Below are 42,011 nucleotides of genomic sequence, written 5' to 3'. Positions count from 1 at the left end.
AATGTCCAAGAACTAAATCCAAAAAAGATATTGATGTCTTTGAAATCTTTGGCAAAGGTTGTTCTCGGAACTAAATTGTTTTCACTGAATAATAAGAAGTTTTGAAATGTATAATAAAAAGCTTGATTCCAAGAGAAATCTACTCCAAAATGTCGTTTATCAATGAAATAAAAACTTAAAAAATTGAAAATAAAAATCGCAAAAAATGCTAATAAGAAAATCGAGAATCCTTGTCTTAATCGTTTCAAATTTGTTTTCAATGGGTATTGATTCCTGCTGTAAATTAATAGTACGATGGTCAAAAATGCGAATCCAGCTTCTTCGTAATCCAATGCTTTGAAAATATTTCCGAAAAGGGAAAGTATAGCAAATATTAAAGCAAAAACCCATGCAGATTTTAATCCTTTGATGAGATAAGATGATGTAATCAATAAAGCAATTCCAACAAATAGAATCATCAATTTTGAAAGATGCATGAATTCGGTTGGTAAATATAATTTTTCGAAATGCAAACGTTCTGCAAGAGGAGGAGTGATGACTGAAATTATATTAATCATTCCTAATGTAAAAATCATAACAGCAGGAAAAATTCGCGCAAATAGTTTTCTTCCACGCCACATAAAACTCAAACATCCAAAACCTAAAGGCAGCCAAAATTCGAAAACGCGATACAATAAAGTTGTAGCTAAACCTTGATTGTGAGAATAACCAAATTTTGTTAAAATATACACCATCGTAAATTCTACAGCGCCCAAACCTCTCAAAAATGGCGAAATAATCATCAATAAAACAGAAATCGTATATGCCAAAGCCGCCGCATCAAAAGTGGGTTGAATGCCTAACGCTAACATTGCGATGTAGACATGTAAAATCCCAGTAATTTCGATGATTGTCGAAATTAGAATCGTGAGATTAATATTTTTTCTGTCAAAAGAAGCTTCAAAAATTGGATTGATTTCTTCTGTAATCTTTGGAAATTTATTCTCTATAATTTGATAGAATTTATTTTTGGTTTTGAATGAGTTATAAATGAAATAAACCAAAATTAAAATTATGCCCAAAATAACTAATGATATCCATGAGTCATTAAAGTATTTGTTGACGTAAATACTATAAATAATGATGGGAACGCCAATGATGAAAACCGTTAATAATCCAATAAAACCATAAATAGAACTTGCTTGAATGATTTTATTTGTTTCAAATTGTTGTTTTTTGATTTGTTTGGGTAAATAAGCCAAAGAACTAATTCCGCCCGCTGGTAAAAAAACACTGATAAAATTTCGTTTGAGAAATAAATTGACAGCGTCCCAAAATTTAAGAGGTAAACCAACTGCTTTGAAACTTGTGATATACATTGCAGCTTGTAGCGAAATATAGAGAAGCGTAATTCCGAAACCGATCAACAGCCAAATAGGTTTTGCGCTTTGGATACTCGGAATAATTTGCATCATTTCTTTGCGTTCGCTTCTAAAAAATACAAATGCGAGTAATAAAATAAGTATTGCTAAAACTTGTTGCCAAGGTATTTTTACATATTTTATAGATTTTGGAAATCTCATGTTGGGATAGTTAGTTTTATTACTTCAATTTATTAAAAAATTAAATATCAAAACTTATGATTTGCTTAAAAATCTCTTATATTGAAAATAAAAATAAGATATGGAGACTGGATTAAATTTACGTCAAGCTATTTTGAATGATGCAGATAGAATTTGGGAAATTTTGCAACAAGCGATTCAGAAAAGAAAGAAGGAAGGAAGTGATCAATGGCAAAATGGTTATCCAAATCTAGATGTTGTGAAAAATGATATCTCAAATGGTTTTGGTTATGTAATTGAAAATGATGATAATCTAATCATTGGTTACGTCGCAATTATTGATGAAATAGAACCTGCTTATACAGCAATTGAAGGAAAATGGTTGAATGATGATCCATATATTGTGATTCATCGATTGGCTGTTGCGCAAGATATTAAGATGAAAGGTTTAGGAACTTGGACGATGGATGAGATTGAAAAAATAGCAATTACAAAGAAAATACAGAATATAAAAGTTGATACCAACTTTGATAATATTGGAATGTTGCGTGTTTTTGAAAAGTTAGGTTATCACTATTGTGGCGAAGTTTATTTTGATGGAAGTCCAAGAAAAGCTTTTCAGAAGATTATTCAGGATTTAACATGATTAAAGATTTCAGATAGAATTTATAAAAACTAAATAATCAAATTGATAAAAAGATTCCTTTTTTGGAATCTTTTTTTATGAATTTACATAGGGTAATTATGTTTAAAATGTAAAATTAATATTTTAACACCTAATTTTTATAGGGTGTAATTGAAAATAGATGATTTTATTTAAAAATAATCTAATTTTGATAGGGTTAAAATTAAAAACTTATGAAAGTTGGATTAAAATGGAAAGTAGCTTTTGCAATTATAACACTAGTTGCATTCGCTGGATTATTTTGGAAACCAGTTGTAGATATTCCAAATACAGGAGAATTCCTTAGCGAAGAAAATATTGTAAATTCAGATGTCGCCTGGATTTTAGCAGCTGCAGGATTGGTGTTATTGATGACGCCAGGTTTATCATTTTTTTATGGTGGAATGGTAGGTAAACGAAATGTTATTTCTACCATGTTACAAAGTTTTATTGCCTTAGGTGTGATTTCGATTTTGTGGGTTGTAGTTGGGTTTTCACTGTCTTTTGGTGAATCAATTGGTTTTACAATAAATGGAGAACATTACGGAATTATTGGTAATCCATTAAGTTATCCATTTTTTAATCATGTCGGAGCATTTCCACACAAAGACATGGCATCTACAATTCCATTTGTTCTATTTGTATTGTTTCAAATGAAATTTGCAGTCATTACACCAGCGCTTGTAACTGGTTCTTTTGCCGAAAGAGTACGTTTTATTTCGTATTTATTGTTTATGATTTTATTTAGCTTAATCATTTACACACCGCTTTGTCATATGGTTTGGCATCCAGAAGGTTTATTGAATAAATATTTTGGAGTTAAAGATTTTGCTGGAGGAACTGTTGTTCATATGAGTGCAGGATTTGCAGCATTGGCAGGAGCTTTGGTGATAGGTAAACGTAAAAACAGAGAACACAAACCTGCAAATATTCCATTTGTTATGCTTGGAACAGGAATGTTATGGTTCGGATGGTTTGGTTTCAATGCTGGTTCAGCTTTGGGAGCAAATGCCACAGCAGCTTTAGCTTTCGGAACAACAACAATTGCTTCTGCTTCTGGAATGATGACATGGATACTTTTTGATAGAATTAATGGTCGTAGCGTTTCTGCTATGGGAGCGTGTATAGGGGCTGTAGTTGGATTAGTAGCAATCACTCCAGCTTGTGGGTTTGTTACAATTCCTGAAAGTATATTTTTTGGCTTTATAACTGCTATGGTTTCAAATGTAATGGTTCATTGGAAAGTATTAAAAAGAGTTGACGATACTCTAGATGTTTTTGCATGTCATGGAGTCGGGGGAATCATGGGAATGATTTTGACAGCTATTTTTGCACATGGAGAAAATGCGAGTTTGTTACATGGCGGGGTACACGTGTTTGCACATCATATGATTGCTTTGTTGCTCGTTTCGTTATTTACTTTTTTCGGTGCGATTGCTTTATTTTATATTACAGATAAAATGATTCACTTGCGCGTGAGTGATAGAGCGGAGTTCGAAGGGTTAGATTTGTCGCAACACGAGGAAAGTTTGCATTAATTAAACAATAGTATTATAAAAAAATCCGACTACTTTTAAGTAGTCGGATTTTCAGTTTATATTAATCCAGCACGCTTTAATAAAGCATCTGCTGTTGGTTTATGACCTCTAAACTCTTCGTACAGTTTCATCGGTTCTACTGTTCCACCAGATGATAAAAGTTTATAGAATTTTTGAGCTGTTGCTGGATTGAAAATTCCAGTTTCTTGGAAAAATGCAAAGGCATCTGCATCCAAAACTTCGGCCCATTTATATGAATAATAACCAGATGAATATCCACCTTGAAAAATATGTGAGAATGAAGTACTCATCATATTTTTATCAATTTCTGGATACAACTCTGTTTGTTTGAACGTTTCTTTTTCAAATTGTTGTAAATCATTAATTTCAGCCAAATCATTCGCATGATATGCCATATCCAATAATCCAAAACTCAATTGACGAACAGTTTGATAACCTTCCATAAAACTTGAAGAAGCTTTTACTTTTTCAATTAATTCTTGCGGAATAATTTCTCCTGTTTGATAATGTTTTGCAAATAATTTTAAAGCTTCTGGTTCGTAACAGAAGTTTTCGTAAAATTGAGAGGGTAATTCAACAAAATCCCAATAAACATTTGTTCCAGAAAGACTTTCGTACGTTGTATTTGGTAACATTCCGTGTAGCGCATGTCCAAATTCGTGGAACAATGTTGTTACTTCCTGAAATGTCAATAAAGATGGCGTGTCTTTCGTTGGTTTTGTAAAATTACAAACAATCGAAACGTGCGGACGTTTGGTATTTCCATTCACATTAGAAGCTTCTCTATAACTTGTCATCCAAGCACCAGGGCGTTTTCCTGCTCGCGGGAAAAAGTCTGCATACAATAAACTTAAGAACGCTCCATTTTTATCTAGAACTTCATAAGTTGTTACTTCATCGTTGTATTTATCTATGTTGTGAATTTCTTTAAACGTAATTCCATATAATTTTGTTGCTACATCAAAAGCTCCTTCAATCACATTTTCTAACTGAAAATAAGGTTTCAATTCTTCGTCAGAAAGACTGAATTTTTTCTGTTTTAATTTTTCAGCATAATATGCATGATCCCAACGTTGCAATGTTTCAATCCCATCAGTTTCTTTTGCAAATGCAGTTAATTCCTTAATTTCTTTTTCTGCAAACGGTTTTGCTTTCGTTAATAAATCATTCAAGAAATCTAAAACTGTCGTAGGTGTTTTTGCCATACGTTCTTCCAAAACATAATCAGCATGCGTTTTATAACCTAATATTTTAGCACGTTCGTGACGAAGTTTTACAATGTTTTTGACATTTTCTTCGTTGTTAAATTCATTATTTTGATAAGCTTTTACACCATTTGCTCTAAACAATTTCTCTCTTAATTCACGATTTTCTGCGTATTGCATAAACGGAATATAGCTTGGTGCTTGCAACGTAATCAACCAACCTTCGTGATTTTTTTGTTCAGCATCGGCTTTTGCTTGATCAATTGCATATTGAGGTAAACCTTTCAAATCATTTTCATCTGTAATAATCAATTCGTATGCATTAGTTTCTGCCAATACATTTTGACCAAATTGCAACGATAACATCGAAAGTTGTTTGTCAATTTCGCGTAATTTATTTTTGTCTTCTTCGTTTAGATTTGCACCATTTCTCGAAAAACCTTTGTATTTTTTTTCTAATAAATAAGCTTGTTCATCGGTTAAATTCAACGAATCCTTTTGATTATAAACGACTTTAATTCGTTCAAATAAATCTTGATTTAAGCGAACATCATTTCCAAATTCAGATAATAAAGGCGAAACTTCTTGCGCAATTTCTTGAATTTCATCATTCGTTTCAGCCGAATTAAGGTTGAAGAAAATAGAAGAAATTCGTCCTAATTTTTCACCAGAAAGTTCCATTGCTTCAATTGTATTTGCAAAAGTTGGCGCTTCAGGATTCGCAGTAATTGCATCTATTTCTGCTTTCGCTTCTTCAATTGCTTGGATAAAAGCAGGTTTGTAATCTTCATTTTTGATTTTAGAAAAAGGAGCACTTTCAAAAGGTGTTTCAAATTTTTCTAATAACGGATTTGCCATTTATAGTGTATTTTTTTAGTTAAAATATATTTGTTTGAACTCTTTCAAATTCTAATCCAAATGTAAGAAATCTGACAAATCGTCAAATTTAATGTGTGATTAATTTAGAGTTATTTACATTTGTTTTAAAAGTAAACAATTATGAGTGTAGCCTTAATATTCAATCAAAAACCAACAGAAGAATGGCAAAGAAATTTACAAGAATTGTTGCCAGATACGAAAGTTGAAGTTTATCCAAATATCTCAAATTCAGATGATGTAGAATTTATTGCAACTTGGAAACCGCACAGAAATTATGTGGCTGAATTTCCAAATCTAAAAGTTGTACAATCTGTTGGAGCAGGAATTGACCATTTGTTGCATACCAAAATTCCAGATTCAATAAAGGTGTCACGTATTGTTGATCCTGCTTTGAAACAAGAAATGTTTGAACATGTTTTGGCTTGTGTTATGACTTCAATGAAAAATTTGTTGACGTATTATAAAGATCAAGTTCGTAAAGAATGGAAACCTACTACTTATCAAAATATCAAGGAAACAACAATTACAATTTTAGGATTAGGTGAAATCGGAAAGTTAGTAGCAGAGCAATTTGTTGCTTTAGGTTTTCAAGTCAAAGGTTGGTCGAATTCGCCTAAAAATATAAATGGAGTAGAATCTTTTGCTGGAAAAGAAGGCTTGAATGTTGCAATTTCTAAAACTAATTTTATTGTCAATATTTTGCCTTTGACAGGTGATACAGAAGGTATTTTGAATAAAGACTTTTTTAAAGAATGTTCAGCTCATACAGTTTTGGTTAATGTTGGTCGTGGAGCACATTTGGACGAAAAGGATTTATTAATTGCAATAGAAGAAAAACAAATAAAAGAGGCGTATTTAGATGTTTTTATAGAGGAACCTTTACCTGAAAATCACCCCTTTTGGTCGAATGAAAATGTTTATGTAACACCTCATATTGCGAGTGTTACAAATGCAACAACAGCTCTAAAACAAGTTGCAGATAACTACAACAGAATGAAAAATAACGAGACTTTATTGAATGAAGTTTCATTAGAAAGGGGATATTAGATATACCAAAATGACGTAAGATTTTGTTAAAAAGACGCATTTACGTTTTTACTTGTCAAAAAAATCTTTTAACATTGTATTCGAAAAAATAAAAGCTAAAAATGAGTGATTATATTCAACTTTATTCAATTGATAATATTTTAAGAACTTACAAAGAAGAAGCAACTGATCGTCGGTTAGCAATCTTTGACGTAGGTCCTGAAAACAATTATTATTTTGTAAAACGAAAACCTTATAAGTTTACGTCGCTTGGGTTGATTTTAATTACTGCAGGAACATGTGAAATCACAGTAAATTTAGAACCAACGTTAATTAAGCGTGATGATATTATTGTGGTTCTTCCAGGTCAGTTGTTCGAGATTATAGAACACTCGGTTGATTTTGCTGTTCAAGCAATCTTCATTGATTCAGATTTGATTATTGAAGCTGGTTTTCACGTGAAATCCAATAATTTAGTAGAGTTTTTGTCGTCTAAATATCCTAAAATCATTTCTTTAGATAAAAAGATTGTACGTGATATGCGTTACAATTTGAACAAGATTAGTAAATACACCATCAAGAACGAAAATATTTTTGCAAAAGATTTGGTTTTACATCATTTTTCGGTCTTGATGTACGAGATGGGAAATTACTACAACCAAGCTGTAATGGCAAAAAGTACTACGAAAGAAGTCAGAAAGGAGGAATTAGCTAAACAGTTTTTGTATTTAGTTTCAACTCATTTTCGTCGTCAGCGTAATGTACAGTTTTATGCAGATGAAATGTTTATTAGTCGTAAGCATTTAACCAAAATTATCGTTGAAGTCTTTAATAAATCGCCTAAACAAATCATTGCCGAAGCCATTGTCTTAGAAGCAAAGGTCTTGCTAAAGAACCCAAAATATAGTGTTTCTGATGTTGTGACAGAATTAAATTTTATAGACACCTCAGTTTTTAGTAAATTTTTCAAAAATTATGCAGGTGTTTCACCAACAACTTTCATCGCTTCTAACTAATAATTGATGTAAATCAATGCAAATGTGAAAACTTTCTAAAAACGTCTTTTTGACATATTATTACGTTTATTTCGCTAACTAATTTGTTAAATTGGATAGACCTTTGTTGCTCAAATTTTAATTGATGCGTCTTTTAGTAGATAATCGATACATGAAATTTGAATGAAAAGAATTTTATGGTGGTAGATTTTACAAAAAAAATATTTGCACATATTTCAGCAATCGGTGGTTATGTGCCAGAGAATAAACGAACTAATTCCGATTTAGAAAAGATTACAGACACTTCTGATGAATGGATTGTAAAAAGAACGGGAATTAAAGAACGTCGTATTTTAGAGGAAGGTTTAGCGACTTCTGATATGGCGGTTAGTGCAATTCAGAATTTAATTGATACATACAAAAAAGACATCAAAGATGTTGATGCGTTGATTGTTGCGACTTCTACACCAGATATGTTGATGCCTGCTACAGCGAATATTGTATGCGAAAAGTTAGGAATAGAGAATGTTTGGGCATTTGATATGAATGCAGCTTGTTCTGGATTTTTGTACGCGTTGGACATGGGCGCTTCGTTGATTGAAAGCAGACGTTACAAAAATGTTTTGGTAATTGGTGCTGATAAAATCAGCGCGTATGTAGACATCAAAGATCGTTCGACAAATATTTTGTTTGGAGATGGAGCTGGAGTAGTTTGGTTAGAGCCTACAAACGAAGAAGGAATTTTAGACGCTTTGTTACAGAGTAACGGAACAGGAAAAGAATTCTTGAATATAGAAGGAGGTGGTTCTCTGTATCCAGCGAGTTCACAGTTGTTGGTTGATGAAAAACGTTACATTAGACAAGATGGGAAAATTGTATTCAAAAATGCAATTCAATCGATGAGTGATACGTGTGTCAATGTTTTGAAACGCAACGATTTTTCTGTAGAAGATGTAAATTGGTTGGTTCCGCATCAAGCAAATAAACGAATTATTGACGCTGTTGGTAATGAAATTAATATTGAAGAAGGTAAAACTTTAATCAATATTGAGAATTACGGAAACACAATTGCAGCGACGATTCCGTTATGTATTTGGGAAAATACATCAAAATTAAAGAAAGGAGATTTATTGATGTTGACAGCCTTTGGCGCAGGTTTCTCTTGGGGTGCAAGCTTATTGCGTTGGACAATTTAATCAATAAAAATCATATATTTTTGTTCATAAAGAACGGCAATTTCTTGTCGTTCTTTTTTTTATTGTAAACCATTAAATTCTTCACCACACTTCTTACATTTGAACACGTTTTTGTAGTAAATAGGGTAGACCCAAAATATGATAGAAGATAATAAAGAAAGTAAGCCTTTTCCACCTTTCATTGACTTGTAATTGCTGTAATACTCATTGCTTCCACATTTTGGACAAACAAGAATTTCATCCAAATCATTGGTGTAATTTGAAGCATCAATTTCTTCTAAAACTTTCATGGCACGATCAGTATCTTCTTTCTTAATTTTTACTTTCACACCACCAATTGCATTCGATAAAAACTGATTCATCCCAACCGAATGTTCATCAAAAACAAAAGCATCAATTTGTTCACTTTCTAATTTCGAACGTAAAATATGTGCTTCAATAGGGCTTTCAAATGTTTTTAATGTAATAAGTTCCATGCTAATTGTGTTAAATATTCAATTCAATATCCGATATAAAATTAGTTCTTTTTATCTTAATGTCTTAAATTTTTTAGTAGATGAAAAATGTAATTCAATGTTTATTTTTAATTGTATTGATGATGAATACGACACATGCGCAAAACCTAAAACAAGTTGCTTATAAAGATGGTTCGCAAAAATTGAACGGTTTAGTAACTGATAACACAACAAAGAAAAGTCCAGGAGTTTTGATTTTACCGGCTTGGAAAGGAGCTGATAACGAAGCAAAACAAGCTGCAATAGATTTAGCAAAAGAAGGCTATATTGCGTTTGTTGCAGATATTTATGGAGAAGGAAACAATCCGAAAGATAATGCGGAAGCGGCCAAAATAGCAGGAAAATACAAGTCTGATTATGCAGCTTATCAAAAACGAATTGATTTGGCGTTGAAAGAGTTAATCAAAGCTGGTGCAGATCCAAGTAAAATTGCTGTAATTGGTTATTGTTTTGGAGGAACAGGCGCATTAGAAGCTGCTCGTGCACAATTAGCTGTTGTTGGCGTTGTTTCTATTCATGGTGGATTAGCAAAAGATTTGGCTCGAAAAAATATTCCTCTTAAAACAAAAGTTTTGATTGAACATCCTGCTGAAGATGAATCTGTAAAACCCGAAGATATTTCGAATTTAGTAATTGAAATGAACGAAGGAAAAACAGATTGGCAAATGATTACTTACGCAAATTCAAAACACACGTTTACCAATCCAGAATCACCTGATTACAATAAATTAATGGCAGATAGAGCTTGGAAACATACATTATTGTTTTTAGAAGAAGTATTGAAATAAAACCGTCAATTCGAGTGAGATTCTTTTTAGAGTTTTGTATCGAGAATAAGGTTTTAGAAGATAAAATTTATCTTAATTCTCGATACAATTTTAATAAAAACTGTAATATGTAAATCTACTGAATAAACAATTGTATCATTTCATACCAAAAAGCAGCTGTAAAAAAGCCTACAATAATACTGATACCAATAGTCAAATTGGTTAGTTTGGTGTTGAGTTTAAATTGTTCCGCAATAATACTCGATGTCACTAATGTAGGCATTGCAGCTTCAAAAATAGAGATTTTAGCCACATCACCTTTTATTCCAATTACGATGGCTAAAAGCATTACAACTGCAGGCGCAATCATTAATTTGTAAACCATAGACATCGAAATTTGTGACCATAATTTTCTCCAACCATTAAACTTTAATTGCAATCCAACCGAAAATAAAGCCAATGGACCTACGGTTGCAGCTAATTTGTCGAAGAATGGTTCGGCAGGAGATAAGTCGATAAATTGAGATAAAATCAATGCACTAATACAACCCAAAAATGGTGGGAAAGTAAATAATCGTTTCAAGATAAATTTAGAATCTATTGCTCCAGATCCATTACTTCCGCCTTTTAACGCAGAAACTATTCCGATGGTTGACAAGCATAAAAACATGGTTTGATCACAAATAATAGCAATACTCAAATACTTTTCTCCATAAAATGCTGAGATCAAAGGGAAACCAATAAAAGATGTATTGCTATAGCCGCTTGCCAATTCTAATGTTCTTCTCGAACGCTCCGAATACCCTTTTGCTTTGCTGTAGAATTTCATATAAAACAAACTTCCAACGGCTATAATGACAGTCGAAAAGATAGGAAATAGCATCTCTTGCGACCATTCTACTTTTTGTAAATACTTAAACGAGACTGCTGGTAAAGCCAAATATAAAATCCATGTATTGATCCCTTTATGAGCATCAGGATGTATAGATTTTGTTGCTTTAAACACCATTCCGGCGATTATACAGACTGCGATTAATATAAAGTTTACCATTTTTAGATATTTGGAATGCAAAGTTACAATCCCATTTTTTTTTACCCTTAAGATATCACTTTTTATTCAATGCTTATTTTTTATAAAATGGCAAGATTAGATATATTTAATTTATTATTATTGAAAATTACTTTTGAATAATGATTTTCATTTTCCAAAATAGCTGTAAATGGAGTAGGAGTTATTGTATCAGTTGTAGGAAACCAAGTTGTTTTAATAAAGTAATTTGGTAATAATATTTTCCCTTCATCTGAACCATTAGTACCAAAAGTTTCAAAATCTCCTTTCCAGAATTTAGATGTTGTTTTCTCTTCTAATACCAGATTGGTAGCTTCAATATCAGTTGTAGGTAAACCAATTTCAGAAATTCCTAAAATAGAATGTTGATCAAATTCTACATCGTTCTCATAAGCTAAATTATAATGTGTAATCATCTCAGCAAGATTTCTAGCTCCATCATAGAAATAAAAAGATTGTGCATTCCAATTTTCGAAGTTTGCAATATGTTGATCAGCATCGGTGTTTAGGATTTTAGTTTTATTTTGTATCCAATTAAATGCCTTTTCGAATTGATTTTTACAAACTAAAAAACTGAAATGATAAATATGTTCTTCGTTCGATTTTATAAAAGTTAATCTTGTCCAACCAACTTGTAAACTAAACTGATTTTCGTTTTCTTCAATTAACTCAAAAGCTAAAATAGTCGTATAAAATGATTTCGTTTTTTCTAACTCGTTTGTATATAATTGTAATTCTCTTATTTTCATTTTGTTATTTTTTATAAAAGTAAATCAACAAAAAAGAAGAAAGTAACAAGTTGAATTGATTTAATTAATCGCGTTATAAGAAAACTGTTTAATCTACTTCATACTCCAATAAGGCGAGATATGGATTACCTTTTAACTCAAGAACTTTTGCAAAAGCAGGTTCAGTTTTGTAACCATTCTTTTTAAGTTCGATGATTTTGTTTTTGAATGACTCGTCAAATTTTTCAAGTAGTTTCGCCTCAATGAGCATATGTCGATAGGCATTTTGTTCGGTTGGAATCTTATTCTCTAAATAAATCTCAATTTCAAACGTATCAATTCTAAAATTACACGTCAAACAAGTTTCGTTATTGTTTATTAATTGATCTATTTTGAATTCAATATAATGAGAAAAATTCTCTGTTAAATGATTTGTGGCCTTTTCAAAATTAGATGTTTCACCAATAATATCAATGTCACTATTTTCAATATTGATTTCAATCGGAATTGTACCTACTACAATAGGTTTGTATGTGTCAAGTTTTTCTAAAATTTGATGATTGCGCAACAAATGAAACACATTGTGTTGTATTTCATTTCCGTGTTCTAAATAATCAATGGTAAGAAAATTTTGCATCATTTTATTCTCATCATAGTTACCAAAGAAGTAGCAGCATGCGTTTCTTTGTTCGTTGTTTCGTTAACCACAAAAATCTCTGTGCGTATGGTGCTTATCTTTTTTCCGCCTTTTATCACATAGGCTTTTGATAGTAAATAATCACCCAAAGCAGGTCGTAAATAATTCACTTTTAACTCAACTGTTACCACATAACAATCGTCGTCATAGTGAGAAACAGCAGCATAACCAGATGAAACATCAACCAAAGAAGCAATCATAGCACCATTAAACATTCCGTGTTTACGTGTCATCATTTCTTGTTTCGGAATCTTAATCGAAACATAGTCTGTTTCGCATTCGATAAGTGATGCGTTATAAAATTTTAAGGTTTCCGAACGATTAAAACTTGCTTCTACTAATTCTCTTTTTTCTGACGTCATATAAAATTGCTTTCAACAAATATAGAGATTTGTCGAAAGCAATTTCAGTTATGCAGTTACGTTATTCAAGTTTTCTTCTCTGATAATTGTATTTTGATGCGACAAAATTACTTTATCCAAACCGCGGTAATAATTCCCTTTGTCGACGGTAATCAATAAATTATTTTTCGGAATTTTATTGATAATCTTATCGTTCGGGAAATGTTGTTTCGAGTTTTTGAAGGTAATAAATACATCATCTTCAGTTAGATTTTTGACATCATCTTCCGAAATAATATCAATCAATTCATAAGGTAAATAAAGTTGATCGAAGATATAATGAAACGTTTTAAGACGTTTTCCGTTCAATTCTTTGCTATGTTGCAAAAAATTTCTCAATCTATGTACAACAGCGTAGAAATTACCTACCAAAGGCGGTTTGGGAATATTACGCTCGAACAAGCAACCATCAATCAAACTAAGCGGAAGTTTGATATTCAATTCATCTGTTTTTACATTGTATAGATGACGATAATCCAAACCTCTTCTCTTGAATTCTTCGACAATATGATCTTTTAGCGCAGGAACTGTAATAGGTAATTGTTGGTTGATAAAATCGACCAATTTTCATCTGATATAGGAGCTAAATTAAGCTCAGAAATGTTTTGTGACATACAATAAATAGTTAAAATAAAACAATTATTGTATTTCGATAATAGGGGATTTTTCGTTGTTTTTGGATGAACTCCCGTATTGTTTTACCACCGTGGAGACTCCTCTCGGTTGGTATCGTTTTCTACGATTCGAAATACTGTGTAAAACTACATAAAAAATTGAATATCTAGTAATCTATTCTAATAATTTTATTTTAAAAAGATTATTTAGAATAATATTCTAAATAGGATTTTGTTTCGAGAAGAAAGTTTTGAATAATTACTTGATTTGTTTTTTTATATTCTACCATATAGATATATAGTAATACTAGTTCACTTATTCATTTTTCAATTTATCTCTATTCATCAACATTGTTAAACCTATGTCTCTATGTGGTTGTAATTTTTATGTTCTGAATTAGATGTGACCCTAAAATGAGTTTAGGGTGACAAGACTTTTATACTTCTGTATAAAAAAGAATGTAACGAACCCGTTATGTATTCTGATAATTTTATCAATATAAACCGTCAATTCGAGTGAAATTCTTTTAGAATTTTGTATCGAGAATAAGGTTTTAAAAGATAAAATTCTATTCTCGATACAATTTTTATTCATTACATTTCTAAAAATCACTCGAATTGACGAATTTTTATTCAAATTATAGAATAGGCTATAACTAATAAAATAAAGATTGTTAAGTTGAATTTATTTCAGCTTCTCATTAAGAAAACACCTCTATAATCTCCTCAAGGAGATATTTTTTACATATTGTCATTCAGAATGGAGCTTTAGCGGAATGAAGAATCTAAGCTTTCTCAACAAGAGATATTTCGAATTCGCTATTATAAATAGAGATTTAGAAAATTTTACAAATAATTAAGAAAAAATTAATTGTTTGCCGAAAAATATTTTATACATTTGGATAACAAAGTAATTAAAAAATGAAGTTTACGTGCTTATATATGTCGATTCGCAAACAGGTTTGGAATATCCAGACGTGGGAAAGTCATGTATACTAAAAAGAGATTTTATTTTTTAATATATTTTATGTTTCCCCGTCGAGTTTCGATGGGGATTTTTTTTGAACAAAAACAACAATTACCAATATAAAATTAAAAACAATGCAAAGTTTACAACAATTAACGATCCCAGTTTGGCCCTTAGAGGACAACACAATCTTAAACAATGTTTCGGTAACATTTCAACTTTTTGGACTTCCATTAGGAACAGCTCCAGTCATTTTGATTAACCATTCCTTACACGGAGATTCAGATTGTACCTATCATTGGGATGGGGTCATGGGGAAAAACAAAGCAATTGATCTTAATGAGTATACGGTAATCTGTATAGATATTCCTGGAAATGGCGTTTCCCAAACCATAAAGTACGACTATATTCCACGCGATCACATTACAGCACGCGATGTAGCGGTGTTGTTTTGGTTGACGTTATTTGAATTGGAAGTAGACGAGATTTTTGCCATTATTGGTGCAGACTTAGGTGGAGGATTAGCGTGGGAAATGGCTTGTTTGTTTCCGAATAAGGTGCTGAATATTATTCCGATAGCAGCAAGTCCTAAGACAACAGATTGGTTGGTAAAAGAGCCAACTGCCAAAAGCGAATACCTGAAATCTATTTTTTATTCGATAGATATATCACGCAATAGAGGCGATATATTGCAAGTTTCGCAATACATCAAATCGAAGATACATGTGATTTATGTGAAGGACGGAAACTTGTTCAACAAAGCAGAATTGAAACGTTATTACGCCAAACTGCAAGAGTTTAACAAACATGTGCAGTTTCATGAAATAGAACAAATAGAAAACAACGAATTATTGAAAGCCAATATCGATGAGGTTGAAAAAATAGTAGATGGCATCCTCGAAAAAGAGTTTATTAATAATGTCGCATAATCCAAAAAGCTCCTGAGAAGGAGCTTTTTTTTGGAATTTAAAATACTATTTAAATATTTCTTTAAATTCATCTAAATATGACAACTTTTCATATCCAAGATATTTTATTTTTTCATTGATTTCACTTTTTACTTCAAAATAGTTTTTGTGATAGAATTGTGATATTTTAATAATTTTATCTTCATTTTTATATAAATAGAGATATTCGTATGTTTTACTATTAGAACTTAAATGGCTTACTTTAAATCCTTTTATATCAGATGATTTATAAATTTCAGTTTTAACACCAAAAAAACGTTCTACAATTATATCATTATTAATGAATTCTACTGTTATACATTTAGTTCTAAATTCTCCATAAAAGAAACTAATAGTAGCAAAAGAAAAAAATACAGGTAAGAATATTTTTGGAAATAATTTATCATCATAAAATGGTGAAGTAAACACTGAATAAGTAAATATGATAAAAAAGATTAAGAAAATAAGTGAAAATAATAAAGGCATATATGCTTTTAATGTAAATTTAGTTTTCATTGTTTTTTTCAATAATATTTCCAAATATACCAAAAATCTCTTATCAAACCCTTTGTTGCAAAACTACAATTCAACAAATTTCCTCCCACTTTCGTTCGTGTTTTCTTCGACCGTTCTTCGACGAGAATGCCGTTTTTCCGAAGGTTCGTCGAACAATGGTCGAACGATGGTCGAACAAGCTAAAAATCGACCAAAAATACAAATTTCATCGACCTATGATGAATAGAGGTTTAGCGAGGTTTTTATTTTGCTACAATACTGTTATTGAATAAAAAGCAACCGGACAAAAGTGGACAAATGTGGACAGAAGCGGACAAATGTGGACACAAAATGGCGTTTTTGTAAATCGTGTTGTTTCTGTTGCTAACTTTATGAATATTAACAATAAAAACTTGCAATTATGGCAGAAATTAAAAAAGGAATCCTTGGTGGATTCTCAGGAAAAGTGGGAACTGTAGTAGGCGTTAATTGGCGTGGCAAAGACATTATTCGCAGTTTACCAAAAAAATCGAAAAAGCGACCTACTGATTTGCAATTGATGCAGCAGATCAAATTCAAGAAAGTGATTGGTTTCTTGCAACCAATTCGTCCAGTTCTTAATCTGTATTTTGGGAATAGAGTTGGGTTAAAATCGCGCTACAACATTGCGACGTCTTATACGCTGAGCAATGCATTGGACATGGTGAATGATTTGCCTGTTATTGTGTTGGAGCGTGTGTTGGTATCAAAAGGTGATCTGGTTGGCTTTTTGCAACCTACGATAGATACGGCTGGTGGGGATACTTTCCAAATGAATTGGGAAGATAATTCTGGGCAAGGCAATGCGCAGCCTTCGGATCTTGTGAATGTTATTTGCTATTGTGAAGAACTAAATTCGTTTGAAGTATTTCAAAATATTGAGAATCGTAATTCTATGATTATAGATATTGCTTTACCAACCTATTACAATGGCAAAAAGGTTAACTTTTGGGCGTTTCTGAATAGTGAAACAAAGGCGATGGCGAGTACCAGTATCTACCTTGGCGAGCATACAGTTGTATAAGGATAGTCATGAAATGCAGTTTGTTGATTGGAGTGATTTTTCGGTACAATACTTTAATTAACGACGTAGAAGAATGAAGAAAAATTGTATCGAAAATAGAATTTTATAAATGTTGTTCAAATTTATTTTAACCACATTGAGACATAGTTTTAGCAATGATGGCTTGTAAAGATTAGTTGAAAATACGAATAGGTAAACAACTAATTTCAATACAAAATCATTTGGTTTTATGTTTCTATGTGGTTATTTTTTTGGGTAGTGGACATATGTTATCTTTTGAACTTTATGCTTGGTGTAAAACTCTGACAGAACCTCGTTTATATTAATGGTTTTAATCCTAAAACATTCCAACTATACGCTAGTTTATTGTCTAACACAATCGATTTGAGTACTCTACAAGAAGAAAAGAGATAGCTTGATTATGCGTAGAGGAATATTTATTGTTTTGTAAATATTTGGTTATTATATGTTTATGTTGTAAATTGGTTAGTCCTAACCCTAACTAAATATATGAAAAATGATTTATTTTCACAAAATGATGGAGAGGCATTGAAGGATATGAAACTCCTGCTACTAGAATTCCAAAAAACTTTTCTACTGTTAGAAGAAAGTCAGAAATTCTATGATAATGCAGACCTGAAAAGTTTGCTTAACGTGAGTGACAAAACGTTGTATCGGATGAGGAAAACGAATAAGATTCCTTATATTAAGTTTGGAAATAAATTCTATTATCCAAAACAGTTTTTTAACCAAATGGCTCTTTGATAAGAGCTTTTTTTGTGGGGGTAGTTTTTGTATTTTGGTATATTGTTTATTAGTTTTGTAGATAAAATTTAGATAAAATTATGAACGAAACTGTAACAGTTGACGAAGCTATTTCAAAAGGACATAGAATGATTACTTATCCTGTTTTAGCAATTACCATTGGGATTTTTGGAATTACATTTTATTTAGGTAGCCAAAAATTTATTCCTACTTGGGGATTTCCTGTTGGTTTTATCTTTGCAATGGTTGTTAGTTGGTTATGGTGGAGTTTTATGATTACGAAATGGAGAATTTGGGCTTTTGAGAATGTTAGAAATATTCATGAACTAAAGAAACGAGCAATTCAAGAAAAATTAATTTGCTCAGACAATAGTATTTTCGGAAAGACAGAAATTCGTACTACAAAAGACGTAGAAAAATTAAATACGCTGTCAAATAAATTCAATCAAGAAGATGTTTTTCAAGATGATTTGACGATTTCTAACGAAACAATTATTTATTATGCAAAAGGTAAAAATTTTGTTGAGATGGCGATTATGTGTATCTCTTTTGGTTTTGGTGTCTATTTGCTTCTAATAGATCATAGTTATACTGTTGGTTCTATTTTTTCTATTGCAGGTGCGTTTTGTGCTTACAAGAACTATAAAGAGGCAACTAACAAAGAACCTCAAATCATAATTAATGACAAAGGAATTAAAACAATATCAACAGATTTTTATAATTGGGACGATATTTATAATGAAGAAGCCATTAGCAAAAGTTCAGGAAAACATACGAGTTATTACTTAAGTTATTATCACCCAGATGGTGCAGAACGTTTGTTAATTGACGATTATAATACGGATATAAGAAGTTTGAATAAATTACTGATTTTATATCGTGGTAGAAGTAAGAAAACAATATCAAACCGATAACATTCGTAATAATTTTACAAATTATAGCTAGTAATATCCCAAAAAGCTCTTTGATAAGAGCTTTTTTTATGAGGTGTTGGGAGTGGTTGAGATAGTGTGTATATTGGGGTATTGTTGAATGAAATGCAGAAATGACAACTTTTTTGTAAAACTGATTTTGTTTATTTTTGTAAAGAAATATTGTTAAGTTTAATTTTGTAAAATGACCCTGACTGATAGTATTGGAAAAATTATAACCGAAATAAAATATTGCTATAACCCAGAAAATGAGTATGGATTACAGGAGTTTGAGTCTTTTATAAAAATTGATAATGATAAAGTAATTCAAATTCCTTACTTTCCAACAGAAGAATGGAATGAAAGTAAAACTTTAAAAAAGTTTGAATTAGCAAGGAAAGTTGAATCTAAAGCAATAGAATTAATTTTAAATTTAAAAATCATTAATTATCATTTTAAATATTTCGAAAATGAACTTGATGAAATGGAGAAAGCAATAATTGAGCTTGAAAATGGACTATATATTACTGAGAAAAATGGACCATTTGGATTAACTGATGTTGATTTGCATATTATGAATACAACAGAATTTCTAAAATTAAAGGAAAATATTGAATCAAAATTTGAAATAAAACCTTTAATAATTCAATAATAATATCACTATAGCTAATTATTTATTAATAAAAGCTGGTATAGTTTTTAAATAGAAAAAAATATAGTAATACTCAAAAAGCTTCTAAATCACTAAAGATTTAGAAGCTTTTATTGGTTTTATAGTATTGGTATTCAGGATTGAATTGAGGGTGATTTTAACCTCTAAAATGTCCTACCCATTCTTTGAATTTACCAAATTGTTCTAATAGAAAAGATTCTTTTTCTTCTTCCTCTTGTGATGAATCTGATCCAATAGGTAGAATATGTTCAAAATAAGTTCCTTTTAAAACTTTATTCAATAAACCTTCACCCATAAATGGTTTATCATCGTTCAACGTTTTAGTTGCTTTTAATAAATGACGAATGTCGTATTGTAATGGATTAATGTCTGGAACTTGCTTATTTAAATTAAGTAATTCATAAACTGCAATACGTGCGGTACGAACAGAACTTTCCATTGTGAAAACTACATCGTTATTGGTTTCTACAAATTGACCAACTAAACCTAGATTCTTACACTCAGCTGGAACTACTTGTGGGCGATCTCCTTTTGCTCTAGGCATAAACATAGATGTGATGTAAGGCATATAAGCAGAACGAGTGATTGTATTCTCTATAACGTCGTCTATTTGGTCTTCAATTCCTAAATGATAACATAATTCTGTTAGGATTTCGTTTCCTGTACAAGTAGGCATTGTTTTCTTGATGTAGTTTCCTTCTTTATCCATAAATAATGCATAAACCCAAAGAACTAAAATATCATCTGGTTGTGTAGGAAAATGTGGTTGACGATTACACGTAAAACTCATTAACCAATTAGAATCTGTAATGGTAATAATTCCGCCTGTAACCGTTTGACCTGAATATGGATCATTAACAGAATATTCTTTTAGTTTTTCTACTAACGCAGAAGGTTTACAAGTTAAAGTAACAGATTCCCATGAAGATTTTTCAATATTCCCGCAAAATTTTTCTGGACGACCAAAAATAGGAGATTTGGCAGAAAGGTTTTTCCATAGTTTCCATCCTGCACTTTGACCACTTGTATTATTATCTATCGCTAAGACTGGAGCTGTTGTATTATCTCCATACGCAGTATCTTCTGTCATGGAACCAGTAGTTACAATAACATAATCATTTGGTGTGACAGGAATAATTACATCTTGTCCATCTTGTTCTGTTATAATTCCTTTGACTACTTTTCCTTCTGTATTAATTAATAAATCTAAATCTTTAACTAGTGTATTTAACTGAATTTTTACTCCTTTTTCTTTTAACCATTTACCTAATGGCGTAACAAAAGTGTCGTATTGATTGTATTTAGGAAATACCAATGAAGAAAGATCATTTAAACCATCAATCGCATGTAAAAAGCGATGCATATATAATTTGAACTCTAGTAAACTATGCCAATTCTCAAAGGCAAACATTGTACGCCAAAATGTCCAGAAATTACTTTCTAAGAAAGATTGATTAAAATAATCTTCAATCGTTATGTCGTCCAATTCTTCTTTTTTCTTCAACAAAAGTTTGATAATAGCTAATTGATCTTTCTTATTCAAACCAAATTTACTAAAGTCTTTTACTTTCCCTTTTTCATGAATTAAACGTGCAATAGAATAATTAGAATCATTATCATTTACTAATCTATATTCGTCTAAAACACTATAAGGTTCTGGTAACTCTAATGCAGGAATGTCTTGGAAGATGTCCCATAAATTCTCGTAGGTACAATCCATTTCTCGACCTCCTCGAATTATGTAACCATCTTTTGCATTTCCAGCTCCATCTAACGAACCTCCTTCGACCTGAAGTTGTTCTATAAATGTGATGTTCTCTGGAGTGAAATGTCCGTCTCTAATAAAATAATAGGCAGTAGCTAAACCTGCAATACCACTTCCTACAATATATACCTTACTGTCCTTATAAGATTTTGTAGGAATTCCTTTATTGCGTTGGTAATTTCCTATTTGATCAGAGAAAGGATAAGATTTTTCTGGAGTGTTTCTTGGCGTTTCTTTACTCGCATCTGGTTGATGATCAATATTTCCGTAGATAGTAGAATGATTTAAAACGTTGTCAAATTTTGAAGTAACTTTATTCATAATTATTTATTTTAAGATTCTAGAATAAAATTACGCTTTATTATTTTTCTAAAGTATCCCGAAATTCGTCATTTGTATCCCAAATTTCTTTTTTTATATATGTTGTTGTTTTCTATATTGTTGAGGTGAAATAGAAGTGTATTTTTTAAAAAACCGACCAAAAGATGAAGAAGAGTTGAAACCTAGATCTAATGCTATTTGGACAATTGTTTTCTCTGAATAACCAAGCAAAACATACGCTTCTTTTAATAAATATTCGTCAATAATAACATGTGGAGTTTTCTTAGTTGCTTTTTTTACAAGGTGAATCAAATATTTATTTGTAATAAATAATTGATCTGCATAAAACTGTACGTCTTTGTGAGCGATAACATTTTCTTGTACAAGTTGTGTAAACTTACAAAATAGAGTGTTGATTTCGCGAGAATGATTTTTATTTTCTTTTGAATATTGTTCAGCAATTATAGAGGCAGATTCAAGTAGTAAAGTAAAAATAATAGATCGAATAATATCTTCTAAGAACAAAACATTTCTTTCTCGTTGCTCTTGAAGATAATTGATTAGCATAAAAAGATGATTCACTTCTTTTTTATTTGCCTTACAAACTGTAAAGTTTTGATGTGTAAACAAATTAAGTTTATCAATAAAGAAAGGATTAGAAATGTTTTTAAGGAGAAAATTTTTCTCAAAAAATAACAATTTCATTCTGAAATTAGAGCTAGTATCTAGAATTTTCAAAACAGTAGAAGGAGCAGAAATTAAGAATTCATTTTGAGTAATACAATATTTCTGAGAATCTATCTCAACTTCTATTGAGCCAGATAAACAAATACAAAATGCATAAAAGTCGATTCGAAATGATCTTTCAGGAAACGCAAAAATTGGATTTCCTGATGAGATATAATATAGTTTATTACAATTTACGCCATAAAAAGACAAGGTCTCTTTTAGATTTTCATAGTTTTTCATGCTTGAAAATAATAGTTGGTTAGATCGTTTTTTAGGGTAGTAGAATTGATAAAGCTAAAATAAGAATTGTTTAGTAAGTAATTAAATACAATAAGGTATTTTAACTGTATTCTAATGTAGAAGTTATTTTCACATCATCTTAGTAGTTCAGAAATAGGAAATTTCATTAATATAATCAGTGAACTATCGACTAACAATGTTGAATGATGTAAGCGTTTTTTTGTAACAAGTAATACTTTTTGGATTGTGTAGTTTGTTTCGGTTGAGATAAATTACCTTTGCAAAAAATCCGTTATGTTTTCTGCCATCAAGAAAAAATTAAATTCAGATCCCGTTTATAATCTCCATTTTATTTTAATGTGTTTGAGTTCGTTGTTGTTTTCAGCGAGTTTCAATATGATGATTCCCGAGTTACCAGCTTATTTAAGTAGTATGGGAGGAGCAGAATACAAAGGATTTATTATTGCATTATTTACACTGACTGCGGGAATTTCGAGACCTTTTAGTGGGAAATTAACAGATAAAGTGGGACGTGTGCCTATCATGGCAGTTGGTTCTATTGTCTGTTTTGTATGCGGAATTTTGTATCCTGTTTTAACAACCGTTTCAGGCTTTTTATTTTTGAGATTAGTACACGGCTTTTCGACAGGTTTTAAACCTACTGCAACAGCAGCTTACATTGCGGATATTATTCCGCGCGAACGTTGGGGCGAAGCATTGGGCTTGCACGGAATTTGTTTCAGTATCGGAATGGCAATTGGACCTGCATTGGGAAGTACAATTACATTATATTCATCGATTAATGTGATGTTTTTTACATCTTCGTTTTTTGCATTATTGTCAATATTGATTTTATTCAATATGAAAGAAACCTTACAAAATAAACAGAAGTTTTCGTTCGGATTACTAAAGATTTCGAAACAAGATGTTTTTGCAAAAGAAGCTTTACCAGCGGCGTTGATTACGTTTCTTTCCTATGTCGCTTATGGTTCTATATTGACGTTAATTCCAGATTGGACTGAACATTTAGGTTTTCAAAACAAAGGAGTTTTCTTTATCGTGTTTACAATATCATCGATGATGGTTCGTTTCTTTGCAGGTAAGATATCTGACCAAAAAGGGCGTGTGTTGGTGATAAAATTAGGATTGGTTTTATTGATTGTTGCATTGGTGCTTTTAGCTTCTATTGATGCAAAAATAGGGTTGATTTTAGGTGGTTTGATGTATGGAATTTCAACAGGAATTCTTTCTCCTGCACTAAATGCTTGGACGATAGATTTTAGTAAACCTGATGAACGTGGAAAGGCGATGGCAACAATGTATATTGCGATGGAAGCGGGGATAGGGCTTGGAGCACTGTGTGCGGGTTGGTATTTTCAGGATTATTTGGATCGCATTCCGATGGTGATTTATGTTTCGGCATTTATCTGTCTTTTGGGAACCATTTATATGCTGAAATTTAAGAATAAGCCTCAAACAATTTAATTGAAAGAAATGAAAGCAGAATTATATCAATTTATAGCACAACAAATCGAAGATAAAATAACGTATTTGAATGGTTTGATTGACGATTTACGCGCCTCTAACAACGATACCAAAAGTAGTATGGGCGATAAATATGAAACATCGCGCGAAATGATGCAACAGGAAATTACTCGAATTCAAAACCAATTGAATGAAGTCTTGATTCAGCAAGACATCTTTTCTAAAATAAAAATTGTGGAGAACAAAACCATTGGTTTAGGAAGTTATGTTGAAACTACGATGGGAAATTTCTGTATGGCATGTAGTTTTGGAGAAATTATTTTCGAGAATAAAAAGATATTTATTCTATCAACTCAAACCCCTTTGGCTAAAATCTTGGTTGGAAAATCGGAAAAAGATTCGTTCGAAATGAATGGAAAGTCGTTTCAGATTACGAAAGTTGATTGATGAATTTTATATTTAACTTACCCAAAAATCTCAAATTCTTTATCTCTTTAATGATACATTTAGGGTGATTGTGGAATTTATTTTTTAAGAGTAAATCATTCTTACATAGGTTTATTGATAATTTTAGAATGCTTTTAAATTAGCATTATTTAGAAAAATAATTAATATAGAAGGATCGATTTATCCTTATTTGAATAAATTTGCGTTTCTTTCGAACTTACTACTACCTGATAATTGATGATAGATTGAATTTTATGAAAATTAAATGGTTAGTAAGTTTAGGTTTTACCTTAGCTTTCTTTGGGACTACTTATGCCCAAGTTGGAATACCTGCTTCAAATGGAAGTTCCACCAAACCCACTCCTTGTGGTATTTGCGTCCCAAGTGGTTGGACATTAATAACAGGCACACCAGATATCTCTACAGCGACAATTGTAGCAGGAACAGATACCGCTGGTGGAGGAGCAGCATGGAGTAAGTCCCCGCTTCCTTTGCCTCCCAATAATCATACAAGCTGGATTACAATACGAGATGTTGGGACAAAAGCTGGAGAAGAAGCAATACAAACTATGATGACAGGGTTGACAGTTGGAAGAGATTATGAAGTTGTCATTTATTCATTGACTGCATTAGCTTCTAATAATTTGAATGGCGGTGGTAGATATAGTCCTACATATATTGATAAATTTGATTTTCAGGTTGGTACTTATCCACGAGTTAATGTCACTCAAATAAGTAAAGATGTAGATGGCAAATGGGGAACAAATCGTTTAGTTTTTAAGGCACAAAGTGCTTCTATGCCACTTAAATTTTATCCTGGTTTTAATGCAAGTACTTCATCGTATGAATCGGTAAATATTTCTGTGACGTTGAATGCGTTAAATACATTACCTGTAGGTGAAAATTTTGTAGAATCTGGAAGGTTAAAAGATCAACCAGTTACAATTGATGTAGCTAGCAAAGCTGTAGAATATGATGATAAACAATCTATACAGAAGAACACAATTGACTTGGATGTTAATACGCCAGGGATACAAAGTACATATACAGATGCTAAAGGAACGTGGACTGCTGATGTTAATGGCTTTGTTACTTTTATGCCTTCTTTAGGTTTTGAAGGACAAGCAACAATAGAATATACTATCCAAGATAATTATACTTTAAATGGAGTAGCATCTCCTGGAACATCGATTCCTAAAACGATTAAGATTAATATACCGCCTTGTACAACTACTGTAAAAGGATCAGACTTTAGTGTCGCAAATGGAGGTGCTCAAACTTTTACAATGCCTGCAACAGATTATGGTTTTCAATTTGATATTTACACATTAGATAATTCATTTATGTTAAATATTAACGGTACTGATTTAGCAAATGAAGAAATAGATTTTCAGGTAAGTGGATCGAAACAAAATGTTGAGTTCTTAGATGGAAGTAGACACGGAGTAACTTCAGGTGTTGAACAGATTTACGATATTATTGGAGATAAAAATTTCCCAATTATTCGAGTGAAGATCTCGGAGCTTGGAGTGTTAACATTATTAGCTAGAAAATCTAATGCTGATAAGAAGTTGTATGAGATGAGATTCTTTGGTAAAATATCTGGTAGTACAACAATTAATGCAGCATTTAATTCAATCACATGGAATACAAATATTGATAATACAGTTAAAGCTACACAAAAAGTAATTGGAGCTACTAGTATGTCTGGTTATGGAAGTGGATTAAAAAAAGTAGTTTGTCCGTGTACTAAAGCGCCACAAACAGGAACACCTACTGGAACTACTAAAGTAGGAATATCTACGAATACAATTGTTAGTCCTAATTGGCCATCCGAAATTCCTAATGGAGCACTTGTTTTGGATTCTAATACGAAGGGAATGGTGATTACTCGTGTGAAAAATGTTGTTACAGATATAAAGGCACCTATAGAAGGAATGATTGCTTATGATGAGACAGATAAATGTGTCAAATTATATAATGGAGATAATTGGGATTGTTTAAATAATGCATGTAACTAATATAATGATGAATAAAATAATTTTTACTTCATTACTTTCTACCTTACTTTTTACAAATGTTAATGCTCAAATGATAATTGCTGAAGAAGGAAATTATCCGACATCAGTAATAACAGAATCTACACTTTTGCAGTTTGAAGATAATAATTCAAAAGGGATTATTCTTCCAGCAAATGATAGCGCGCCTCAAAACCCTTCAAATGGAACTTTTGTATTTGATATGAGCGATATAAAAGTTAAAATGTATGAAAATGGACAATGGGTTAACCTAACTGATAGAGGTAATTATCCATATGGTTATAATGATTATGATATTGGGGAAGGTGTAATCATTGGAGCTGAAACCTCTACAGCAGATGGAGTTTTGGTTTTAGAGTCTCCAGATAAAGCGCTTGTTTTACCACGAGTAAATAATTTATCTACAGATGTTGTAAGCCCTTATCCTGGTATGATGTGTTACGATTTAGCATCTAAAACGGTGGCTATTTTTGATGGAGTACAATGGAGTTATTGGAACTAATAACTAAATTATATTATTACTAAACATTTAAAAAATTCGAAGGAAGAAATTTCTTCGAATTTTTTTATTCATCTGAAAATCTGTTTGGTAGATATAATGAAATAAAAAAGGACGTAGTTGCGGTACGTCCTTTTTAATTGAAAAGTATGTATTAGAATTGTGCGGCTTCCGTACTTTCGGCCATAGCCGTAGTAGACGAAATGCCTTGTTGCACTGTGTTTTGTACGTAATCGAAATATTGTGTTCCTACAAAAGATTGGTGTTTTACAGCTGCAAAACCTTCTTCTTGTAACGCAAACTCTCTTTCTTGTAATGCCGAGTATCCCGCCATTCCTTTGGCTTTGTAAGCACGTGATAACTCGAACATAGAGGTATTCATCGCATGGAAACCTGCTAAAGTAATGAATTGGAATTTGTATCCCATTTCAGCTAAATCTTCGCGGAATGTTTCCATTTGAACTTCTGTTAAATGTTTTGCCCAATTAAATGATGGGGAACAATTATAAGCTAACATCTGATTTGGATATTTTTCTCGAATCGCTTGTGCAAATTCTCTTGCCATTCCAAGATCTGGATTAGATGTTTCCATCCAAATTAAATCAGCATAAGGCGCATAGCTTAAGCCTCGATTAATTCCTTGTTCCAAACCATTTCTCACATTGTAAAAACCTTCAGAAGTTCTACTTCCTTGGATGATAAAAGGTTGATCTCTTTCGTCAATATCCGAAGTAATCAAATTCGCAGCTTCTGCATCAGTTCTGGCAACCAATAGAGTAGGAACGCCACAGACATCTGCTGCTAAACGCGCTGCAACCAATTTGTTAATTGCTTCTTGTGTTGGAACTAAAACTTTTCCACCAAGATGACCACACTTTTTGGCTGATGACAATTGATCTTCGAAATGAACGCCAGCAGCACCAGCTTCTATCATTTGTTTCATCAATTCATAAGCATTCAAGTTTCCTCCAAATCCAGCTTCAGCATCGGCAATAATCGGTACCATATAATCAATGTTTCCTTGTTGGGTAACAGATTGTATTTCATCGCGACGACGCAACGCATTATTAATACGCTTTATCACCATTGGAACCGAATTGGCTGGATACAATGATTGATCTGGGTACATTTCTGCCGAAAGATTTGCATCTGCAGCAACTTGCCATCCCGAAAGATAAATTGCATCCAAACCAGCTTGCACTTCTTGTATGGCTTGATTACCATTCAAAGCGCCTAAACCCGCCATAAATGGCTTCGAATTTAAGCCTTCCCAAAGTTTCTTAGCACCTAATCTTGCTAAAGTGTAATCGATGTCCAAAGAACCTCTTAATCGAATTACATCTTCTGCTGAATAAAGACGAACAATGTCTGTCCAGCGTGGATTAGTTTCCCAATCCTGCCGAATCTTTTGAATTCTTTCTTGATTGCTCATAATTGTGTTTTTTGTGTTTTGTTTATGAATGTGTGTTGTGTGTGTATTTCTTTTTGTGTGTGTCTGGTTATAAGGGCTTAATCAATATACTTATAGGCTTCTAATGTTAAAAATTCGGTAAACTTGTGCGATAAAACTAATTCGTCAAAGATTGAAATAGCTTCTTCAAATCTTCCGTTCAAATAGTTTTCCTCACCAACTAATTCTTTTATTTTTTGAACCTCTTCGGCTCTTAATTTTTTGTATTTGTCACTGTTAAATTCGCATCCGTTTTCTAACGTAATCGACTGGCTTAACCATTGCCAAACCTGCGTACGAGAGATTTCTGCTGTTGCTGCGTCTTCCATTAAGTTATATAAAGCTGCGGCTCCTTTTCCAGATAACCAACTTTCGATGTATAAAATTCCGACATTAATATTGTCTCTAATTCCTTGTTCTGTAACTGTTCCTTTTGGCAATTCTAACAAAGCCTCGGCAGTTGTTACAACATCTTCTCGCTTATTGTCAATTTGATTAGCTTGTGGCATATATTCGTCAAAAATATCTTTTGCGACTTTTACCAAAGCAGGATGCGCAACCCACGTTCCATCGTGTCCATTTTTTACTTCGCGAAGTTTATCATTCTTCACTTTTTCAAAGGCAATTTCATTGGCTTTTTCATCATTCTTAATCGGAATTTGAGCAGCCATTCCACCAATTGCATGTATGTTTCGTTTATGACAACGTTGAATAACTGCTTGTGAATATGCAGCCATAAAAGGCGAAGTCATCGTAACTTGTGAACGATCTGGAACAATAAAATTTGGGTGTTTCTTAAATTTTTTGATATAAGAAAATATATAATCCCAACGACCGCAGTTAAGGCCTGCGATGTGGTCTTTTAATTCGTAAATAATTTCATCTAACTGAAAAGAAGCTGTTATAGTTTCGATCAAAACTGTAGCTTTAATCGTAGCTTGTGGAATGTTTAAATAATTTTGTGCGAAAACAAAAACATCGTTCCACCAGCGTGCTTCTAGGTGATGTTCTAATTTAGGAAGATAGAAATAAGGCCCACTTTGCTTGGAAAGTAACGTGTGTGCATTATGGAAAAAATATAAACCAAAGTCAAATAGTGAGCCTGATATTTCTTGTTTATCTATTATGATATTCTTTTCATTCAAATGTAAACCTCTCGGTCTTACAAGCAAGACAGCAGTTTTTTCGTTTAAATGATACTTTTTTCCATTATTTTCGAATGAAATAGTACCATTTACTGCATCTCTTAAATTTTGTTGTCCTTGAAGATTGTTATCCCATGTTGGAGAATTACTATCTTCAAAATCGGCCATAAATGTTTTAGCGCAAGAGTTTAACGCATTAATTACCATTTTACGGTCAACTGGACCAGTTATTTCAACGCGTCTGTCTTGTAAATCAGCTGGAATTGGAGCTGCTGTCCAATCACCATTTCTGATTTCCTTTGTTTCTGACAAAAAAGTTGGAAAATTCCCCAAATCAAAAAAGATTTGTCTTTCTTGTCGATTCGCTAAAAGTTCTAAACGTCTTTCATTGAAATTTTTGTGTAAAGCTGTTAAAAATTTAACCGCTTCGGTTGTCAAAACATCTGGATAACTATCCAGCTTATTCTGCGATAATTTTAATTCACTTGTAATAGTATCCATTTTTTGTGTTTTTGTTGTAATTTTGGTTTTGGTTATTCGAGCGGAATTTTACTTCCAGCGAACGTTCGCTAAATTATAAAAATTCGTTTACATTTACCAAATATTTTTGAAAAAATTATGCAAGAAGAATACATTAAATTAATTTTTGGGTTAAAACTAAAACAAGTTAGAACGGCTAAAGATTTGTCATTGTTTAAGTTATCTAAGTTAACTGGACTTTCGAAGTCGTATTTGAATGAGATCGAAAAAGGTAAAAAATATCCAAAAACTGATAAAATTGTTGCTCTTGCCGAAGCGTTGGAAATTCCTTACGATGAGATAGTTTCCTTAAAATTAGATAAAAATTTAGCACCAGTCGCTGAGATTCTACAATCAAATTTATTGCAAGAAATTCCTTTGGAACTCTTCGGAATTGAAGAAAGAGATTTAATTGAGATCATTTCTAACGCCCCAATGAAGGTAAATGCGTTTATTTCTACGTTGATTGAAATAGGTAATAATTATAATCTTACGCGCGAAAGTTTTTTCTTGGCTTCGTTGAGGTCTTTTCAGGAAGCAAATGATAATTATTTTCCTGAAATTGAAAAATCAGCAAAAAGTTTTTTACAAGAATATTTGATTGAATCAGAAGATTTTGTGAAAAATGAAACGATGGAGGAAATTCTGAAAGAGGAATATAATTATACCATTCTTTATGAAGATTTCACTTCTTTAGGAGGGAAGGATTTAGCGAAATTGCGTTCTATTTTTATCAAAGAGAAAAAACTTTTGTATATCAATATCAATTCTGACAATGATCAAAAACGATTTATTTTAGCGAAAGAATTAGGCTATAATTACCTTGATTTGAAGGAACGTTTGTATACATTTTCGTGGGCAAGTTTCGATAATTTTGATCAATTGTTAAACAATTTTTATGCATCTTATTTTGCTGGAGCGTTGTTGTTACCAGAAGAAAAATTGTTGAAGGATATGCAGAATTTGTTTGCTATAGAGCATCATGATTTGTCTAAATTTCAAGAAATTCTTGGAAAATATACCGAATCTCCTGAGACGGTTTATCAACGAATGACAAATTTGTTACCCAAACATTTTAATATTCGTGATTTGTTTTTCTTGCGTTTGTCAGCAAAAGTTGGCTCAAATTCATATAAATTAACGAAAGAACTTCACCTTAATCAACAACAGTCGCCACAAGCAAATGAAACGGATGAGCATTATTGTCGTCGTTGGGTTTCGTTAAATGTTTTGAAAGAATTGGAAAAGCATCAAGATGATCATCATGAGATTTCTGCACAAATTTCTTTGTATCCGTTCAATAATAATCAAAAATATTATGTAATTTCTTCAGCAACGAAAGATCCATTCAATCCAAATTATTTAAGAAGCGTAACGATAGGTGTGTTGTACAAATCAGCACAACGTAAAATTAAATTTATGAATGACCCATCAATTCCTGTAAAAGAAGTTGCGGTTACATGCGAAAATTGCGGGATGAAAGATTGTGCAGAACGTGTTGCAGAACCAATTCGTTTTGAAAAAGATATCCGAAATAAGCGATTAAATGTTACGATTAATGATTTTATAAAAGAGCAGAGTAAGTAATATTGTCTACCATAAAATATAAAGGAAAACTTGAAACAAGTTTTCCTTTTTTTTATGTTTGATCTAAATATTCTAATCTATTTTCAATTAATACTACATAATGTTGAAGCGAAAATGTGTTTCCTCTTTCTATGGTTGCGCAATCAAAATTACGGTATTGTAATTCGTCAAATAATGTTTTGACATAACATCTTCTGGCAGAATTCCAGGAACTATTTCCTACATTTTGATTAAAGCGATCGACTAATTCGTTGTCAGTTAATTCACGGAATAATACGACAAATTCATTTTTTAGATTTTCCATTGTTTTAATTTTTTAATGATAAAAACAACAGGATAGAGTAGAGAATAACCTTTTATTTTGGCGTTTGCCCTCATTCTATACCACCGTAGCGCGGTTTTGGCTCGGTTGGTGTTCTGATTTTTCAGAAACTCCTGATGATTGATAGAATAAATGTACAAATAAATTTTTAAAACAAAAAAAGGAACTCAAAAAAAGTTCCTTTTCAATATTTTTATTCGCTTAATTCTAACCAACGAAATTCTTTTTCTTCTAATTCGTCTACAATTTTTTGTAGTTCATCTCCAATAGTTGCGATTTTGTCATAACCTAAATTTGGGTCGGAAAGTAAATTCGTTAATTCTTCTTTTTTGGCTTCAAGAATTGGTAAAGATTTATTGATTTCTTCTAATTCTCGTTGTTCTTTAAACGATAATTTTTTTGGTTTTGTCTCTGCATTTTTCTCTTTCGATTCAACTTTTTCCTGAATAACGATTTCTTTTTCAACCTTTTTATCTTCAGTTATGGGCTTGTTTTTATTCTCGATGTGATATTCTGTATATGTTCCCATATAACGAGAAATTTTTCCTTCGCCTTCAAAAATCATTAATTCATCGACCACTTTATCCATAAAATATCTATCGTGGGAAACAACTAATAAACAACCTTGATATTCTTCTAAGAAACTTTCAAGAACCGTTAAAGTAGGTAAATCTAAATCGTTTGTTGGCTCATCAAGAATCAAAAAGTTAGGATTTTTATACAAAATTGCCAATAATTGCAGACGTTTTTTCTCTCCACCACTCAACTTTGAGATAAAAGTATGTTGTTGTTCTGGCGTAAATAAAAACATTTCTAAGAACTGTTCTGCACGCATTTCTTTTCCATTAGAAAGAGGGAAAAAATCTGCAATATCTTTCACAAACTCAATGACACGTTCGTCGCCTTTAAATTCTATCCCATCTTGTTTAAAATGTCCAATATTTAAGGTTTCTCCACGTTCAATTGTTCCAGAATCCATCGTTTCGATTCCTTCTAACATTTTCAAGAAAGTGGTTTTTCCAACACCATTTTTTCCGACTAAACCAATTTTTCCACCACGAGCGAAAATATAAGAGAAATCATCTAAAATTTTCTTTTGACCAAATGCTTTCGAGACATGTTCCATCTCAATGATTTTTTGACCCAAACGCGTCATCACCATCTCTAATTTTACTTGTTGATCGACAATTTTATGTTTAGCCACTTTTTCAGTATCATAAAACGCATCAATACGAGATTTAGACTTTGTTGTACGTGCTTGCGGTTGACGACGCATCCATTCAATCTCTTTACGATAAAGGTTTTTCGCTTTGTCAATTGTCGCATTTTGATTTTCGATACGCAATGCTTTATTCGTGATATAAGTTTCGTAATTTCCCGAATGTACATACAATGTTTTGTCCTCCATTTCGAGAATTTTGGTACAAATTGCATCTAAGAAATAACGATCGTGCGTAACCAAAATCAATGTTTTGTTTTCTTTGTTCAAGAAATATTCAAGCCATTCTACCATTTCAATATCCAAATGGTTGGTAGGCTCATCTAAAATCAAAAGAACATATCCAGTTTCGAAACTTAAATCAATCAAAAATTTTGCTAAAGAAATACGTTTGCGCTGACCACCAGAAAGTTTTCCAATTTTTTGATCCAAGAAATCAATTTTCAATTTTGATAAAATTTCCTTGATTGTTGGTTCAACTTTCCATGCATCTAAAACATCCATTTTTCCCATTAAATCAATTAAATCAGGATTTGTTGGATCATTTTCGATCATGTTTTCATATTGTCGAACAATATCTAAAACTTCATTCGAATGATTGAAAATATATTCTTCACTTTTTAAATTTTCGTCAAAATCATCACTTTGATCTAACATTAAGATTTTAACACCTTTATTTGGACGAACTTCGCCAGAATCAGCCGTTTCTAATCCAGCTAAAATTTTAAGTAAAGTAGATTTTCCACTTCCGTTTTTTGCTACGAATGCGATTTGGTCTCCTTCATTTACATGAAAATTTACATTTTCAAATAAAGTTCGGATTCCATATGATTTGGTTAGATTTTCAACTGTAAGAAAATTCATGGTTTATTATCTGTTTTGTAAGTTAAAAAAGATGCTAAATCTTTTCTGTTTCGATTTGTTTCATCGATTGTTTAGCTTTTCTTATTTTAACGATTAGAATGGCCAAAGATAAGACAAAGCAAATACTTCCTATTACAATTAGATTATTTAAATGTGGTTGAATTAACGCAGGATCGCCTTTTTCGATGAAAAGTATTCGGAATATTTTCAAATAATGTGTTAATGGAATGCAATCTGCAATTGCTTGAATCCATTTTGGCATTTGACTTAAAGGCCATGTAAATCCACTTAAAATGAAACTTGGTGTTGCAACAACCATCAAAACTTCGGTTGCTTTTAGTTGGCTTGGAAGAAGAATACTGACTAAAAAACCCAAAAAACAAACGGCTAAAATAAATGCAAGAGAAGACGTAAAGAATGGCCAAAATTCGGTTTCTAATTTCATGTCATAAAACATTCCGAACCAATAATACAGCATATATATAAATACTGACATAAATAAATAAGGAAAAGTTTTGACGAATAAAATGGTAAATGGATTGGATGATTTTGAGATCAATTCATTAAATGTCCTATTCTCAAATTCTGAAGCAAATGAAAGTGCTAAACCTAATAATAAAACCTGTTGTAATACGGTTAATAAAACACCTGGAAGCATAAAATATAAGTAGTTTCCACTTCTGATATTTTGGCGAATCATCGTTGATTTGAATGGTTCGTAGCTTTGTGTAGCAATATATTCAGGAACGCCTTGTTTTCTAGCTGTTTCTATTGAAATTCCGGCTTTCATTGTTGTTAGAACTGTCGTAATTGCGATTGCTGCTGTATTAGAAGTTAACGTGTTTGAAGCATCTACAAAATAAGCGATTTCGGGTAATTTTTTTTGCTGTACATCAGATTGAAAGTTTCGAGGAATAACAACCACAACTTCAGCTCCGATTGCTAAAGCTTTATTCTTAGAATCAAATGTTGAAGGTAAAACTTCAGCAACTTTCACCGATTCATTTTCATCTAACATCTGAATAATTTTCTGACTTGTCGTCGTATGATCTTCGTCAACAACAATAATTGGTAAATCGGTTACATTCCCTTTTTTATAAACATTTCCGATTAGAACACCATACATAATAGGTGCTCCCAAGAATAAAATTGGTAAAACAGGATTCTTGAAGAAAAGTTTGAATTCTCGTATAATTAAATGAAAAATCGTTTTCATCAGAATTTATTTAGCATTAAGATCTAAAACTACATTTGCTTTTGTCAATAGTTGAGCAGCTTGTTTATAGTCAACAGGAACAACTTTTACTTCATATTGGGATTGTTGTTGATCGATATCAGGATAGGCAGTTGAAATATTTGCATATGAATTAAGAACTTTTATCGAAACAATTTTACCTTTCAAAACCATATTATTTTTATAAGGAACTTTTAAATTGACGATTTGATTTTTTTGCAATTGTCCGATTTTATTCTCAGGAATTGTAAATCTAAAAAATGTAGTTTCTTCCAAAATCCCATTTGCAATAGAATATCCAGCCAAAGCTAATTCTCCAACTTTCAGATTAATTGTTTCAACCGTCATGTCTTGTGGTGCTTTGATGTGTCTTTCCGCCTCAGCAACATCAACTTCTTGCAAAGCTCCCAAAGCACGCTCTTTTTGTCCCAAAGCCATTTGTTGTTGTTCTACACGCGCTCCATTTTCGGCATCAGCTAATTCCGCTTTTGCAGCTAAATATTGATTTTTAGCACCTTGATATTTAGCATAAACTTCATCATAACTTTGTTGTGGGACAAGACTATCTCGAAGCATATTTTTTAGTCTATGATTTGATTTTTCTGCATAATCTAATTGCTCTTTCAAGCCAGCAACTTTTGCACGCAATTGTTTCAATTGATTATCTGTAGCACCTTTTTTAGCCATTTCGTATTGAGCTTCGGCAGAATTTACAGCACCTTTTGCTTGACTTTTCTTCGCATCAACTTCTGGTAATTGTAAGATAAAAAGCGTTTGTCCTTTTTTTACTTCATCACCTTCGTGAACTAATATTTGATCTATTTTTCCTGGAATTTTTGTTACAACGCTAATTTGATCGCGCTCAATTTTACCTTGAAAAATAGTTTGCTCTTCTTTTTTATTTTCCTTGTCAGATGATTTACAATTTGTAAAAAGTATTAATCCGCTTAAAGCAAAAATATAGTATAGTGTATTTTTCATGATTTTAATTTGATAATTGATTAAATAATTCTCCAGAAGTTTGAAGTAATTCGTAGGTTTTAGAGCGTTGATCCAAGATTTGAGCATAATAACCTAAATTGGCTTTGTAATAATCATTTTCGGCAGCCAAACGTTCGGTTACATCTATTAATCCTTCTTGAAATCGTCTTGAAGCGATTTCTAAATTATTTGTTGCAATGGTATTTTGTTGATTATTTACTTTCAATTTTTCAGTAGAAGTTTCGTAATCAATTTTGTTTTTACTTAACAATAAATTCAATTTTTCTTGCGAATCTTTCAACTTGTTTTCATTTATTAAAATGTCTGTTTTCGCTTGCGCTAATTTATTCTTGTGTTGTCTGCCATCAAACAATTCCCACTTTGCGCCAACTCCAATCAAAATATTAGGAAACATCGAAAATTGGTTCATTTTCAAATTAACATCACCCAAAAAATCAACATCTTTTAGCTTAAAACGACTTCCAAAAATTGACGTATAATTGGTGTTCGCGAATGCAAAAACTTGTGGTAAATGCGATCCTTTTTCTTTTTGATATAAAAATTCGTAAGCTTTTACAGAGTGTTCAAGTGCTTTTAACTCTTTTTTATTTTCTAAAGTATAACTTGAAGCAAGAATGTCAATTGGCGCTAGTTCGTATTGAATTTGTTGAAGATCTTGTTCAGACAGATGCGTCAAGGTTTCTAATTTTTTGTACAGTAATTGTCGATTACCATTCAGTTCTACTTGTCGAGCTTCTAACTCTAACATTGCTAATTTTATTTTTTCACGATCGTATGGAATAGCTAAACCATTTTGAATTGCCTTTTGAACTTTAAGATGCTCTTTATCCAAGCGTTTTGCAGAATTTGAAATTAATTCTTCTACTTTGACCAATAACATCAATTGATCATAGGTTTGTAAGATATCTTTGGTTATAGTTTCTTTTTCAGCTTCTTTCAAATAATCTAAAGCAGTACTTTTTTCCTGAATAGCATTCAAAGCATTTGGAATTTGTAATCCCGAAAATATAATTTGAGTAGCGTTAATTCCGACAGTAAATAATCCTGCTGAGGTATTGAATTTTTGATTACCCGAAAACAATTCTGCGGACAAAATATCGATTGATTTGGTTGGAATATCGATGATTCCGTTCGAGTTTAGATAACCACCCAGTGCAATTGCAGATAAATTTGGTTGTCGTTTACCTTTTACTTCGTCATATTGGTAATTGTTTTTTTCGACTTCCAGTTGTTTATTTTTTAATTCATAACTTGACTCAATCGCTTTTTCAACAGGCAATCGAAGTTGCGGGTCAATCAATTGTTGTGCAAATCCAGAAATAGAAGTCAATAATGGAATAAAAGATAAATATCGTATAATAGACATCTTATAATTTTAGCATAAAATTAACAAAAAATATACCATGAATAAAAGTCAATATTAGAATATCATTAAAAATAAAAATCCTGAAACTTTTTAAGGGTTCAGGACTTCCAAAAGTTGCCAAAAAAATGGCGCATAGTTCAATGTATTTAATATTTATTATCAATAATATCCAACGTTTCGTTTAATGACTCTTTCATCATTTTCTCTAAATAATCCGTCGTACTTTTATTGATTGTTTCGTCTATATACTTAGTTCCACCAATTGTTTCGCTATATTTTAAAGCATTATTTTTAAGGTCTAGAATATTAATGTAGACATATGTTTTGGCGATGTATTTCTGTTTGTTGGCAGGATCATAATCAAGACCCGATTTTACATTAATCAAAACTAAATCATCTTGATTAATCGCTTTTTTTAAATCATTAAATTTAACTTGATTTACATTTTCCTTTGTGATTAATTCATTCGGAACTAAATTTTTATCAAATCTATCAATCATTTGATAAGTGTATTTGTTGTCGTTTAATATTTTTTCAGATTTATCACGAATTACTTTTACAATATCAAATTTAGAATTTATTTGTTTAAGCTGATTTTCAATTGATTTTGAATCAATGTTTTGATCATAATTTTGAGAATTATGATCAAAAAAACCAAGAGAATCTATATTAATCAGAACACCAACTTTATTTACAGGAACGTCTAAAGCACTTTCGTAAGTTACCGTATTAAGTGCTAATTCTTTTGGAGCTTCTTTTTTTTGCTCGCAAGATTGGGTAAAAAACAATACCCCAACTATAAAATAAACTAATTTTTTCATACGCTATCCTATTACCTCTTTAAAGATAGTGATTTATAATGTTTTATAATAGAATTATTCCTAATAATTTTCTTCTTCTTCATCGTCAAAAGTTTTGGCAATTTTTTCAATGTTTAAGCTTTTTGCCATTGCATCAAAAATCTCTTTATAAGTGCCGTTCATTTTGTATACATCCTCATGAATTCCGTGTTCCACAACTTCGCCTTGTTTCATCACGTACGTATAATCGGCATCGATAATTTGAGAAATACTATGCGAAATAATGATAACTGTTCGATCTTTTTTGATGGCATCCAAACTATTTTTAATCTGTTCCGTCGCAATTGCATCCAAACTTGCAGTAGGTTCGTCCAAGAAAATAATCGGTGGATTTTTGAGAAACATACGCGCAATGGCGATACGTTGCTGTTGACCACCAGATAACAATAAGGCTTTGGATTGATAAGCTTCTGGCAAATCCATAATTTGTTCGTGAATATAAGCACGTTTTGCAGCATCTTCTATTTCTTCGAAAGTTGCGTTGACATTTCCGTAACGAATATTTTCTTCAATTGTTCCATTAAAAATGTGATTTTTTTGTAAAACCAATCCAATATTATCGCGTAAAAATTGTGTGTCATATTCTTCTAAATCAATTCCGTCAAGTAGAATTTTTCCAGAATCAGGTTGATAAAATTTATCCAATAAATTAATCACTGTACTTTTTCCAGCGCCAGACAAACCAACCAAAGCTGTAATTTTATTGGGTTGAATTGTCATGTTTATATTTTTTAAGGCTTTGTAACCATTTGGATAAGAAAAGTCAACATTTTGGATTTCGAATTTACCTTTTAAGTTTATTGGAATATAATTTCCAGATGATTCTTTTTCGTCATCCGCTTTCAAAATTGCAAAGAAACTTTCGGAATATATCATCGCATCATTCATTTCATCATAAATACGATGCAGTTGACGAATAGGAGCCGAAACATTGTTGAACAATAAAATATGGAACATAATTGCACCAATTGTCATTTGTCCATCAAGAACCAAATATGAAGTTAAAATGATGATAATCACCACACCAAACTGCTCGATAAAGGATTTTAAACCATCAAAAAAGAAACTTGTTTTGCGTGTTTGCATTTGATTATTCGTCAATTCTTTTTGCAAATCAAGTTGTTTTTTACCTTCGATATCTTCTCGGTTAAATGATTTAATAACTGTAATCGAATCAATTATGCTGATGATTCCTTGCGATTTTTGTTCACGATAACCTCTTAAGTTACGTCGCCAACCACTCAGCTTTTTAGCTTGTTGTTGTGTAATAATGAAATAAATCGGAACGATACAAAGTCCAACCAATCCAACATAAAAATTAGCGTTGAACATCAAAATTAAAGCAACAATTGAATTAGCAAAAAGAGGTAAAATATCGATAAAAAAGTTTTGAACTAAACGTGTCAAGCTTTCAATTCCTCTGTCAATACGAGTTTGAAGTTTTCCTGCTTGATTATCTTGATTCGTATAAAATGCCATTCTGTAGGTCAAAATCTTTTCGATAATCGCTTGTGCTAAATCTTGCGAAACAAAAATTCGAAGCTTTTCTCCATAATATTTTTGACCAAATGTGATGAATGCATTCAGGATTTCTTTAGTCATCAAAACAATCGAAATAAACGAAATGATTTTCAGACCTTCTTTTAATCCTTTTCCAGCTTCAACCAAACCATTTATAGAATCTACGGTATATTGTAAAATCAGTGCATTTACTTGCGAAGTAAAAGATCCAACTAAGGTTAGGAGCAAAGTTGCGACAACCAAAGAACGATAAGGTTTTACAAATGGACGTAGATTTTTAAACAGTTGGATGATTGTCATTTATTATTCTTTTAACGGTTGTTCTTTCACAAAAACGTGACCAACTTTTGTGAAATCGTAAGCAATCTCGTACAAATACTCTAACAAATCTTCAATCAGTTCAGAATCATTTTGCAAAGCCTCTGTTTCAATTTCCGTATAAACAACAGTTTTTTCTCTAAACTCTATTGTTTTTGGTAAATTTTCTGTTTCATATTCACCGTAAAGCCGAATATTTTGTAACAATAATTGCAAAATTTTCTTCATCAATCGAATGTGTTCTGAAGTTAAAATGACCGAATTATTTTTCTTTAAAATTTTAACTAAACCAACTGAATATGAGACAAATGATTGATTGAAAATAGTAAATTTATTCAGTTCATTCGCATTTTCCTGTTTTCCTTTCGGTTCAGAAATGACACGCTGAAAAACTGAATTAATATTTGCCATTGCAATAAAAACATCTTTTCTAGCTAATTTATAATCAGTTGTAGAAACTTCGTTGTCGGCTAATTTTTTAAAAACCAAATAAATAAACTCATAATTTGCAATCAATGCTTTTTGAATATATTCGTTCATATTATTTTTTTCCCAAGTTGGTAAAATCAAATAACTCGAAATAAACGCCATAAATCCTCCAACAAGTGTGTCAATAAAACGTTCTTGAATTATATACAATGAATCTTTTTGCGAATAAAAACTAAACGAAATAAGAATATACGCGGTTAAGTAAAATGTACCAATTGCATATTTGTGACGAATAAAAGTGTACGCCATCAACATGAAAATAAGCATTAAAGCAAATCGGATACTGTGTTGAGGAATAATCAATAATATTAAAACCCCAACTAATCCACCGCCAATTGTTCCTTTCAAACGCTGAAAGTTTCGTTTTTTTGTTACACTAAAACCAGGTTTTAAAATTACTAAAACTGTCATCAAAATCCAGTAACTATGATAAGTCATTGGAATAATAAATGTGACGCCATAAGCTAATAACATTACAATTGATGCACGAATTGCATGTCTAAAAATTGAAGATTTTAGATTCAGATGATCTTTTAATTTTCGTAAAGAATAATCAACTGTAGGTTCAAAATGTTCGGCATGATCCAGCGGATTTTTCTTTTTTTCTGTAAACGAATCATCATAAAAAAACTTATGAATAAACTCTATTTTATAAACAATTTGCTTTAGATTGATATAAATTTTAGATAAAACAATTGGTTTTTGTCCTTCTGCATATAATTCTTTGATGGCATCATCAATCTTTTTTAACTCAACTTCAAAGTCAAAAGTAGATTGTTTAGGACGTTTGTTCGAGTTAATATGATAAGCAATCATTTTAAGTTCATGCGCTAATTTATTCATTAAATTATAGATTTTGCGCATTGCTTTTGTATCGCCGTAAACTTCTCGAATTTTCACATAATCATATTGA

The 42,011-nt window shown here is 31.6% G+C and carries 37 protein-coding genes and 2 riboswitches (2 of these 39 running past the window's edge); of the genes, 16 read left to right on the top strand and 21 right to left on the bottom strand.

The annotated features are described in order from the left end of the window. Positions 1–1,562 carry the 5' portion of a flippase-like domain-containing protein gene (locus FH779_RS11200; protein ID WP_180904751.1) on the bottom strand. The gene continues 1,021 nt to the left of window position 1, outside the view, so 1,562 of the gene's 2,583 nt are visible here — the first part of the coding sequence; it begins with the start codon at positions 1,560–1,562; its stop codon lies beyond the left edge, outside the window. Positions 1,563–1,662: 100 nt separating this feature from the next. On the opposite strand from FH779_RS11200, the gene FH779_RS11195 reads away from it, so the two are divergent. Both FH779_RS11195 and FH779_RS11190 read left to right on the top strand, forming a co-directional pair. Next, the gene (locus FH779_RS11195) at positions 1,663–2,187 is read left to right on the top strand and encodes a GNAT family N-acetyltransferase (RefSeq protein ID WP_180904750.1); all 525 of its coding nucleotides are present in this window, start codon (positions 1,663–1,665) and stop codon (positions 2,185–2,187) included. A 212-nt stretch (positions 2,188–2,399) separates the two neighbouring features. Then, complete coding sequence (locus tag FH779_RS11190; protein WP_180904749.1) at positions 2,400–3,743, top strand: ammonium transporter; 1,344 nt, start codon at positions 2,400–2,402, stop codon at positions 3,741–3,743. 56 nt (positions 3,744–3,799) lie between these two features. On the opposite strand, the gene FH779_RS11185 is transcribed toward FH779_RS11190, so the two are convergent. Beyond that, positions 3,800–5,827: a M3 family metallopeptidase gene (locus FH779_RS11185; protein WP_180904748.1), complete on the bottom strand. Its 2,028-nt coding sequence runs from the start codon at positions 5,825–5,827 to the stop codon at positions 3,800–3,802. 141 nt (positions 5,828–5,968) lie between these two features. Between FH779_RS11185 and FH779_RS11180 the strand changes: the two genes are divergently transcribed. The 3 genes from FH779_RS11180 (at position 5,969) to FH779_RS11170 (ending at position 9,065) form a co-directional block, all read left to right on the top strand. Next, a complete protein-coding gene (locus FH779_RS11180) occupies positions 5,969–6,895 on the top strand; it encodes a 2-hydroxyacid dehydrogenase (RefSeq protein WP_180904747.1) in 927 nt (308 codons plus the stop codon). 101 nt (positions 6,896–6,996) lie between these two features. Beyond that, positions 6,997–7,890, top strand: coding sequence for a helix-turn-helix domain-containing protein (locus FH779_RS11175; protein ID WP_135836286.1), 894 nt, complete (start codon positions 6,997–6,999; stop codon positions 7,888–7,890). A gap of 176 nt (positions 7,891–8,066) precedes the next feature. Next, complete coding sequence (locus FH779_RS11170; protein ID WP_115001184.1) at positions 8,067–9,065, top strand: beta-ketoacyl-ACP synthase III; 999 nt, start codon at positions 8,067–8,069, stop codon at positions 9,063–9,065. 59 nt (positions 9,066–9,124) lie between these two features. Here the strand turns inward: FH779_RS11170 and FH779_RS11165 are convergent, their stop codons facing one another. After that, entirely contained in the window at positions 9,125–9,541 is a 417-nt protein-coding gene (locus FH779_RS11165) for a putative signal transducing protein (protein WP_115001183.1), read from the bottom strand. A gap of 80 nt (positions 9,542–9,621) precedes the next feature. Between FH779_RS11165 and FH779_RS11160 the strand changes: the two genes are divergently transcribed. Further along, positions 9,622–10,368: a dienelactone hydrolase family protein gene (locus tag FH779_RS11160; protein WP_221414066.1), complete on the top strand. Its 747-nt coding sequence runs from the start codon at positions 9,622–9,624 to the stop codon at positions 10,366–10,368. Positions 10,369–10,483: 115 nt separating this feature from the next. Here the strand turns inward: FH779_RS11160 and FH779_RS11155 are convergent, their stop codons facing one another. From FH779_RS11155 to FH779_RS11135, 5 genes are all read right to left on the bottom strand, one after another. Next, a complete protein-coding gene (locus FH779_RS11155; RefSeq protein ID WP_180904746.1) occupies positions 10,484–11,398 on the bottom strand; it encodes an AEC family transporter in 915 nt (304 codons plus the stop codon). An 80-nt stretch (positions 11,399–11,478) separates the two neighbouring features. Continuing rightward, complete coding sequence (locus tag FH779_RS11150; protein WP_180904745.1) at positions 11,479–12,165, bottom strand: VOC family protein; 687 nt, start codon at positions 12,163–12,165, stop codon at positions 11,479–11,481. 88 nt (positions 12,166–12,253) lie between these two features. Then, positions 12,254–12,784: a DUF4269 domain-containing protein gene (locus FH779_RS11145; RefSeq protein ID WP_180904744.1), complete on the bottom strand. Its 531-nt coding sequence runs from the start codon at positions 12,782–12,784 to the stop codon at positions 12,254–12,256. After that, complete coding sequence (locus FH779_RS11140; protein ID WP_180904743.1) at positions 12,781–13,203, bottom strand: PaaI family thioesterase; 423 nt, start codon at positions 13,201–13,203, stop codon at positions 12,781–12,783. The genes FH779_RS11145 and FH779_RS11140 overlap by 4 nt, the downstream gene beginning before the upstream one ends. Before the next feature lie 48 nt (positions 13,204–13,251). Continuing rightward, a complete protein-coding gene (locus tag FH779_RS11135; RefSeq protein WP_180904742.1) occupies positions 13,252–13,806 on the bottom strand; it encodes a hypothetical protein in 555 nt (184 codons plus the stop codon). A gap of 98 nt (positions 13,807–13,904) precedes the next feature. Continuing rightward, a riboswitch (SAM-I-IV-variant riboswitch) is annotated at positions 13,905–13,999 on the bottom strand. 958 nt (positions 14,000–14,957) lie between these two features. Here FH779_RS11135 and FH779_RS11130 point away from each other — a divergent pair. Continuing rightward, positions 14,958–15,752: an alpha/beta fold hydrolase gene (locus tag FH779_RS11130; RefSeq protein ID WP_180904741.1), complete on the top strand. Its 795-nt coding sequence runs from the start codon at positions 14,958–14,960 to the stop codon at positions 15,750–15,752. Between the two features lie 45 nt (positions 15,753–15,797). On the opposite strand, the gene FH779_RS11125 is transcribed toward FH779_RS11130, so the two are convergent. Then, positions 15,798–16,286 (bottom strand): hypothetical protein, encoded by a 489-nt coding sequence (locus FH779_RS11125; protein ID WP_180904740.1) that lies wholly within the window; start codon positions 16,284–16,286, stop codon positions 15,798–15,800. Positions 16,287–16,686: 400 nt separating this feature from the next. Here FH779_RS11125 and FH779_RS11120 point away from each other — a divergent pair, with 400 nt between their 5' ends. The 4 genes from FH779_RS11120 (at position 16,687) to FH779_RS11105 (ending at position 19,656) form a co-directional block, all read left to right on the top strand. Beyond that, complete coding sequence (locus tag FH779_RS11120) at positions 16,687–17,328, top strand: DUF6266 family protein (RefSeq protein WP_180904494.1); 642 nt, start codon at positions 16,687–16,689, stop codon at positions 17,326–17,328. Positions 17,329–17,838: 510 nt separating this feature from the next. Then, the gene (locus FH779_RS17685; protein WP_317169002.1) at positions 17,839–18,093 is read left to right on the top strand and encodes a helix-turn-helix domain-containing protein; all 255 of its coding nucleotides are present in this window, start codon (positions 17,839–17,841) and stop codon (positions 18,091–18,093) included. Between the two features lie 80 nt (positions 18,094–18,173). Continuing rightward, a complete protein-coding gene (locus tag FH779_RS11110) occupies positions 18,174–19,007 on the top strand; it encodes a metal-dependent hydrolase (protein ID WP_180904739.1) in 834 nt (277 codons plus the stop codon). 202 nt (positions 19,008–19,209) lie between these two features. Further along, the gene (locus tag FH779_RS11105) at positions 19,210–19,656 is read left to right on the top strand and encodes a hypothetical protein (protein WP_180904738.1); all 447 of its coding nucleotides are present in this window, start codon (positions 19,210–19,212) and stop codon (positions 19,654–19,656) included. 157 nt (positions 19,657–19,813) lie between these two features. Here the strand turns inward: FH779_RS11105 and FH779_RS11100 are convergent, their stop codons facing one another. Both FH779_RS11100 and FH779_RS11095 read right to left on the bottom strand, forming a co-directional pair. After that, the gene (locus FH779_RS11100; protein ID WP_180904737.1) at positions 19,814–21,763 is read right to left on the bottom strand and encodes an oleate hydratase; all 1,950 of its coding nucleotides are present in this window, start codon (positions 21,761–21,763) and stop codon (positions 19,814–19,816) included. Positions 21,764–21,856: 93 nt separating this feature from the next. Then, positions 21,857–22,732 carry an AraC family transcriptional regulator gene (locus FH779_RS11095; RefSeq protein WP_180904736.1) on the bottom strand — a complete coding sequence of 292 codons (876 nt, stop codon included), beginning with the start codon at positions 22,730–22,732 and terminating at the stop codon, positions 21,857–21,859. Between the two features lie 294 nt (positions 22,733–23,026). On the opposite strand from FH779_RS11095, the gene FH779_RS11090 reads away from it, so the two are divergent. From FH779_RS11090 to FH779_RS11075, 4 genes are all read left to right on the top strand, one after another. Next, entirely contained in the window at positions 23,027–24,217 is a 1,191-nt protein-coding gene (locus FH779_RS11090; protein WP_135835084.1) for an MFS transporter, read from the top strand. A 9-nt stretch (positions 24,218–24,226) separates the two neighbouring features. Beyond that, positions 24,227–24,664 carry a hypothetical protein gene (locus FH779_RS11085; RefSeq protein ID WP_180904735.1) on the top strand — a complete coding sequence of 146 codons (438 nt, stop codon included), beginning with the start codon at positions 24,227–24,229 and terminating at the stop codon, positions 24,662–24,664. Between the two features lie 254 nt (positions 24,665–24,918). Further along, positions 24,919–26,685 (top strand): cadherin-like domain-containing protein, encoded by a 1,767-nt coding sequence (locus tag FH779_RS11080; protein ID WP_180904734.1) that lies wholly within the window; start codon positions 24,919–24,921, stop codon positions 26,683–26,685. Positions 26,686–26,692: 7 nt separating this feature from the next. Beyond that, a complete protein-coding gene (locus FH779_RS11075) occupies positions 26,693–27,205 on the top strand; it encodes a hypothetical protein (RefSeq protein WP_244957950.1) in 513 nt (170 codons plus the stop codon). Positions 27,206–27,356: 151 nt separating this feature from the next. Here FH779_RS11075 and aceA read toward each other — a convergent pair whose 3' ends face one another. Further along, entirely contained in the window at positions 27,357–28,634 is a 1,278-nt protein-coding gene (gene aceA / locus FH779_RS11070; RefSeq protein WP_180904732.1) for an isocitrate lyase, read from the bottom strand. 77 nt (positions 28,635–28,711) lie between these two features. Next, entirely contained in the window at positions 28,712–30,298 is a 1,587-nt protein-coding gene (gene aceB / locus FH779_RS11065; RefSeq protein WP_180904731.1) for a malate synthase A, read from the bottom strand. 117 nt (positions 30,299–30,415) lie between these two features. Between aceB and FH779_RS11060 the strand changes: the two genes are divergently transcribed. After that, positions 30,416–31,903 (top strand): helix-turn-helix domain-containing protein, encoded by a 1,488-nt coding sequence (locus FH779_RS11060; RefSeq protein ID WP_180904730.1) that lies wholly within the window; start codon positions 30,416–30,418, stop codon positions 31,901–31,903. Between the two features lie 52 nt (positions 31,904–31,955). On the opposite strand, the gene FH779_RS11055 is transcribed toward FH779_RS11060, so the two are convergent. From FH779_RS11055 to FH779_RS11020, 8 genes are all read right to left on the bottom strand, one after another. After that, positions 31,956–32,207, bottom strand: a complete 252-nt coding sequence (locus FH779_RS11055) for a hypothetical protein (RefSeq protein WP_180904729.1) — start codon at positions 32,205–32,207, stop codon at positions 31,956–31,958. A gap of 43 nt (positions 32,208–32,250) precedes the next feature. Further along, positions 32,251–32,350, bottom strand: a riboswitch (SAM-I-IV-variant riboswitch). Positions 32,351–32,418: 68 nt separating this feature from the next. Further along, positions 32,419–34,308, bottom strand: coding sequence for an ABC-F family ATP-binding cassette domain-containing protein (locus tag FH779_RS11050; RefSeq protein WP_180904728.1), 1,890 nt, complete (start codon positions 34,306–34,308; stop codon positions 32,419–32,421). Positions 34,309–34,342: 34 nt separating this feature from the next. Beyond that, the gene (locus tag FH779_RS11045; RefSeq protein ID WP_180904727.1) at positions 34,343–35,524 is read right to left on the bottom strand and encodes an ABC transporter permease; all 1,182 of its coding nucleotides are present in this window, start codon (positions 35,522–35,524) and stop codon (positions 34,343–34,345) included. Between the two features lie 6 nt (positions 35,525–35,530). Further along, on the bottom strand, positions 35,531–36,523 hold the full coding sequence (locus FH779_RS11040; protein WP_180904726.1) for an HlyD family secretion protein: 993 nt from the start codon (positions 36,521–36,523) through the stop codon (positions 35,531–35,533). Positions 36,524–36,527: 4 nt separating this feature from the next. Next, positions 36,528–37,910 carry a TolC family protein gene (locus FH779_RS11035; protein WP_180904725.1) on the bottom strand — a complete coding sequence of 461 codons (1,383 nt, stop codon included), beginning with the start codon at positions 37,908–37,910 and terminating at the stop codon, positions 36,528–36,530. Positions 37,911–38,056: 146 nt separating this feature from the next. Further along, positions 38,057–38,731 carry a hypothetical protein gene (locus FH779_RS11030; RefSeq protein WP_180904724.1) on the bottom strand — a complete coding sequence of 225 codons (675 nt, stop codon included), beginning with the start codon at positions 38,729–38,731 and terminating at the stop codon, positions 38,057–38,059. Positions 38,732–38,791: 60 nt separating this feature from the next. After that, positions 38,792–40,591: an ABC transporter ATP-binding protein gene (locus tag FH779_RS11025; protein ID WP_180904723.1), complete on the bottom strand. Its 1,800-nt coding sequence runs from the start codon at positions 40,589–40,591 to the stop codon at positions 38,792–38,794. 3 nt (positions 40,592–40,594) lie between these two features. Further along, positions 40,595–42,011 carry the 3' portion of an FUSC family membrane protein gene (locus FH779_RS11020; RefSeq protein ID WP_180904722.1) on the bottom strand. The gene runs 761 nt beyond the window's last position, so only the last 1,417 of its 2,178 coding nucleotides appear in the window; its start codon lies off the right edge, out of view; its stop codon occupies positions 40,595–40,597.

Origin of the sequence: Empedobacter falsenii (genome assembly GCF_013488205.1) — a bacterium.
GTDB classification, from domain to species: Bacteria; Bacteroidota; Bacteroidia; order Flavobacteriales; family Weeksellaceae; genus Empedobacter; species Empedobacter falsenii_C.
Note: the sequence above shows the minus strand (reverse complement) of the source record. Positions and strands in the feature narration are given on the sequence as shown.

Excerpts from the sequence above, each read along its gene's own strand:
- FH779_RS11185 (WP_180904748.1), bottom strand. The coding sequence starts at position 5,827 with ATGGCAAATCCGTTATTAGAAAAATTTGAAACACCTTTTGAAAGTGCT.
- FH779_RS11085 (WP_180904735.1), top strand. The coding sequence starts at position 24,227 with ATGAAAGCAGAATTATATCAATTTATAGCACAACAAATCGAAGATAAA.
- FH779_RS11075 (WP_244957950.1), top strand. The coding sequence starts at position 26,693 with ATGAATAAAATAATTTTTACTTCATTACTTTCTACCTTACTTTTTACA.
- FH779_RS11145 (WP_180904744.1), bottom strand. The coding sequence starts at position 12,784 with ATGATGCAAAATTTTCTTACCATTGATTATTTAGAACACGGAAATGAA.
- FH779_RS11095 (WP_180904736.1), bottom strand. The coding sequence starts at position 22,732 with ATGAAAAACTATGAAAATCTAAAAGAGACCTTGTCTTTTTATGGCGTA.
- FH779_RS11130 (WP_180904741.1), top strand. The coding sequence starts at position 14,958 with ATGCAAAGTTTACAACAATTAACGATCCCAGTTTGGCCCTTAGAGGAC.
- FH779_RS11110 (WP_180904739.1), top strand. The coding sequence starts at position 18,174 with ATGAACGAAACTGTAACAGTTGACGAAGCTATTTCAAAAGGACATAGA.
- FH779_RS11150 (WP_180904745.1), bottom strand. The coding sequence starts at position 12,165 with ATGAAAATAAGAGAATTACAATTATATACAAACGAGTTAGAAAAAACG.
- FH779_RS11125 (WP_180904740.1), bottom strand. The coding sequence starts at position 16,286 with ATGAAAACTAAATTTACATTAAAAGCATATATGCCTTTATTATTTTCA.
- FH779_RS11045 (WP_180904727.1), bottom strand. The coding sequence starts at position 35,524 with ATGAAAACGATTTTTCATTTAATTATACGAGAATTCAAACTTTTCTTC.
- FH779_RS11060 (WP_180904730.1), top strand. The coding sequence starts at position 30,416 with ATGCAAGAAGAATACATTAAATTAATTTTTGGGTTAAAACTAAAACAA.
- FH779_RS11170 (WP_115001184.1), top strand. The coding sequence starts at position 8,067 with ATGGTGGTAGATTTTACAAAAAAAATATTTGCACATATTTCAGCAATC.
- FH779_RS11140 (WP_180904743.1), bottom strand. The coding sequence starts at position 13,203 with ATGACGTCAGAAAAAAGAGAATTAGTAGAAGCAAGTTTTAATCGTTCG.
- FH779_RS11155 (WP_180904746.1), bottom strand. The coding sequence starts at position 11,398 with ATGGTAAACTTTATATTAATCGCAGTCTGTATAATCGCCGGAATGGTG.
- FH779_RS11050 (WP_180904728.1), bottom strand. The coding sequence starts at position 34,308 with ATGAATTTTCTTACAGTTGAAAATCTAACCAAATCATATGGAATCCGA.
- FH779_RS11030 (WP_180904724.1), bottom strand. The coding sequence starts at position 38,731 with ATGAAAAAATTAGTTTATTTTATAGTTGGGGTATTGTTTTTTACCCAA.
- FH779_RS11035 (WP_180904725.1), bottom strand. The coding sequence starts at position 37,910 with ATGTCTATTATACGATATTTATCTTTTATTCCATTATTGACTTCTATT.
- FH779_RS11195 (WP_180904750.1), top strand. The coding sequence starts at position 1,663 with ATGGAGACTGGATTAAATTTACGTCAAGCTATTTTGAATGATGCAGAT.
- FH779_RS17685 (WP_317169002.1), top strand. The coding sequence starts at position 17,839 with ATGAAAAATGATTTATTTTCACAAAATGATGGAGAGGCATTGAAGGAT.
- FH779_RS11190 (WP_180904749.1), top strand. The coding sequence starts at position 2,400 with ATGAAAGTTGGATTAAAATGGAAAGTAGCTTTTGCAATTATAACACTA.
- FH779_RS11100 (WP_180904737.1), bottom strand. The coding sequence starts at position 21,763 with ATGAATAAAGTTACTTCAAAATTTGACAACGTTTTAAATCATTCTACT.
- FH779_RS11120 (WP_180904494.1), top strand. The coding sequence starts at position 16,687 with ATGGCAGAAATTAAAAAAGGAATCCTTGGTGGATTCTCAGGAAAAGTG.
- FH779_RS11175 (WP_135836286.1), top strand. The coding sequence starts at position 6,997 with ATGAGTGATTATATTCAACTTTATTCAATTGATAATATTTTAAGAACT.
- FH779_RS11090 (WP_135835084.1), top strand. The coding sequence starts at position 23,027 with ATGTTTTCTGCCATCAAGAAAAAATTAAATTCAGATCCCGTTTATAAT.
- FH779_RS11080 (WP_180904734.1), top strand. The coding sequence starts at position 24,919 with ATGAAAATTAAATGGTTAGTAAGTTTAGGTTTTACCTTAGCTTTCTTT.
- FH779_RS11165 (WP_115001183.1), bottom strand. The coding sequence starts at position 9,541 with ATGGAACTTATTACATTAAAAACATTTGAAAGCCCTATTGAAGCACAT.
- aceA (WP_180904732.1), bottom strand. The coding sequence starts at position 28,634 with ATGAGCAATCAAGAAAGAATTCAAAAGATTCGGCAGGATTGGGAAACT.
- aceB (WP_180904731.1), bottom strand. The coding sequence starts at position 30,298 with ATGGATACTATTACAAGTGAATTAAAATTATCGCAGAATAAGCTGGAT.
- FH779_RS11025 (WP_180904723.1), bottom strand. The coding sequence starts at position 40,591 with ATGACAATCATCCAACTGTTTAAAAATCTACGTCCATTTGTAAAACCT.
- FH779_RS11040 (WP_180904726.1), bottom strand. The coding sequence starts at position 36,523 with ATGAAAAATACACTATACTATATTTTTGCTTTAAGCGGATTAATACTT.
- FH779_RS11055 (WP_180904729.1), bottom strand. The coding sequence starts at position 32,207 with ATGGAAAATCTAAAAAATGAATTTGTCGTATTATTCCGTGAATTAACT.
- FH779_RS11105 (WP_180904738.1), top strand. The coding sequence starts at position 19,210 with ATGACCCTGACTGATAGTATTGGAAAAATTATAACCGAAATAAAATAT.
- FH779_RS11160 (WP_221414066.1), top strand. The coding sequence starts at position 9,622 with ATGAAAAATGTAATTCAATGTTTATTTTTAATTGTATTGATGATGAAT.
- FH779_RS11180 (WP_180904747.1), top strand. The coding sequence starts at position 5,969 with ATGAGTGTAGCCTTAATATTCAATCAAAAACCAACAGAAGAATGGCAA.